The following is a 57,028-nucleotide window of genomic DNA, read 5'->3' as shown; positions in this document are numbered from 1 at the left end:
AGAGAAAAGTTTCGTGATGGAGATGCCGGTGCAACAGGCAGCCGACATGGCCCCCCTGCCGGGCCTGCGCGACCGCAAGAAGGCGCAGCGCCGCGCGCAGATCCTGCGCCATGCCGCGCGGCTGTTCGGCCAGAACGGCATCGACGCCACGACCATGGCCGAACTGGCCGAGGCCACGCAGGTCTCTCCGCCGACGCTGTTCAACTACTTCGGCACCAAGGACGGCATCCTGATCGCGATGATCGCGGAAGGCTCGCGGAAGTTCCGCGAGACGGACACCGCCATGGACCCGCGCACGGATGCAGGCTTTGCCACCATCCTGACCGACATGCTGGGTCAGGTCACCGCCCGCACGCTGGAGATCGCGGGCAAGCGCGTCTGGCGTTATGCCGAAGCCTCGGTCATCCGGCATCCCGATACGGACCTGTCGCGCGAATACTCGGCCATCAACGACCAGCTGGTCTGTTCGGTCGTGGGCTTCATGGCCACCTATGACTTGCGGCTGCGCTGTAGGGACGATCCCGATCCGGCGCAGCTGGGGCGGCTGTTCTTCGATGTGTGGAACGCCGCCTTCCTCGAGCTGATCCGCGACCCGGAGGCGACGCTGGACCAGCATCAGGCCGTCCTGGAGGCCCGCATCAAGCCTCTGGCGCGGCAGATCTTCGAGGACGGCTTCCTGGCCGCCCCCACCCTGAAACAATCCTGTTGAAAGATCCGATCATGGACACGACCACCCTGGTGATCCGCAATGCGCGGGTGCTGACGATGGATGCGGACGCGCCCCCTGCGCAGGCCGTGGCCGTGGCGGGCGACCGCATCGCCGCTGTCGGCGATGACGCCGAGATCATGGCGCTGGCCGGTCCCGACACCCGCATCATCGACGCAAAGGGCGGCGCGCTGCTGCCGGGCTTCGTCGAATCGCATCTGCACCTGTTCAGCGGCGGCGCCGGGCTGACGCTGCTGCAGCTGGCGGATGTCCGGGGCCGGGACGCGTTGTCGACCGCCATCCGCGACTATGCCAGGGACAAGCCCGACGAGGGGCTGCTGATCTGTCAGGGCGCGCCCTATGACATCCTGGGGGGCGATGCCAAGCCCGACCGGCATGCGCTGGACGAGATCATCGCCGACCGGCCGGTGATCGTCATGGCCTTCGATTTCCATACCGCATGGGCCAATACCGTGGCGCTGGGCCGGGCCGGCCTGCTGGACGGCGCCCGGATGGAGGACGGCAACGAGGTCGTCATGGGCGATGACGGAAAGGCCAGCGGCGCGCTGCACGAAAAGGGCGCCTTCGGGCCGGTCCTGGACCTGCGCACCACCGGCGGGCGCGAGATGCTGGGCATGTCGGGGCGCGAACCCTCCAGCCCCCCCACGCCCGAGGAACGTGCCGAGGACATGGAGATGATCCGCGCCGGTCTGCGCCATTGCGCCGCCGCCGGCATCACCTCGATCCACAACATGGACGGCAACCGCTATACGCTGGATCTGCTGCGCGAGATCCGCGAGGCGGGCGATCTGCTGGCCCGCGTCGAGGTGCCCTATCACCTGACCGCCGACAAGCCCCTGTCCGCGCTGGACGAGGCCTGTGCGATCAGTGCCGAGTTCGACGACCCGATGCTGTCCTGCGGCCGGATCAAGATCTTCGTCGACGGGGTGATCGAAAGCGGCACGGCGGTCTTTGTCGATGACTATGCCGACCGCCCCGGCCACAAGGGCACGCCGCTGTTTTCCGACCGCGCCTTCCGAGAGGCGGCGATCGAGGCCGACCGGCGCGGGCTGCAGATCAGCGTCCATGCCATCGGTGACGGCGCGGTGCGCATCACGCTGGACGGGTATCAGGCCGCCCGCGACGCAAATGGCGAACGCGACAGCCGCCACCGGATCGAGCATATCGAACTGATCACCGAGCAGGACCTGCCGCGCCTGGCGGCCTTGGGCGTCATCGCCTCGATCCAGCCGCTGCATCCGCCGGGCGTGCGTGGCGAGGGGATCGAACCCGCCGCCTCGGCCATCGGCCCAGATCGCTGGCCGCTGGCCTATGCTTGGCGGCGGATCCTGGACACGGGGGTGGACTACTGCTTTGCCTCGGACTGGCCCATCGTGCCGGTCGAGCCGCTGCTGTCCATCGGCACCGCGCTGCAGCGCAAGCCCTGGGGGCCACCGATGCCGGACCAGCGCGTGAGCTTGGACGAGCTGCTGGAGGGCTATACCTGGCGCGGCGCCCGCGCGGGCTTTGCCGAAGACCGGGTGGGCCGGATCCGGCCCGGCATGCTGGCCGATCTGGTGCTTTTGCCCCAGGACCCCCATGACATGGCGCCCGAGGCCATCGCGGCCATGACCCCGCGCCTGACTGTCTGCGACGGGCGCATCACCTTCGAGGCCGATGCCTGATCGCTGTGGCGGGCGGACTAGAGCACCGCCCGCCACAGTTCGATCCAGACATGGTCGTCGTCATCCGCCGCCGCATGGGCGGTGCCGAACAGCACCGCGTCGGTCAGCCAGGCCAGCGGCCCCCCGGGTGCCTGGATCTCGGCCCGCGTGCGCCCGTCGAAGGATCCGTCGGGCTGCGCCCACATCCGCCCCGCATTCAGCACCGACAGGGTGATCCCGTCCGGGGTCTGCGCGAAATAGCGCGCCTCGATCGCATAGCTGCCATCGGGTAGGCCGGTCGCGAAATCGGCGCCGCCGGGCAGGATGGTCGCCCGCCAGTCCGGCCCCGCGATCTGCCCGCCGGTGATGGGGAACATCGCGCGGGTCAGCCCATGCGCGGTGGTGAATTCGACCGCAGGCCCCAGATCGGCGCGGATCGACAGGGCGAACTCAAGCCGGGGCTGCGGCAGATCGGCCTTGGCCCCCAGAGAGGTGATGCGCATCATGGCTCCTGTCGTGATGGAAGAGATCGGCGATCCTGTTGTCGGAGCGCGCCTGATCGGGGGCCGCGCCGTGCAGGATGCCGATCCTCACAGCGCCCGCATCTCGGGCGTCGCGGCCTCCAGCGCGCGGGCATAGCGGGTGGTGGCCTCGTCGATCTGGCCTTCGGTGATGGACAAGGGCGGCGACATCGAGGTGACGGGCAGGAAGGGCAGGGCGCGGGTCAGCACGCCCTCGGCCATCGCATGACCCGCCACCAGCTTGTGGGCCCCGGCGGGCAGGCGGGCGCGGGTGGCGCGGTCGGCCACGAACTCGACCGCCGCCATCAGGCCCACGCCGCGGATGTCGCCCACCAGCGGGTGATCGCCGACCTTGGACCGCAGCGCCTCCAGCAGCACCGGGCCGAGGCGGGCGGCATTTGCGGGCATGTCCTCGGCCTCCATCAGGTCCAGGTTCGCCATGGCGATGGCCGCGCCGACCGGATGGCCGGAATAGGTGAAGCCGTGCATCAGCGCGCCCATCCTTTCGGACGCGCCCGCCAGCACCTCCCAAATGCGGCGCGACACGATGGATGCCGACATCGGGAAATAGGCCGAGGTCAGCCCCTTGGCCAGCGACACGATGTCGGGGCGCAGGCCATAGGTCTGGCTGCCGAACCAGTTGCCGGTGCGGCCGAAGCCGGTGATGACCTCGTCGGCGATCAGCAGGATGTCGTGGCGGTCCAGCACCTGCTGCACCCGGTCGAAATAGCCCGCCGGCGGCAGGAAGACCCCACCCGTGCCCATCACCGGTTCGGCGATGAAGGCGGCGACGGTGTCGGCCCCCTCGCGTTCGATCATCGCTTCCATTTCCGCGATCAGGCGGTCGGTGAAGGCGGCCTCGGATTCGCCGTCATGGGCGAAGGCGTAATGGTGCGGGCAGCTGGTGTGCAGCACGCCCGGCATCGGCAGATCGAACGCGGTGTGATAGCCCTCGATCCCCGTTAGGCTGGTCGCGGCATAGGTCAGCCCGTGGTAAGCCCCCTTGCGCGAAATCACCTTTTTCTTGGCAGGAAGCCCGCGCAGATTGTTGTAATAGATCACCAGTTTCAGCGCGGTGTCATTGGCGTCCGAGCCAGAGCAGCCGAAGAACACCCGCGCCATGTCGGCGCCCGGCACCGTCTCGTTGAAGAGGCCCAGCAGCCGGTCGGCCAGCCGGATCGTGGGCTCGGCCGAGGCGCCGCCGAAGAAATGCTGAAAGCTCAGGTCCTGCATGGCCTGCGCGCCGGCGGCCACCAGTTCCGGGCGGCCATAGCCCACGTTCACGCACCACAGCCCCGCACCCATGTCGATCAGCGTCTGGCCACCCTCGCGCGTGACCTCGACGCCGTGGGCGCCGGTATAGATTACCGGCCCCTTGGTCTGCAGGTCGTGGATGGAGGAGACGGGGTGGAACAGCGCCTCCCGGTCCATGTCGGCAAGCGAGATGTTGGCGCGGTCGTCCATGATGGCGGTCCTTTACAGATGTCCGGTGGCGGTGCGGGCGTGCAGCACGGCGATCAGGGCCGCGTCGCGCGCGGCCTCCAGCGTGAGGATGTCGCGGCCATCGGCCTCGGCGGCGATGCCGGCGGTCAGGGCGGCGCGGACCTGCGGGGTCAGCGAGGGCGCGCCCAGATCGGCCCATCGGCGTTCCTGGCTGGGGCCGAGATGGTCCAGATAGGCCGCCATCCCGCCGGGGCCGCCGCCCAGATGATAGGCCATATGCGCGCCCATCACCGACCAGCGCAGCCCCGGCCCGTGAACCAGCGCGGCATCGACGGCGGCCACGTCGGCGATGCCCTCGGCCACGAGATGCACCGCCTCGCGCCACAGCGCCGAGGCCAGGCGGTTGGCGATATGGCCGGTGGCGGGTCTCTGCAACCGCACCGGCACGCGACCGGCGGCGCGATAGATCGCCTCGGCCCGGTCCAGGCGGGCGGGATTTGCGCCGTAGGTCTCGACCAGCGGCACCAGATGCGGCGGGTTGAACGGATGCGCGGTGATCAGCTGCGCGGGATTCGTCAGCCCCGGGGCCAGATCGGTCCAGCACAGGCCCGAAGCCGACGAGGCGATGGTCGCGTCGCTGATCGCCTCGACCTGCACGTAGAGAGCGTGTTTCAGCGCGGGTTTCTCGGGGGCGTTTTCCTGGATCAGCACCGCACCGTCCAGCGCGCGGGGCAGATCCCCGGTGACCTCGAGCCTGCCGCGCGCGGGGTGCCCGGTGATCTGGGCCAGCTGCCGCAGGGGGGTGGCCATGCGGTCCGCCAGACCGTCGCGGGCGGCGGCATCGGGGTCCCAGGCCGCGACCTGGGCGCCGTGATGGACGAACAGCGCAGCCCATGCGGCGCCGATCAGCCCCAGTCCCAGAATGGCGATCTTGGTGCCCTGCATCGGCGAGCCCTGTCTGACGTGATCGCAGAATTGCAGCCATCAAGGGCACAAATCAAGCCCTATTATTAGAAGAATAAAAGATCAATCTTGATTGCGATCGCAAAAAATGGGAGATCTGGGACGACGGATAAGGAAAGATCGATGCAGCGAAATCACAGGGTCGGCGGAACGGCGGGGCGGGCGGCAGGTCTTGGTGCTGCCGCTCTGCCGGCCCCGGTGGTCGGGCAGAGCGCCGCATGAGCGCGCGGCCCATGTCCCTCGGTCTGGATGCGCTGGAGACGGTGCCGGTGCACGAGCAGGTCTATCGCCAGCTGACCCGAGCGCTGATGGCGGGCCGCATCCCGCCGGGGCGCAAGCTGACCTCGCGCAAGGTCGCGGCCGAGCTGGGCTGTTCCGACATGCCGGTGCGGGCGGCCTTGGCCCGGCTGCAATCGCTGCGCGCGCTCGAGGCGCTGCCCAACGGCTCGATGATCCTGCCGCGCATGGACCGGGCGCGGTTCGCCGACCTGATGGCCGCGCGCGTGACCTGCGAGGGGCGGGCGGCAGAGCTGGCCGCCGGGGCCGCGTCCGAGGCGCATCTGCGCGCCATCCGGCAGGCGGGGGCGGCGCTGACGCAGGCCGCGCTGGATCAGGACATCGACAGCTATCTGGAACAGAACTACGAGTTCAAGTTCCTGGTCTATCGCGCCTCGGGCTCGGACGCGCTGATCTTCCTGATCGAGACGCTGTGGCTGCAGGTCGGCCCCTTCCTGCGCCAGTTCGCGGGCAAGTTCGAGGGCGCGCTCTCGGGCATCCTGGAGCTGGATTACCACGAGGAGGTGGCCGCCGCCCTGTCGCGCGGCGACGGCGTCGCGGCGGGCGCGGCCATGCGCCGCGACATCGCCGCGGGTGCCGCGCTCCTGCTGGAGCATGGCGCGTTCGAGGCCGCGCCATGAGCGTCACCATCATCACCGGGGCAAGCTCGGGCATCGGCGCGGCCCTCGCGGCGCTGCTGCCGGGGCCGCCGCTGCTGGTCGCGCGCACGGCGCCCAAGACCGTGGCGGCCGGTGCGCGGTTCCTGTCCGCCGATCTGTCGGACCCCCTGTCCCCTGACCGGATCGTCGCGGCTGCGCAGGCGATGGGCCCGGTGACCGGGCTGGTCAATGCGGCGGGGGTGCTGGGGCGGGGACGTGCCGATCAGACCTCGGACGCCGATTGGGCGCGGGTGATCGACCTGAACCTGGGCGCGACGTTCCGCATGTCGCGCGCGGTGCTGGACCCGGTGGGCCGCGAGGGCGGTGGGGCGATCGTCAACATCGCCTCGGACTGGGGGCTGATCGCGGCGCCCGGCGCGGTGGCCTACGGCGTCGCCAAGGCGGGCGTGGTGCAGCTGACCCGCTGCATGGCGCTGGACCATGCGCGCGAGGGCATCCGCGTCAACGCCGTCTGCCCCGGCGACACCGACACGCCCATGCTGGCGGCAGGCCAGACCGGCGCCGCCCGCGGCGCCACGCTGGCCCGGTTCGGTACGACCATCCCTCTGGGCCGCGTCGCCCGGGCCCGGGACATCGCCTCTGCGGTGGCGTTCCTGCTGTCGGACGCGGCCCAGTTCATCACCGGCGCGGCCCTGCCCATCGACGGCGGCAGCACGCTGGCCGCCATTGCCACCCAAGGAGACCTGACATGACGACGCTGCTCAATTCGACCGAAAGCCTGCGCGCCATGGACGCGGCGCATCACCTGCATCCCTTCACCGATGCGGCCGGACTGAACGCCAAGGGCGCGCGCATCATCACCCATGCGGACGGGGTTCACCTGACCGACAGCGACGGCAACCGCATCCTGGACAGGATGGCGGGCCTGTGGTGCGTGGCAATCGGCTATGGCCGCCCCGAGATCGCGGATGCCGTCGCCCGCCAGCTGCGGCAGTTGCCCTTCTACAACACCTTCTTCCAGACCAGCCACCCGCCGGTGATCGAGCTGGGCCACCTGCTGTCGCAGGTCACGCCCGACCATATCAACCGGTTCTTCTTCACCGGGTCCGGCTCGGACGCGAATGACACGATCTTCCGGATGATCGCGCATTACTGGGCGGTGATGGGCCAGCCCGACCGCACCATCATCGTCTCGCGGCAGGGCGCCTATCACGGCTCCACCGTGGCGGCCTCCGCCGTGGGGGGGTTCGGCTTCATGCATGCCCAGCCCGGACTGCCGGTGGGCAACATCCTGCACGCGCCGCGCCCCGCCTGGTGGGCCGAGGGCGGCGACCTGTCGCCCGAGGAGTTCGGCCTGAAGGTCGCCCGCGACACGCTGGCGCTGATCGACGGGATCGGCGCGCATCGCGTGGCGGGCTTCATCGCGGAACCCATCATGGGCGCGGGCGGGGTCATCATCCCGCCGGACACCTACTGGCCCGCGCTGTCGGCGGGGCTGACCGAGCGCGGGGTGATGCTGATCTCGGACGAGGTGATCTGCGGCTTCGGGCGCACGGGATCGTGGTTCGGCTGCCAGACCTACGGCACCACGCCCGATTTCATGACGATGGCCAAGGGGCTGACCTCGGGCTACATCCCGATGGGGGCGGTGGGCGTGTCCGACCGCGTGGCCGAGGTGCTGAGCGCCAAGGGCGGCGAGTTCGCCCATGGCTACACCTATTCCGGCCATCCGGCGGCCTGTGCAGCCGCCATCGCCAATCTGGGCATCCTGCGCTCGGAAGGCATCGTCGACCGCGTGGCCGATGACATCGGCCCCTATCTGCAGGGCAAGTGGCGCGCTCTGGCCGATCACCCACTGGTGGGCGAGGCGGTGATGACCGGCCTGATCGGCGCCATCCAGCTGTGCGCGGACAAGGGCGCGCGGCGGGCCTTCGACGACGATCTGGGCGTCGGCATGATGTGCCGCGAGCATGCCTTCGCGAACGGGCTGATCATGCGCGCCGTGGGCGACCGGATGGTGGTCTCGCCACCGCTGGTCCTGACCCATGCCGAGGCCGACGAGCTGGTCGAGAAGGCCTGGCGCGTGCTGGACCTGACGCAGGCGCAGCTGGGGCGGCCATCGTGACCCTGTCGCCCACCGGATCGCCGACCGACGAGGCGCAGTCCTTCCTCGACGCCCATCCGCGCGTGGAGGCCATCGACATCTCGCTGGCCGACCTGCACGGCATCGGGCGCGGCAAGATGATCCGCCGCCACGAGCTGGCGGGCCTGTTCCGCGAGGGACGCGGCATGCCCGCATCGCTGTTTGCACAGGATATCGAGGGCAATGATGTCGCGGGCGCCATCGCGACGCAGGATGACGGCGGCGGCGACAGCCTGTGCTGGCCGGTGGCGGGCACGCTCGGGCGCCAGCCCAACGGGCGCGGCCTGGTGCTGCTGCAGATGTTCGGGCCGGACGGCGCGCCCGTGCCCCATGATCCGCGCGGCGCGATGATGGCCCAGATCGCCCGCGCCCGCGGCATGGGGTTCCAGCCGATGGGCGCGCTGGAGCTGGAATTCTACCTGCTGGATGCCGCAGGCGGCCCCGCCCGCGCGCCGATGGGCGGGCGGCGCATGTCGTCGACGAACTGCATGTCGGTCGACGAGCTGGACGAGATGTCGCCCTTCTTCGATGCCGTCTATGCGGCGGCGGCCAGCTTCGATCTGCCGCTCGAGACGCTGATCTCGGAATATGCGCAGGGCCAGTTCGAGCTGACGCTGCGCTATCGCGACCTGGCGCGGGCCGCTGATGACATCGTGCTGGCCAAGCAGATCCTGCGCAGCACCGCGCGGCGCTTCGGCATGCGGGCCTGCTTCATGCCCAAGCCCTTTGCCGGGCGTTCGGGGTCGGGGATGCATCTGCATCTCTCTCTGACTGATCCTTGTCAGGGAACCAACCTGTTCGCAGATAAGGACGGCGTGACCTCGGATCTGATGTTGCAGGCAATTGGCGGTGTGCGCGGTGCCATGGCCGAGACGATGCTTGTACTGGGCCCGACGCTGAATTCATGGCGCAGGCTGGAGGGTGCGATCTATTCGCCCGCCGCGAACAGCTGGGGCTATGACGACCGCAACGTGGCCCTGCGCATCCCGGGCGGCAGCCCGGCATCGCGCCATTTCGAACATCGCGTGGCGGGCGTGGACGCCAACCCCTATCTGGTCGCCGCCGTGATTCTGGGCACCGCCTTGGACGGGCTCGAGACGCGGGCGGATCCGGGTCCCGAAGCCTCGGCGGAGGGCGCGCCGTCCCTGCCGCAGAGCTGGGCCGAGGCGATCGCGGCCTTTGCCGCCTCGGACCGGATGCGCCGCATCCTGGGGCCGGACCTGCAGATCGCGCTGGCCGCGATCAAGCGGCACGAATGCGCGCGGGTGGCGGATCATGTCACCGACATCGAATGGCAGCTCTACGCGGACCTCTGACGCGGACCGGTCCGCCGACATGCCGTCGGTCCTGCTTTGAGATTTGCCCACGGTTTGACAGGCCTGATGCCAGCCGCCGCGGTCACCCGGGTCTGCCCCGCCGCTTGGCAGCCGGACCATAAGGCTTCAGGGCGCAACCGGGACCGATCTCGACCGCGCCTGCAAGGCCGAGTGCAAGAGAACCGGCAATCGGTCCGGTCTATCGCAGCACAATCCCTTACCGAGCGAACCGATGATATCCGTCCTGCTCGCCATGCGACCACGAATACCCGGCATGTGAACAAGGCTCAAGACGCGAACATATCCCAGGGCGCAGGGGGTCGGTGAGGTCTGATCCGTCTTCATACGGAGGAGCCTTCATGGACAAACGCATATCACGTTATGGCTGACGCGACCGCCGGGATCGGCGACGGCGCCACGGTGATGATCGGCGGTTTCGGCGGATCGGGCGCGCCGATCGAGCTGATCCACGCGCTGATCGACCGCTTCCTGGCGACCGGCAGCCCGACGGGACTGAACGTCGGCGGCCGCCCGGAAACTGGTCAACCTTACCAACGCCCTATGTAAAAGTCGTCAGAAATGGACGCCTTCGATCGCATAAGGGATACAGTTGCTGGTTCACTGGACCAAATACCGAGTCTCACGGACAGTTAAGTTCACATTGTCATACTAGAAATCACGCCGCTGCGCATTCCCGTTCTGAGCGGATGTCCAATTTGACCAAAGTCTGATTGAGCAAAACATACGCTACCTCACCAAATGTGGCTGGGCCGGTGAAGCTGCCTGTCGTATTGCCCTCAAGTTCACCGTAGAGATAATTCAGGATGCAATTGCACGAAAGCGAAGTGGCACCTTCGTCAGTGGTATGGCTTGCAAATGCATCGGCATAGGCGCCGGGTGATTTTGCAAGGCGATAGGTCACTCCGGCGATCACCGGTGCGTAGAACTGGACGTCATTATCATTCACTGCCTGGAAGGAGACATTGACCATCGCACCCGCGTAGTCGGCCACCAACGGCAAACGGGTGTCCAGATCAAATTTCTTCACATAGGCGGGAAAATCGGTTTCCTCACCGTTGACGATTGCCCGTGAGGCGGCAAATCCGGTGTCGGTGAACACGATACTGTCGGCCGCGCTGTCGGGAATGAACAGGTTGAGAATGTCCAGTTCGGCTTGCCCTCCGTCGGCAAGTGCAACGTGAAGAAGGGCGGCGCCTTCCTCGTGCATCATTCCCGTGGCGCCATCGAAGATCTTGGGCGTCGCGCGACCGAGGTCGTCCAGATGCACGCCTGTGATCCAGCCCATCAGCGGCTGGTCGAACAGCCCCGGATATGATGCCCCATGGATGGCAAACTCGGCATGCGCGGCCGAGAAGGCCGGAATGAGGATCATCGACACGCCGCCCTCGAACCTGTTCGTGGTCAGGTTCGCCAAGTCCTCTCCCTGATAGACGGCCGTCCGGGCATCGGTCGCTTCCATGATTTCGGTCACGTGCACGTTGTCCCGGTCGACGCGGCCGCCGGTATCGGTCACGAAATAGACCGATGTTCCCCCGATCCATTTCCCCTTGGGCAGGGAGGACAGGGCCTGTTCGGACCCGGCAAGGACCAGAACTGCCCCGTCGTTGATCCTGTCGGAGACTTCGGCGATCGTCATCATTGCATTTTTCATCTTTTTTCCTTCCCCTTCAGAACAAGGCGATGTCTTTGGCGGCAAACGTGTATTTCTCGAAGTACTTGCGCAATTCCGCGATCTTCTCGTTCACCGTGGCCGGGTTCGACCTTGTTTCCTGCCGCAACCGCGACACGAGGATCTTCGTCGCAAGCGAAGCGGCGGACAGATCCTTCTCGGTACAGATGGCACGTTGCCAACAGGGATCGGAGGGTCCTGGGATCATCGGAATTCCTTTCTGGTTCGCAAAAAAGCGTCCTGCGTCCCACAGGAGGTAGCACACAGGTCTTAACGCAACGTAAATTGACTGACGTCATGCAAGGCATTCGGCCATCGAAGCCTGACCTCTGTTTGCGACGGCTCTGATGTGGCCTTGGTCCAGCAATTGGCTCGGGCAAAAAAAGATGCGTTCGGCGAAACTTTTGCGTTTCCCGATCAGGCCGTTAACGAATTCTCAACTCGATGCTGAAACTCTCCGGTCGTGATGGAAAAGTGCCGGAAAGTGCCCTGCAGGTGAAACCGGGCCCGGCACTCACGTGGGGAGAGGGGGATGAATGACAGGGACGGGTCCTTCCGGGCATCTTACCACGTGTGCCATCGCAGGGGCTGTCCTCCTGATCGCGTCGGCTATGTCGGCCGCGCCCGAGGAACATCGCGTCGGTCGAAGGGACCTCTACCACCGGCTGGAACGGACCTGTCTGGCAGAGCCGGGCGATCCTTATCAGATCATCGCACCCTTGGACGGCCGGCTGGAATGGTTGGCCCCAATGGGGCAGGCCGTCGCGGAGGGAGCCGTGCTGGCACGCTATGACGGCACGCAGTTGCGGCGGGACCTTGGTCTGGCGCGCAGCCGCTCGCAGACGGTCGCGACCCGGATGGCGCAGATCGAGGGGCCCTTGACCCAGGCCCGGCGGCAGCTTCAGTCCTTGGATCTGGCCGCGATCGAGCGGAAGCTGACCGAAGCCCGTGAGGCGCATGGCCGCGCGCTTGGCCTGGCGGACGAGGGCCGCCTGTCCGAACAGCGGACCCGGGACAGCACCGAAGCCTTGCGCCAGGTGGAGGACGAATTGACCCGACAGGTCACCGCCACCTCGATCTTCGAGATGGAGACCGAATTGCAGCTGGTCGAGCTGCAAGCCGCTCGGATGGATGCCCGGATCGCGGTCGCGCGGTTGGAGGAGCAGCTTGAGCAGACGCGGATCGTCAGCCCCGTGGCGGGCGAGATCAGCTTTCTCGATCCGCAACTGGCGCGGGCCGGGACCGCGACGATCCGGGCGGGGACGCATGTCGCCTCCGTCTCGCAGCCGCGGCGGCGATGGTCGCGGGTCGGGATGACCGCGAGCGAGGCGGACCGGATGCGCAGGGGCTCTGCCGGCATCCTGACCCCGGATGGCCGGGAACGCGCGGCGCAGATCCTGCGCGTGACCCTGCGCGAGGATGCGTCCCCCTGGGACAAGGACCGCTTCCAGTTCCTGCTGGGCTTCGACGACCCCCACGGGCAGGTCCTCATCGGCAGCGACATCGTCTGCCTGTTCCGCGACGTCGCGACGCGGGATGTGCTGGCCGTTCCCCTGGCCTATCTGACGCAGGAGGGCGATCAGACCCTTGGCCTTCGCCTTGGCACGGGCCCACCGCAGCGGGTCGTCGTCACCACCGGGATCGTCGATCCCCCCCATGTCGAAGTGACCGGCGGCTTGGTCGAGGGCGACCGGATCGCCCCGCCATGACCTCGATTGCTGTCACCGCCCTGTCCCTGACCCTGCTGCTGGCACTGGCCGGATGCGCCCGGCCGATGCTGGTCGCGGCCACCGAGGGCATCGATGCGGTCCATGCCGAGATGGTGCGGGGGCCCGGCGCCGATCCGGGTGCACCGCTCGGCCCCGCGGCTTTGCTGGCCTCGGCCCGGATCCGGGGACCGGATTTCCTGTCGGCGCGACTGGAGGAAGCGGGCGCGCGGCTGCAGCTGGATGCCCGCCGCGCGGCGACGGCCCCGCGCCTGTCATTGGCCCTGCGGCGGCAGGCGTCCCTGCGTCAGGGGGGCCTCGACGCGGGACCGGGCGATGCATCGGTCGCGCTGAACTGGGATCTGGCGGCGGCGCTTTTCTCGGCGGGCGGCGCGGAAAGCATGAAGGCTGCCGAGCGGTTCCTGCCGGTCCAGGCGGGCCTTGCGCAGGCCGAGGCGGCCGGCGCGCTGTTCGACGCCTACCTTCAGCACGAGGACGCCATCCTGACCCGGCAGGAGGTTCAGGCCGAGCTGGACCTGGCCTCCTGTCGCAGCGAGGCGGCGCAGGTCGAGTTGGAACTGGGCACGATCAGCCCGGCGGAGATTCAGGTGGGCCAACAGATGATCGCGTCGCGCAGGCAGCAGGTCGAGGTCGCGGAACGATCCGTCCAGTCGCTGCGGCGCAACGTGCTTTACCGGGCGGGGATCGCCGAGACGGCACGGATCGCTCCGGGACTGGACCCGTTGCAGGCCGTGGCGCCGGTCCCGCCCGACCTGTCGCGCGCGGCCTGCTATGCGCGCTCGGGCAGCGCCCTGCGCGACCGGCTGCTGCTGGAGGGGGCCGTGGGCGCGCTGCGGGTCGCGAGGCTGCAACGGTTCGGCCGCGTCGACATCGCCCTGCCGGCAGATATCTCGCCGACGCGCGGGCTGGATCTGGGCGGGCTGATCTCGGTCCTGGTTCCGGTGGTGGCGCAGAGCGACGGCCAGCGCACGGTTCAGGCGGCCCGTCAGGCGCTGCTGGACCTTGCCCTGACCGCCGAGCGCAACCGCCGCAGTTTCGACCGGCAGCTGTCCGAGGCCGACTTCGCCCGTGCCCAGGCCGCCACCCGGATCGGCGAGGCGCGGCGTGCCCTGGCCGAGGACGCTGCGGATCCGGCCAGTTGCGAGGCCCGGCACCAAGCCCGGCAGGCGCGCCTGCACTTGGCCCGCGCCACGCTGGCCCATCGGCGGGCCGGGATGACCCTGGCGCTGCTCTGCGCCCCGATCGACGCTCACACGGCCTCCGACCCCGGCACCACTGCCCGGCTCATCGACATGGCGGCCCCCAGACCCAGGAAAGGCTCTGCCCGATGATGAAACCTGCCCTTGCCGCGCTGTCCTTCGTGCTCATGTCCACCCTGGCGCACGCCCAAGACACCCCGCCCGCCGATCTGCGCGAGGCGCTGCAGCGTCCCGACTGGTTCGCCCTGCCGCAGACCGATCCCGACCAAATGCTGGCCCGGACCATCCGGTCGATGTTCGCCGGCGATCCTCCACCCCTTCCCGATCTCGAGGCCGAACGGCTTCTCGACGCACCTCTGGGGCAGTTCGTCGGTGTCGTCTTCGGGCAGACGAACCGGCAACTGGACCCGATAGCATCGCAGCCCGATGCCCAAGGGAAGATGACCTACGAGGTGGGCGCGCGGCTGGAGACGGACGCCGGCCACCCCCTCGCCGAGGCGCTGCGCGTGACCCGCTGCCATGTCGTGTCCGAAAACCACCTGAAAGACGGCACCGCGATGGCCTTCCAGTTTTCCGAAGACACGGGCACGGGCTATTCGCTGTCCTTCGTGATCTACGACTATCGGGGTCCGGGGCGCTACAGCTTCGACGCAGGCACGTTGAACTATGCCCGCTATGTGCCGAACGCCCTGGTCGGCATGGTGATCGCCACCCGCATGATCGACGGGGTCGCCACGGTGGTCGGACAGTTCGACACGGTCGGGGCGGGCGGAACGCTGATCCTCGACGAACTGCCCGATGGATCGCTGCTGGGACAGTTCGACCTGGTCGGGCCGGGCAGCACCGACATGAGGGAAAGCCGTCGGGGTGCGACGGACAGGTATTTTTCATCACAGCTGTCAGGACTGTTCCGCACGCTGTCAATGGATGCGCCCGTGATCGTGGAATTCGCCCCCGCTCCGATGATCGGTCTCGGTGGTGATGGCGCGCCGCCCCCGCCGCCCAGCCCGATCTCGACCGTCCGGGTGCTGACCCGGGCGGATTGCCCGTGATCGGATCCGATGGGGCCGGGTCAGGCCGCGCGCAGCACCGCGGCGGGATCGCGGGTCGCGGCCCGCCAGCCGGGGATCGCGCCCGCCAGCGCGCAGAGGATCAGGACCTGCGCCACCGCCTTGACGACCGGCCAGACCGATGGGCGGCCGACCTCGGTCAGGCCGACCGCGAGGAACTCGGCTAGCGGCGCCTTCAGGTGCAGCGCCAGGGCCGAACCCGCGACGGTCCCGATTGCGCAGGAGATCAGGCCGATCAGCATCGCCTCGGCCATGATCTCGCGCAGGATCTGTCCCCGGCTGGCGCCGATCGTGCGCTTGACCGCGATCTCGCGCGCGCGTTCGGCAATGGAAAAGGACATGAGCGAGGCGATGGAGGCGCCGCCCACCAGCAGGATGACGACGCCAAGCCCATTCGCGATCAGGCGGACGATGGCGATCAGCCGCTCGGCCCGGGCAACGACATCCGCCCCCGACCAGATGGTCAGGTAGGCCAGGTCGAAGACGGGATTCAGATGGGCACGCAAGGCAGTGTCGCTCAGGGTGCCCGCCGGTGCCCGCAGGTGGATCGTCCAGCCAACCGCCAGATCGGTGGCCAGCTCGTCGATCCCGTTGGCGATGAAGACCGCCTCGTTCAGTCCAAGGAAGGGCGGAAGTTCCGGCAGGTCGATGGTCCCGACGATCGGGCATCGGCGCCCGTCCAGATCCAAGGCGCCGCTGTCCCCCGAATGCCGCGCGACGGATCCGCCCAGCAGGCACAGCCCATGGCTCTCGTCCCATGCCGGCCCGGGCAGCGGCGCGGCATCGAGGCCGGCAAGAAAGTCCCGGCGCGCCTGGACCAGCCTCACGGGATGCGATCCCGCGTCGGTGATCTGGCGGCTGGTCCGGATCCGCAGGACATGCACCTCGACATCGACGGGCAGGATCTGGTCCAGGATCCGATCGATCCGGGCGTCGAAGGCCGCGCTGTCATGGCGGTTTCGGGTCGCGGCCTGCATGTCGGACAGCTGCCCGGTCAGCAGGAACTGGTCGTCATCCTTCAGCGCCAGCTGGGCCTGAAACGCACGAATCGCGTCATGCGACAGCGCATAGTTGGTGACGATCCCAAGGATGGCGATCGACAGCGTCAGGACCGCGAACAGCAGCCGCGAGGGCTTATGCGCCGCAAGGATCTGCAGCATGGTCCATCGCGATCAGGCGTCCCAGATCCATCCGCGCCACCCGGTCGAACTGTCGGACATGCGCCATGTCATGGGTGACGACGACCAGCGCGCGCCGTTGCTGCGCCAGTCCGACCAGCAGCCGCATGATCTCTTGCCCGGTGGCCTGATCCAGGCTGCCGGTGGGCTCGTCGGCCAGGATCAGGTCGGGCTCGTTGACGAGCGCGCGTGCGATGGCCACGCGCTGCCGCTCTCCTCCGGACAGGCGCGCGACGGGGCGCGAGGCGAGAGGGCCGATGCCGACCCTGTCCAGCCAGTGCCGGACGCGTGCCGGGCGGGCGCTGCGCGCAACGCCCGCATAAGCCAGCGGCAAGGCCACGTTCGCGGCGGCGGTCAGGTGGTCGATCAGGTTCGCGCTTTGAAAGACGAAACCGATCCGGCGCCGGCGGAGCGCCAGGATCCCGCGCTCGGGCATCGCCGACAGGTCCGCGCCATCGAACAGCACCCGACCCGATGTGGGCCGGCTGAGCGTACCGATCAGCTCCAGCAGCGACGACTTGCCCGACCCCGAGGCCCCCAGGATGGCCAGGGACTGCCCCCGCAGCACGGTCAGATCGACATCCCTGACGATGGCAATGCTGTCGGACCCCGCCGTGATCCGGCGGACGACCCGCCGCATCTCGACCAGAGGTTCCGAGGTCATGGGGCCGCGATCACCCGCATCCGAGGCGTCGGACCACATCGAGCGTCAGCCCGGCCTGCGCCCGGTACTGCGAGTAGAGCTGGGCAAGCGTCCCCGCATCGGCGCCCGCCCTGCCGTTCTGGACATAGACGTTGTAGGCCCCGCCCGCCGCGAGGCACTGGGTCGAGGTCTGGACGTTGGGGCATTGGGACGCGCAGGCCGGAGGAATTCCGCGTGTCGTCGTGACATCGATGTTCAGGCAGGCCGATGGACATTCCGTCGTCTGTGGCAGGAGCGGCGTGAAACTTGTCGGGCTGTTGTCTTCGAAATCCGTATCGAGATCGTCCTCGATACAACCAGCGACCAAGGCGACGCTGAGAAGCGCGGCTATTCCAAGCGCCTTCGGCTTTCTGAACATGTCGTAAATCACGGCTGTCTCTCCGTTATTCTTTGAGGATTGTGATGCAGACCCCTTCTTCCGGAACTGCCTGAAACTGCAAGGACGGTATTTTTCAGGGCAGGACATGTCAATTTTATGAGATGTACAGTTTATATTTAAGGTTAATGAGGGAAAAATAAATCGTGAGTGCCGAAAAATCTCCGGACCTATTCCCATTAATACATCTGCAGATTTGATCTGCAGATAACGGTGGTGATTTTTGAGGGAATATAAAGATCGAATAGGAATGAGGAATGGTGAAAACATTTAGACGGTGAAAGGCAGGTAAATCGGAAGACTTGAAAATATGCGGGACATGAAAGGTCTTAATGCAGGATCTTGTCGGTCTATTGCCGAGCAAAGCAAGGCTACATCCTTCATATTCAACCATAAAATGTTTATGATTCACGGCCTTCAACCAACGCGCTAGTGAATTGCGCTTGCGTTCGATTTCACCCCTCCGGTTGGGCCCTTTCTCCGTACCAAAAGGGTCGGTTCACCTTGACAAACCATCGTTTCACCGCATCATCGGCGGCTATTGGGGAGTATGTCTGGTGAATGGTAAGTCTGGTCTTTCCCTGTCCGTTTGGGCTGTTGCGGGTCTGCTGTGGACGTCGGGCGCAGGGATGGCCCAAGAGACGCCGCAGGACCTTGCCGCGCAGGCCCAGAGCCTGCGCGAGATCATCGCCACCATGGAATCCGAAACCTCCGGCATGGAGGGCCGGCTTGACGGCGCGCGGGCCGAACTGGCCGATCTGGAGAGCCAGGTTGCCGAGACGGCCGCGGCACTGGAGGAGCAGCAGACCAGCGTGACGGTGCTGCAGGCGCAGGAAGACCAATTGCGCGCGGCGATCGCCGAGGCTGAGGCGGAACGCGCCGCGCAGCAGACCGCATCCGAGGCCCTGACGGTCGAGATGGCGACGCAGACCGAGCAGGCCGAGGCCGAACGCGCCCAGCATCAGGCCGATTTCGAGGCCATGACCGCGGCGCTGGCGGATCTCTCGGGCCGGGTCGAGGCGGCGCGCGCCGAGGACGCCCGTCTGGCCGAGCAGCTGGAGGCGGCCCGTGCCGAATCCAGCGAACTGTCCGAACGGCTGGAGACGGCCCGTGCCGAGGACAGCGCCCTGTCCGGGCAGCTGGAGGCGGCCCGTGCCGAATCCGGCGAACTGTCCGAACGGCTTGAGACGGCCCGCGCCGAGGACAGCGCCCTGTCCGAGCAGCTTGAAACGGCGCGCGCCGAAGAGGCTCGGCTGTCCGAAAGGCTCCAGGACCTCGGCGCCTCCGAACAGGAGCAGACCGAGCGGCTGACGAACCTGGAGGCGGAGATCGCCACCGCCGCCGGGCGGTTGGACGAGGATATTCCGGCGCGGCAGGCCGAGCTGGAGGCGATCCAAGCGCAGATTTCGGACCGGACCGCCGAGCTGGAAGACCTGAGCGCGCAGCGCGAGACCCTGCAGGCCGAGGTGGCCGGGTCCCAGGAATTGGCCGACCAGATCGCCGCCCAGGAAAGCCAGGCCGCAGACCTGCAGGTGCAGGTCCGGACACTGACGGCCGAGCTGGACGACCTGACGCAGGCCCGCGACGCCGCCCTAGCCGCGGCGCAACCGGAGCCCGAGGTCGTCCCGGAACCTGCGGAGGTCGCGACCGCAGACTCCGAGACCCCCGAACCGGCAGGTGCGGCGGCCCCCGAGGCCCCGGCACCCGAGGAGGTCGCCGCGGCGGCCCCCCTGGACGGCGTGACCCTTCAGCCGCGCGATGCGGCGCAGGTCGGCGCGACCTTGGCCGTCGTGCCCGGACTGCCCGCCTCGCCCGACCAGCGCGCGCGGCTGCGCGACCTGCTGATCGAAGGGCATTGCACCATCGACGCGTTGCGCGAGGTGCAGAACCCGATCAACCGTCAGTCGCTGCTGGTCCTCGTGAGCGAGCTGGGAGGATGCTGAAACCCATCATGCGGAAAGAAACGACAATGCGACATTCCAAGCCTCTGGCCCGCCTGACCCTCGTGATCGTCGCCGCGCTCGGCATGGCGGCCCCGGCATCCGCGCAGGATGCGCCGATGACCATCGTGACCGGGTCCCCGACCGGAACCTACATCCAGATCGGGCGCGACCTGAACGGGCTGATGCAGCAATGCGGGCGGGATCTGGAGGTGGTGGAATCCGCGGGCTCGCTGGAGAATTTCCTGGCCGTGCGGCAGCGTCCGAACACGCAGTTCGGCATCGTGCAGAACGATGTGCTGGAATACATGCAGACGTTTTCGGGCGACGATCCGGGGGTGGCACGGGCCATCGCGGGCGTGCGCATCGCCTTTCCGCTCTACGAGGAGGAGGTCCATATCCTGGCACGCCGCGACATCGCGGATTTCGGGGGGCTGGCCGACAAGCGCGTGGCCATCGGGGTCGAGGACAGCGGCACCTTCCTGACCGCTTCGCTGATGCTGTCCCTGGCGGGGATCGAGCTGGCCGAGGCGCTGCCCATCGCCCCGGCCGACGCGCTGCCGCAGCTGGAGGCCGGAGAGATCGACGCCTTCTTCTACATCGCCGGCGCCCCCGCCGCGATCTATTCCGAGAATGACATCGATGCCGAGCAGTTCCACCTGCTGCCCATCCAGGACGCGACCCTGCAGGCGGTCTATGCGCCCGCGACCCTGCCGGGGGGAACCTACGACTTCCAGCCCGATCCGGTCGAGCTGGTGACGGTCAAGGCCGTGCTGATGACCTATGAATACGACGCGCGCGGCAACGCCTATCATCAGGCCAGCTGCCGGGGAGTGTCGGACCTGTCCTCGCTGATCCTGACGAACATCGACACGCTGCGCGAGGAGGGCCACCCCAAGTGGCAGTCCGTCGATCTGGGCGACATTCCGACCGGATGGGACATCGCGGCCTGCGTCAACCGGGGCATCGATCCGGGCTATGTCAGCAGCTGCACGCCCCCGGCGCCCGAGGCCCCTCAGCCCCAGGCCGCCCCCACCGACAGCGAGGCGAACGCCGCCTATCGCCGCAGCATCTGCGCCGCCGTCGGCTGCTGATCAGGGAAGGGCCGCGTCGGGATAGGACCATTCCGACGCCGTCCCCGCCGATCCGTCGGGGCCGAGGGCGCTGACCCGCCAGCGGGTGACGCGCTCCGCCAGCAGCAGGGCGGGCAGCACGGTCTCGGCCTGCCGGATGTCCTCGCTTTCCCCTGCAGGGACGAACTCCACCAAGAACTGCGCGGCGACCGCGCCTTCGGGATCGCGCCAGTGCAGCTCGGTCTGGCCGGTCGTGATCACCATCTGGGACACGGGCACGGGTGCTGCCTCCACTGCGATGCCGGAGCCGCTGCGGCCCTCCAGCGCGTCCAGCCGGGCGGCAGCGCCGTCCACCTCCAGCGCCAGCGCATAGGCGGCCCGTGCGCGGTCCGGGTTTTGCGGCACCCCGATGCCGGTCTCGTAAAGCTGGCCCAGGTAATAGGCGGCCCGCGCATTCCCCCACAGCGCGGCGCGCGTGTAAAGCTGCGCCGCCTGTTCGGGATCCGTGCCGCCGGCGACCAGGGCCTCGGTCAGCAGGGCATCGGCGTCGGGCACCGGATCGATGCTGGCGCCGCGCAGGCCGGGGACCGGCGGCGGCACGACCGCCTCGGGGGCGGGCTCGGGAACGGGCGCGACCGCGACCGGCTCGGGCGTCGGCTCGGGGGCCGGGGGCGCGGGTTCGGCGGCGGGCGCGGCGACCGGGGCAGGGGCTGCGACCTCCATCGGCGCGGGCTGATCGGCGGTGGGTCCTAGGACCATCACCGCGGCGGCCGCAAGGCCCAGCCCGGCCGCGCCGGCCAGTCCCCAGTGCAGACCACGGCCCCTGGTCCTCTCGGGATGATCGACCGGTTCCGGCCGCGGGGGCGCGATCGAGGGCGCCACCCGGACCGGAGACGGGCGCGCGGCAGGCGCGGGCGTGGCAGAGGGCTCTGTCCGCGCGGGCTTGACGACCAGAGCCATCGGCACGGCTGCCGGTTTCGAGGGCAGCGTCCTGCGCCCCTCGGGACGGGGCGGGGCGGGCTGCGCAAGCGCGGGCCTTTCCTTGGCCACGGACTGCAGGGCCGCCGGCTTGCGCTTGGTCACGGCCGTCTGCACCGGCACGGGCCCATTCCGGGCCGGGACGGGTTGCGGTCTTTCCTTCGCCGCAGCCGGTCGCGGAGGCGACTTGTCGTCCACGACGACGGGCGGCACGGGCGCTGGCTTCGACAGGACCGGGGGCAGGGGCACCGGCCTTTCCCGGGTGACGAAGGACGGGGCGGTGGTCGGCTTCTCCCTGGCCGCGTCCGGCCGAGGCAGCACCTGCCGATGTTCGACATGCGCCGGCGGAAGCCGGGGCTGACGGTCTTCGACCACGACCGGCGGAGGAGGGGCCTGCCGGTCCTTGATGATTTCCGGCCGAGGCAGCGCCTGCGGCTCTTCAACCGGCGCCTGCGGAAGGGGCGCTTCCCTGTCTTCGACCACGGGCAGCGGGAGGGGGGGCTGCCGGTCCTCGATGACTTCCGGCCGAGGCAGCGTCTGCGGATCTTCGACCTGCGCCTGCGGAAGGGGAGCCTGCCGGTGGTCGACCACGACCGGCGGCAGAGGCGCGGGCTTCGCCACGACCGGTGGCAGAGGTGCGGGTTCCTCCGCGACCGGGGCGGCGGGCGAAGCCTGCTCCACGGGCCGCGCGATCTTGGCGGCGACCCCGGCCCGGACGGGATCGAACAGGTATCGCTGAACCAAGCGGTTGATGATCTTGGGGCGCCCTCCCGAGGCCTCGTGCAGCAGCTCCAGCCGCGAGCTGTCGAAGGTCATGTCGCCGACGGGGCAGGCGCAGTTCGCCATGCGCAGGCGGTGATCGACATAGGCAGCGGTCTGCGCCTCGGTGAAGGGCGACAGGTGCAACCGCCCGCCGATCCGGTCGTGCAGTGCAGGGTGGTCGGGCTGGGCGGGCATCGCATCCAGCCCCGGCGCGCCGATCAGCACGACGTAGAACACCGGCAACCCGCTGCGGGGCGGGGTGGTCAGCTGTTCCAGATAGGTCAGCGCCGGTCCGGACAGATGCTGCGCCTCGTCCACGATCAGCAGCCGCCGCCGACCCGAGGCCAGGGATTCGGCCATGAACCGGTCGTGGCTGGCCAGGGGATCTTCGACCAAAACCCGGACGTCGGACCCGAAGGCCTCCGGCACCGCGCGCCGCAGGTCGGTTGGCTGCGTCTTGCCAAGATCCAGCAGGCCGACCTGCATGGTCGCCCCAAAGGTGGCGGCCAACTTGCGGGCGAAGGTGGTCTTGCCGGTCCCGCCGTCGCCGGTCAGCACCAGGACGGGCCGGTCGCCGATCCGCCAGGCCCGGACCATCGCCAGGATGTCGTGATGGGCCGGCGTGATAAACATCAGGCCCGCTTCCGGCGGGGACCGGAAGCACGAACAGGACGGTGTTTGGGGCGCATCGTCCATCGTCATCTCCGCCAGCAGCTTGGGAGGCCTGAACTGGATCTGCTGGTTTCCCAAGATATTAAGGACGATGGCAGGCCATGTCTAGAAACCGGCAGGTGATTGATAACGTTTCAACTTATGATTGCAGGGCGGAACGATTTGCGCGTGCGTATCGGCGCCGTCGCTGCGCAGTCCCGTGGCAGACGGCGGCATGGTCCGGTCGGTCGGGCCGATGCCGTCCGCCATGGCGCCGGGATCGGGGACGGCCCCTCGGGGATTTCCGGTTGAACGTCACCCCGTGGCCCCGTCATAAGGGCCGCATCTTTCGGCGCCACGGTGCCGTTCGCGCGTGCCCCCCGGGGCGCGGGACACCCGGATCTGACGGAACAGGTTGACCAGATGAGCACCACACAGAAGATCGCGATCGTCACCGGCGGGCTGTCCGGCATCGGATACGCGATCGCCCGCCGCTTCGTGGCCGAGGGCATGATCGTCCATGTGGGCGCCCGGCGCGGCGACGATCCCTCGTTCCAGGAAAAGCTGCGCGCGGCCTTCGGCGGGCCGGTCGTCGTGCGGGCGCTGGATGTCCGGCAGTCCGACAGCGTGGCAGCCTTCGTCGATGCGGTCGTGGCGGCGCAGGGGCGGGTCGACGTGCTGGTCAACGCCGCCGGCGTCTATGACGAGGCGGCGGTGATCGGGCATTCCGATGCGGTCTGGGACGACCAGATCGACACGAACCTGACCGGCGCCTTCAAGATGATCCGGGCGGTGATGCCCCTGATGACCAGGCATAAGTGGGGGCGGATCATCAACATCGCCTCGGTCGCGGCGCATCAGGGGATGGCCGACAACGCCGCCTATTGCGCGTCCAAGGCGGGCCTGCTGGGTCTGGGCCGCTGCGTCAGCCTGGAGGGCGCGGCGCATGGCATCACCTGCAACAGCATCAGCCCCACCTGGGTCGAGACCGAGATGCTGCAGCAGTTCATCGCCCAGGACATGGCCAAGGGCGGGCTGTCCGAGGCCGAGGTCCGCGCGACCTACGAGGCCTCGAACCCGCAGGGCGCGCTGGTGCAGCCCGACGAGATCGCCGGTCTGGCCGCCTTCCTCGCCAGCGACGCGGCCCGCGCGATGACGATGGCCGACTATCAGGTCAACGCGGGATCGCTGTGGTAGCCTCCGGCACCAATTCGGGCTGAAGGCGCCGCGCCAGCAGCGCCGCCGGGTCCGAGACCTGCCCATAGGGCCCGAGCGCGGACCAGAGGCGCTGCGCCGTGGCCGTGTCATAGGCGGCATCCGCCTGCAGCGTGCCGGGGGCGTCCTGCAGCAGCCGTCGCTCGACCGGGGTCAGGGGGGCCATGTCCAGCCAGGCGGCCCGCGGGATCGTGGGCAGGGACGGCGCGTCCTGCGGCCAGGTGACGGCCGCGTCGCCGATCAGGTTGGCATGGGTCACGCCCTCGGGGACGGATTGCAGCAGAAGCCGCGCCGCCGCCCGCACATCCGTCATCCGGAAGCACAGGCCTTGCGGCACCCGTCCCGACCGCTGGCAGGCCTGCAGGATCGTCTCGTAGATGTCCTTCGGATTCGGCGCCTCCAGATCATAAAGCGACGGCAGGCGCAGGATCAGGGCGTCGATCCCCGCGTGCGCGATGGCCCGCTCCGCCGCGATCTTGGCCGCGCCATAGCCCGAGATCCCCTCGAAGGCCGTCGCGGGGCCTTCGGGATGGGGCCCGCCGCGGTCGGGAAAGATCGAGGTCGAGCTGGAAAAGGCCAGCGGCGCGCCCGCGTCGCGGCAGAACTGCAGGATCGTCGCGATCCCCGCCTGCGACCAGGCCTCCATCCGGTCGCGGTCGACCGCCAGGTTGACGGTCGCGGCGCAATGGACGACCGAGGAGACACGATGGGCCAGATCGGCGTAGGTCGCGGGATCCAGCCCGAAGCGCGGATCCTCGATCGCGCCCGCCACGATAACGAAGCGATCCTGCGGCACGCCGAGCGCGGCGGCCCGGTCGGCCAGACGGACTGCCGGATCATGGGTGCGGGGGCGCACCAGGCAGTAGATCACCTGACCCTCTGGCAGATGGCGGGCGGCCTCGGCCAGAACATGTCCGCCCAGAAAGCCCGTGGCGCCGGTCAGCAGGATCCCGGCCTTCCGGACGCTGGCCGGCGGGGTGGAGGCCGCGGCCTCGGTCGTCAGCAGCGCATGCAGCCGCGCCAGCGGCAGGTTCAGCGCCCATTCGAAATCCACCGGGCGCCCATAGGCCGCCTCCAGCGACAGGATCAGGTCGACGCACATCAGCGAGTCGCCGCCCTGATCGTGGAAGGACCGGGCGGGGTCGATGCTGCGGGCGGCACCGCCCAGGATCCGCGCGGCGCAGGTCAGGGTGGGGAGGTCATGCGCGCCGTCCGCGCCCCCGTCCTCGGATGGCACAGGCGGCAGCGCCTTGAAGTCGCACTTGCCCGAGACCGGGTTGATCGGAATCTCGTCCAGCCGGGCCAGCCAGGTCGGGATGCAATAGCGCGGCAGGACCTGCTGCAGGGCCAGGGCCAGCGCCTGCGGCATCCGCTGCCAGTCCGTGCCCAGGGTCCAGGCATCGGCATTGCGCGCCCTCTGCGCGGCGTCGGCGGTGTAATAGACCACCAGCACCTGTCCCGGGCCCTCGACCTGCTGCACCCAGGGGATCGACTGCCCAAAGGCCAGATGCGCGGCCAGCGTCTCGGTCAGTTCGCGCGTCTGGATGCTGTGGCCGCGCAGCTTCAGCATATGCGCGATGCGCCCCAGCACATGGATTCGGCCGTCCTCGGTGACATAGCCCCGGTCGCCGGTGTCATACAGTCGCCGGTCCGCCCCGTCCAAGGTCAGCATCCGGAAGCGTTGTTCGGTCTCCTCGGGGCGGTTCACATAGCCCGGGCCCAGCATGCGCGGCCCCTCGAAATGCAGCAGGCCCGGCTGGCCCGGCGCGCAGGGCCGGTCCCCGTCGTCCAGAACCACGGCCTGCAGATGCGGCATCGCCACGCCCACCGAGACCCCCTCGGCCGGGGCGGGGACGCCGTCCAGCCGGGTGATGCTGATGTCATGGGTCTCGCAGATGCTGTAGAGGTTCCACAGCGCGGTGCCGGGCAGCCTCCTTTTCGCCTCGGCCACCAGCCGGTCGCTGACGACCTCTCCGTTCAGCACCACGCGGCGCAGGGGCAGCGCGGCCCCGATCTCCGGGTCGATGCCGCCGAGGGTCTTCTCGAAGAAGGACGGGGTGAACAGCATCTCGTCGATGCCGTGGCGCGACAGGAACGCGACCAGCGCCTGCGGCGACATCAGGTCGTTCAGGCCGGGAAACTGCAGCTGGGCGCCCATCCGCAGCGGCCGGAACATCTCCCAGATGGCGAAGATGTAGATGCCCACCGTCATGGACGGATCATAGGGGGTGAAGCCGTCGCGCCATCGATAGGACAGCCAGGCGGCGTCATGGGTGACGGGGATGCATTTGGGCCGCCCGGTCGTGCCCGAGGTGGCGACCAGATAGATGATGTCGGTCGGGCGCACATCCGCCGCCGCCAGCGGTCCCACGCCGTCGGGCGGGCGCCGGTCGAGGCAGGTCTGCGCGTCGATGATGCGGCAGGCCCTTGGCAGCTGATCCGGCGCGGGGGGCTGGCAGGTCACGATGGTCGCGACCCCAAGCTCGGCGACGATGTTGGTCAGCACCGCCTGCGGCATGGCGGGATCCAGATGCACGAAGGGCCGCCCGCCGATGACGCAGGTCACCGCCGCCGCCGCCAGCAGGCTGCCGGGGGCGCCGAACAGCGCCACGGGACCGTCGCCGGACAGCTGGCCCTGCAGCACCTGGACGAACTCCGCCAGCTGGCCATAGCTCAGCCGGTGATCCCGGTCGCAGAGCGCGAGGCGGTCATGGTGGGCGTGACAGGCGCGGACCAGCTCCGCAGGCACCAGCTCCGCAGGCGCCATCGGGTCGTCGGTGGCGGTCGTCTCGACGGATCTGGACATGTCGGAAATGCTCACTGAAAGGTCGTGTTCGGTCGTTCGCATAGGAGAGTTGCCCGGGTTTGTCCACCGCAGGCGCGGGCGGGTGCCGCCCCGCCCGACGCGGCGATGCGGCCAAGTGTCACGCGACGGCGGTCCTGTCTGCGGCAGAGGCCAGTCCCGGTTGCTCCACCCGGGGGCAGGCACCGGATCCGTAACGCAATCGTAGAGATCCCGGCAGGAACTCTTGCGGGGAACATGACTTGCCCCGGTGACGCGGCGATTGTGCCGCACAAGGGGAAAAACGCATGCGCAAGGGCATCTTGGCGATCACGTGCGTGCTGGCGGTCGCCTTGGGGATCGGCGCGGCACTTGGCTTCGGCGGGCCGATGGTCGACCGGATCATGGGCGAGGAGGCCGGCGACGAGGGCGATGCGGGCCCCGAGGCTCAGACGGTCCGCACCGCCTTGGCCGAAGAGGCCGAGATCGTCGAGCAGTTCTCGGCGGTCGGGAACACGCGGGCCATCCGCTCGGGCGACATCCTGCCGCGCACGGCGGGGGTGGTCGCCTCCTTCGACATCCCGAGCGGCACGCGGGTCGAGGCAGGGTACGGCCTGGTCCAGCTGGACGACCGGGCCGAACGCGCCGCCCTGCGGCAGGTCGAGGCGCGGCTTGGGGACGCGCAGGCGACGGCGGACCGGACGCGCGAGCTGTCGGACCGCAACGTGGCGGCGGATGCGTCCTTGGACACGGCGCTGGCCGATCTGGACCTGGCGCAGGCCGAACTGGACGCCGCCCGGATCGAGGTCGACGACCGTCGGATCACCGCGCCCTTCGCGGGCACGGTGGGGCTGACCGACATCGAGACCGGCCGTCGGCTGGAGCCCACCGACGTGATCACGACGCTGGACGACCTGTCGCGGATCGAGATCATCTTCAACCTGCCCGAATCCCTGTTCCTGCAGGTCGAGACGGGGCAGGCGCTGCAGGCCACCGGCGCGGGCAGCGACCGGGTCTTCACGGGCGAGCTGTCCACCGTCGGCACGCGGATCGATCCGGTCGCGCGCTTCTTCGAGGTGCGCGGGCTGTTCGACAATGCGGACGGGACGCTGACCACGGGCATGCTGATGAATGTCGACCTGACGCTGGAGACCCGGACTTCGGTCACCGTGCCGGAACTGGCCATCGTGAATATCGGCGACGAGGCCATCGTCTTCGTCCCCGAGGAGGGCCAGGCGCGCGAACGGACCGTGCGGACCGGCCTGCTGCAGGATGGCGCGGTCGAGATCCTGGAGGGGCTGGAGGCGGGCGAGACGGTGATCACCACCGGCCTGCAAGCCATCGAGGACGGCGACGCGGTCGAACCCGAGGACGAGGGTGGCGAAGCTCCTGAGGAGGAGACGGCCGACACCGCCGCCGCCGACGGGACCCGCCAATGACCCTGTCGGAACTGTGCCTGCGCCGCCCCGTCCTGGCCATCGTCGCCAACCTGCTGATCCTGGTCGGCGGCACCGCGGCGGTCCTGTCGCTGCCGGTGCGCGAACTGCCCGACGTGGACACCGCGAATGTCACCATCAACGTGCCCTATGAAGGCGCCGCCCCCGAGGTGGTCGATGCCGAGATCGCCACGGTGATCGAGGGCGCGGTGTCGGGCATCTCGGGCATCCGCACCATCTCGTCGGACAGCGCGCGCGGCAACAGCCGGACGGTGATCGAGTTCGAGACCGGCGTCGACATCGACGTCGCCGCCAATGACGTGCGGGCCGAAGTGGCCCGGATCTCGGGCGACCTGCCGCTGCAGGCCGAGGATCCGACCGTGGCGAAAAGCGACGATCAGGGCGACCCGGTGATCCGCCTCAGCCTGACCAGCGAACGGCAGTCGGCCTCGGACCTGACGGATTTCGCGGACCGCTATCTGGTCGACCGGATCGCCACGATCAACGGCGTGGCCGATGTCACCATCGAGGGCGAGCAGGCCTATGCCATGCGCATCTGGCTGGACCGCCGCGCCTTGGCGGCCCGCAACGTCACCACCTCCGAGGTTATCGAGGCGCTGGAGCGCAACAACATCGAACTGCCCGCCGGGGCGCTGGAGACGACCTCGCGCCAGTTCCAAATCCGCACCGACACGCGGCTGTCCGAACCGGCGGAATTCGAAAGCATCTCGGTCGGCGGGACGGCGGATTTCCCGGTGACCTTGGGCGAGGTCGCGCGGGTGGAACGGGGCGTCGAGGATGACAGCTCGATCCTGCGCGCCGATTTCCAGTCGGCGGTGGGCCTGTCGGTCCTGCGCCAGTCGCAATCGAACACGGTCGAGATTTCGGCCGCGGTCGAGGCATTGCTGCCCGACCTGCGCGCCAGCCTGCCGCCGGGGACCCAGCTGACCGTCGCCAGCGACGACGCCGTCTTCATCCGCGCCTCGATCCGCGAGGTGCTGGTCACCTTGGGCATCACCACCGCCCTGGTCGTCGCGGTGATCGCACTGTTTCTGGGCTCGCTGCGCGCGACGCTGGTCCCGGCGGTGACGATCCCGGTCGCCGTCGTGGGCGCCTGCGCGGGGCTGGCGCTGTTCGGCTTCTCGATCAACATCCTGACGCTCTTCGCGCTGATCCTGGCCATCGGTCTGGTCGTCGACGACGCCATCGTCGTGCTGGAGAACGTCCAGCGCCGGGTGGAAAATGGCGAGGACCCCCTGGCCGCCGCCGCCAACGGATCGCGTCAGGTGACCTTCGCGGTCATCGCGACCACCGCCGTCCTCGTTTCGGTCTTCGTCCCCATCTCGCTGCTGGAGGGCGAGGCGGGGCGCCTGTTCACCGAATTCGGCATCACCCTGGCCGTCGCGGTGATCGTGTCCAGCTTCGTCGCCCTGTCGCTGGCGCCGCTGCTGGCCTCGCGGCTTCTGCGCAAGGACCAGACGCCGGGCTGGTTCGGGCGCCTCGTGGACCGCGTCTTTGCCGCCGTCGAGACGGGGTTCCGCAAGCTGCTGGGGATGGTGCTGGCGCTGCCGTGGCTGGTGCTGGGCGTGGTGGCCTTTCTGGGCGCGCTGTCATGGCCGCTCTTCGACCGGCTGCCGTCGGAGCTGACGCCTGAGGAGGACCGCGGCATCTTCTTCATCAATGTCGACGGACCCATCGGCGTGAACCTCAGCTATACCGATGCGGTCGTGACCGAAGTCGAGACGATCCTGCAGCCCCTGATCGAGGACGGCAGCGCCACCGGCATCACCTCCATCGTGGGCCGCTACGGCGATCTGAACCGCGCCTTCGTGATCGTCCGGCTGGCGGAATGGGGCGACCGGGACGAATCGCAGTTCGAGGTGATCGACCGCATCGAACCCCGGCTGCAGCAGATCAGCGCCGCGGACATCCGCGTGGACAGCCCGGCGGGCCTGGGCCTGCGCGGCGCGGGCAGCCCGCTGCAGATCCAAGTGGGCGGCCCGAACCGCGCCGAGGTGATCGAATGGGCCACCCTGATGCAGCGGGCAATGGAGGGCAACGACCAACTGGTGAACGTCCAGAACGCCTACGAGCCGAACCAGCCCGGCTATCGCGTGACGGTGGATCGCGACCGGGTCCGCGACCTGGGCCTGGATGCGGCGGACGTGTCCGAGGCGCTGCAGGTGCTGTTCGCCTCGGCCGAGGTCAGCGAGTTCACCGAGGATGGCCGCCAGTATCCGGTGATCGTGCAGGCCGAGGATGCCGACCGCGTCTCGCCGCAGGACATCCAAGCCAGCTTCATCCGCACGGATTCGGGCCAGCTGGTCCCCTTGGCCGGGCTGGTGACGATCGAGGACGATGCCGGGCCGCCCGCCCTCTACCGCTTCGACCGCCTTCCCTCGGTCGAGCTGTCGGCCGGTCTGGCCGACGGCTACGATCTGGGCAGCGCCATCGCCTTCGTCGAGGAGGCCGCCGCCGAGGAGCTGCCGGTCGAGGCGACCATGACCCTGGACGGCCAGGCCCGAGAACTGCAGGATTCGTCCGGCGCGCTGATCTTTGCCTTCGGGCTGGCGGTCCTGATCGTCTTCCTGGTGCTGGCGGCGCAATTCGAAAGCTTTGTCCATCCGCTGATCATCATCCTGCCCATCCCCCTCGGGGTCACGGGCGCGCTCGGAACTCTGTTCCTGACGGGGCAATCGCTCAACATCTACAGCCAGGTCGGGATGGTGCTGCTGATCGGCCTGATGGCCAAGAACGGCATCCTGATCGTCGAGTTCGCCAACCAGCTGCGCGACGAGGGCAAGGATGTCCGCGAGGCGGCGATCGAGGGCGCCACCTCGCGTCTGCGCGCGATCATGATGACCGTGGCCTCGACCCTGCTGGGCGCCGTGCCCTTGGTGCTGGCCACCGGCGCGGGCGCGGAAAGCCGGGTCGCCATCGGGCTGGTGATCCTGGGCGGGCTCGCCTTTTCCAGCGTGCTGATCGTCGTGGTGATCCCGCTGCTCTATACGCTGCTGGCACCCCTGACCTCGCGCAAGGGCCAGGCCAGCGAGGCGGTCGACAAGGCGCTGGCCGGGGAGGGGACGGCCTGACGGCTGGCCCTGACCGCCCATCCCGGATCCGGACGCCGCTCCCGCAGCCGTGTCTGGAAATTCGGTCGAATGCGCTGTAAGTCGGGCCACGGTCGGGCCAAACCTCGTTGCCGTGCACGAGCATAAGTCTAGACTAGAACAACCAGAGCATGAGTCGCGCGTCGCGGTGTCACGTCGGTCTTTCAGAGGGGACACCCGGATGAGCCTTGCCACCGCGGACGAGCGCTATTTTGTCAGCCTGGTCAACCAGACCCGCGCCGATCTGGGTCTGGCTCCCTTGCGGATCGCACGGTCGCTGAACGAATCCGCCGATGCCCACAGCCGCTGGATGCTGGATGCTGACGTCTTCTCGCATTCGGGCGCCAGGGGATCCTCCGCCTCCGCGCGGATCGAGCAGGCGGGCTTTCCCATGTACGGGCAAAGCTGGGGCACGGCCGAGAACCTGGCCTATGTCGGGATCAGCGGCGGCGGCGATCTGCGCGACGAGGTCAGGCAGCTGCACCGCAACCTGATGGACAGCCCCAGCCATTACGAGAACATCGTCTCGCCCCGGATGGAATATATCGGCATCGGGCTGGAGGTCGGGAATTTCCAGGGCCACACGGTCCTGATGGCCACGCAGAATTTCGGCCGCACCACGGGCCAGCCCGCGCTGGACACGGGGCTGTTCCCGGTGACCGCCGAGCCCGCGCTGGTCGCGGATGTCGACAGCCGGGGGGACTGGCTGGACGAGGTCTTCGACGGCGCCGTGCGGCAGTCCTCGCCCGGAGGGCGTGCGGTCGAGGGGACGGCAGGTGCGGATGATTTCCGCCTCGGCGCGACCTCCGACCTGGCCCGGGGCGGCGCCGGGGACGACTGGATGGCCGGCGGTGCGGGCCACGACACGCTGTACGGCGGCGCGGGCCATGACCGGCTGATCGGCGGCCTGGGCGCCGATCTTCTGGTGGGCGGCAATGGCAACGACACGCTGGACGGGCAGCGCGGCGACGACCGCCTTGTCGGCGGCAACGGCCACGACCTGCTGCGCGGCGGCGCCGGCAACGATACGCTGACCGGCGGGGCGGGGCACGACACCCTGCTGGGCGGCCCCGGGAATGACCGGATGGATGGCGGCGCGGGCTTCGACTATCTCCACGGTGGTCCCGGCTCGGACACCCTGCGCGGGGGGGCGGGCAACGACACCCTGATCGGCGCGCGCGGCAACGACCTGCTGGTCGGCGGCAGCGGGCGCGACACCTTCGTCTTCCACGAGGGGGACGGCGCCGACCGGATCGCCGACTATCAGCCGGGCATCGACCGCCTGCTCATCGACGATGCGCTGATGTCCCGCTCGGTCGCGGAGTTCTATGGCGATGTCATCCGCGAGACGTCGTCGGGCGTGGTGCTGCTTTTCGGCGGCGGCGACCGGATCGCCCTCGACGGGCGCGGCCTGACCGCCGAGGACATCGCCGACGACATCTTCCTGATCTGATCCTGCCGTCCGCGCTGCGGCAAACTGCGTCCCGCCACCGGGCCAACCGACCCTAACTGGGGCAGGTGACGGTGCCCTGTGCCGCCCGGGCGACCCCGTCCTTTCTGCCCCGATGCGGGCAGACCGGGTCCGGCAGGGCGATTTTCAGGAACAAGCCGGTTGATCCCGCGGCGCCTTTCCGTCTATGACACGATCAAGCGCAAGGACCCGGTGAAAGCCCGGGTGGCTCTTCCGGCCGCCGATCCGCCGGACAATCCTTTGATCGACCCTGAGACAGACATGCCGGACCGCCTTTCGAATGGCCAGCCGATGCAGGGTTTTGGATAATTCATGATCTCACTTTCCGAATACCGCAACCAATGGTTCGGCAACATCCGCGGCGACCTGCTGGCGGGACTTGTCGTGGCCCTGGCCCTGATCCCCGAGGCCATCGCCTTTTCCATCATCGCCGGCGTCGACCCCCGCGTGGGGCTTTACGCCAGCTTCTCCATCGCCGTGCTGATCGCCTTCGTGGGCGGCCGGCCCGGGATGATCTCGGCCGCGACCGCGGCCACTGCCGTGCTGATGATCACGCTGGTGCGCGAGCACGGGCTGGAGTATCTGCTGGCCGCCACCGTGCTGGCGGGCCTGATCCAGATCGGCGCAGGGCTGCTGAAGCTGGGGCGCTTCATGCGCTATGTCTCGAAATCGGTGATGACCGGCTTCGTAAACGCGCTGGCAATCCTGATCTTCATGGCGCAGCTGACCGAGCTGGACCTGTCGGTGCCCGGCGTCACCTGGCTCACCTATGCGCTGGTGGCCGCGGGGCTGGCGATCATCTACCTGGTGCCGCGCCTGACGACGGCGATCCCCTCGCCGCTTGTTACCATCGTCGTGCTGACGCTGCTGGTCACGCTGATGGGCTGGGACGTGCGCACGGTGGGCGACATGGGCGCGCTGCCCGACACGCTGCCGGTCTTCCTGATCCCGGACATCCCGCTGAACCTGACCACGCTGCAGATCATCCTGCCCTATTCGATCGCCGTGGCCATCGTAGGGCTGCTGGAAAGCCTGATGACGCAGAACATCGTTGACGACCTGACCGACACCAAGTCCGACCGCAACCAGGAATGCATCGGCCAAGGCATCGCCAACACCGCCACCGGCTTCATCGGCGGCATGGCGGGCTGCGCGATGATCGGGCAGTCGATCATCAACGTCAAATCCGGCGGGCGCGGGCGGCTGTCCTGCTTCACCGCAGGCGTCGTGCTGCTGATCCTGGTCGTGGGCCTGGGCGATCTTGTCGCGCGGATCCCGATGCCGGCGCTGGTCGCGATCATGATCATGGTGTCGATCGGCACGTTCAGCTGGTCCTCGATCGGCAACCTGAGGACCCATCCCCGGTCCTCCTCGGTGGTGATGATCGCGACGGTGGTGACGGTGGTCTACACCCACAACCTGGCCATCGGCGTGCTGGTCGGCGTAATGCTGTCGGGGATCTTCTTCGCCGCCAAGATCGCGCAGCTGTTCCGCATCCGCTCCAGTCTGTCCCAGGACGGGCGCACCCGCACCTATCGGGTCGAGGGGCAGCTGTTCTATGGCTCAGCCGAGGATTTCGCCGAGGCCTTCGACTTCAAGGAGGCGGTCGAGAAAGTCGTCATCGATGTCACCGGCGCGCATATCTGGGACATCAGTTCCGTGCAGGCGCTGGACATGGCGATCCTCAAGTTCCGCCGCGACGGGGCCGAGGTCGAGCTGATCGGCATGAACGAAGCGTCCGAGACGCTGGTCGACAGGCTGGCCATCCACGACAAGCCCGGCGCGCTCGACAAGCTGATGTCGCATTGAGGGAGGGAAGATCATGACCGACAGAATACTCGCACTGGTCGACGGCTCGGCCTATTCGGAAAGCGTCTGCCACCACACCGCCTGGATCGCGGCCCGCCTGAGGGCCTCGGTCGACGTGATGCACGTGCTGGGCCGGCGCGAAATCGGGTCGACCCAGAACCTGTCCGGGGCGCTGACGCTCGGCGCCCGCTCGGCCCTGCTGGAGGAGCTGGCCAGCGCCGACGAAAGCCGCGCCCGGCTTGCCCAGGCCCGGGGCCGCGCCATCCTGGAGGATGCGCAGGCGATCCTGCAGGCAAAGGGCGTGGGCCAGGTCACCCCGCATCTGCGCAAGGGCGACATCCTGGAGGCCGTCCAGGAGGCCGAGCCCGACCTGCGCGCCATCGTCATCGGCAAGTGTGGCGAGGGGGCGGAATACGCCACGGCGCATCTGGGCTCGAACCTGGAACGCATCGTGCGCGCCTCCAAGGTCCCGGTCTTCGTGGCCTCGCGCGCCTTCGCGCCCATCGGCCGCGTGCTGGTGGCCTTCGACGGCAGCGCCTCGGCCCAGAAGGCGGTCCAGCGCATGTCGGTCAGCCCGGTCTTCCAGGGGCTGCAGATCACGCTGCTCTATGTGGGCGAGCCCACGCCCGCGCTGCGCGGCAAGCTGGACGATGCAGTGCGCATCCTGGGGGCCGCGGGCCTGACCGCAGACACGCGGATCGCGCCGGGCGAGCCCGAGGACGTGTTGCAGTCGGTGGCCTCCGCCGAGGGCTTCGGCCTGCTGGTCATGGGCGCCTACGGCCATTCCCGCATCCGCAGCCTGATCATCGGATCGACCACCACCACGATGGTCCAGGCCGTCAGGATCCCGGTCCTGATGTATCGCTGAGACCGCCCGGGCGGCGCCCCGAAGGTCGGGCGCCGCGTCCCGCGGGTGCGGGGGTCTTGAGCAATTGCAGGGCCGCCGCCGTCATGCCACAGATGCGGGCTTGCACTCCCTGCATCTTTCCCGCCCCAGCCCCCGATCGGTCCCTGCGCATGATCCCGTTTCTTCGCGACAATCTTCGCTGGCTGGGGGCCGGGCTGCTGCTGACCTTCGCCTCGGCCTTCGGGCAGACCTGGTTCATCTCGCTGTTCGCCGAGTTCATCAAGGACCGCCACGGGCTGACGGATGGCAGCTGGGGCAGCCTCTACACGGTGGCCACGCTGGCGGCGGCGGCGCTGATGTTCTGGAAGGGATCGCTGGCCGACAGCGTGCCCCTGTCGCGGCTGGCCCCGCTGGCCGCGCTGATCTTCGGGGCGGCGGCGATCGGGATGGCCTAGGCGCCCTCGGTGCTGGCGCTCGGGATCGTGCTGTTCGGGCTGCGCTTCTGCGGGCAGGGGATGTTCAGCCATATCGCGATGACCGCCATGGGCCGCTGGTTCGAGGCGCGGCGCGGGCAAGCCGTGTCGATCACCAATCTGGGCCATCCCGCCGGAGAGATCGTCGTGCCGCTGCTGGTCGTGCTGCTGATCGGCGCGGTCGGGTGGCAGGCCACCTGGCTGGTCGTCGCGGCGGTGCTGCTGCTGGTCGTCGCGCCGCTGCTGGCGATCCTTCTGTCCGAGGGGCGCGACCCGGTCCTTCACGCCGCCCGGGTCGAGCGGCCGGGCCTGCAGGGGCGGCAATGGCGCAGGCGCGATGCGGCGGGCCACTGGCTGCTGCCCGCGCTGCTGCCGGTGCTGCTGACGCCGGGCTTCATCGCGACGGTGATCTTCTTCCATCAGGCCCATGTCGCGCAGGTCAAGGGCTGGACCCTGACCCAGATGGCGCCGGGCTACACGGCCTTCGGCGTGACGACTATCCTGGCGGCCTTCGGGGCGGGATGGGCGGCGGACCGCTTCGGCGCGCTGCGGCTGCTGCCGCTTCTGGTCCTGCCGATGGGGATCGGCGTGACCCTGATCGGCCCGGCCGAGGGTGTCGCAGGCTGGTATGTCGCGCTGGCGGTGGTGGGGATCACCCAGGGCATGGCCGGGTCGCTGTGGGGCGTGCTGTTCCCCGTGCTCTACGGCACCGCCCATCTGGGCGCGATCCGGTCGCTGGCCACGACGATCATGGTGATCTCGACCGCCATCGGGCCCGGGATCACCGGACTTCTGATCGATGCCGGGGTCGATTTTCCGACGCAATGCCTGTTTCTGGGTGCATGGTGCGCGCTGATGGTGGTGCTGTGCAGCATCATCGCCGCCCGTATCCGGCCCGAGCTGCCGCACCGCTGACCCCGCGCCTAGACCGCCCTGTCACCTCATCCGGACCTTCAGAAGGAGCCCCCCATGCCCCGCCAGTCCCAGACCGACGACCCCGCCGCACTGGACCGCTTCGTGGCCGCGCAGAAGGACGGCCATGACATCGCGCTGGCCGAGCTGACCCGGGGCCGCAAGCAGAGCCACTGGATGTGGTTCATCTTCCCGCAGCTGCGCGGGCTGGGGCAATCCTCCATGGCGCGGCATTACGGCATCGCGGATCTGGACGAGGCGCGGCGCTATCTGGCTCATCCGGTCCTGGGCCCGCGCCTGCGGGCCTGCGCCGGCGCCGTGCTGGCGCATGAGGACAGCTCTGCCGAAGGCATCTTCGGGTCGATCGACGCCGCCAAGCTGCGCTCCTCCGCGACGCTGTTCGCGGGGGCGGGGGGCGGGGAGGTCTTCGAACGGATCCTGCAGGTCTTCTTCGACGGCCAGCCCTGTCCCGTCACGACTGCGCGTGTGCGAAAGGACCGGGCGTCCGAGGGGCGTTCCTGACGCAGGACGTCGCGGTCGCCCCAAGCCCCGCCATCGCAAGGCCTTGATGGTGTCGGCACCCGCATCGGGCGCCTGACGCTGGCGCTCCGACGATCCGCCCCCGCCTCGCTGCCCGACATGATTGCCGGGCAACGCGCGGGTCAGGCCGACAGGGCCGCGCCGAGGCGACCACCAAGGGCGCCGGACACGCCCCCCCCAACCTCCCCGTCAGCCCTTCGGCAGTGCCTGCACATGCGGCACCACGGCGCCGTCGACATGGCCCGAGATGCCGGCGGCATTGGCCTCGTCGGTGTCGATATGCATCTCGGTCACCGTGCCGGCGGCGACGCGCACCAGCGTATGGGCAAAGACCAGGCCCCGGCCGTCCGCGCCTTGCACCTCGATCTCGACCATCTCGCCATCCGACAGGCCCATCGCCGCCGCGTCGGTGGGGTTGGTGTGGACATGGCGGGCCGCGACGATCAGGCCGTCCGTCTCGAACGCGCCCTGCGGGCCGATCAGGCGGACCTTTGGCGTCCCCTCCAGCTGGCCGCTGTTGCGGACGGGGGCGTCGATGCCCAAGGCGAAGCTGTCGGTGCGCGACACCTCGATCTGGGTGCGCGGGCGCAGCGGACCCAGGATCGCCACGCGCTCCAGCCGGCCCTTGGGGCCTTCCAGCGTCACACGCTCCTCGGCGACCCAGTTGCCGGGCTGGCGCAGGGGCGCGCCCTCGGTCAGGCGATAATCGGCGCCGAACAGCGCGCGCACCGTCTCGGCCGACAGATGCACGTGGCGACCCGACACGGCGACCGGGACCGGGCGCGGGGTCAGGGCGGGACGGTCCAGCAGCGTACGGACCTCGTGCGCGATCATCAGCTGCTCGGCCGTCTCGGTCACCACCACGGCCACGCGGCTGCCCTGCGCCTGGATCTGCGGCGCGGCGCGGTCGGACAGGTCGGGCGCGCGGTTGCGGTCATCGTCCAGCATCAGCCCCATGAAGGACAGCCCGTCGCAGATCCGCCGCCGCATCGAGGCCGAGTTCTGCCCGATGCCCCCCGTGAAGACGACCGCATCCACGCCGCCCATCGCCGCCGCATAGCCGCCCAGATACTTGCGCACCCGATAGGCATAGAGGTTGATCGCCAGCTGCGCCGCCGCATCGCCCGCGGCGGCGCGATCCTCGACATCGCGCATGTCCGGGCTGCCGGTCAGCCCCTTCAGCCCGCTGTCGGAATAAAGGGCGGCTTCGATGGCCGCCACGTCCAGCCCCAGATGGCGCTGCAGGAATCCGAAGGCCCCGGGGTCGATGTCGCCCGAGCGGGTGCCCATCACCAGCCCCTCCAAGGGCGTCATGCCCATCGAGCTGTCGATGCTGGCCCCGTATTGCACCGCGCAGGCGCTGGCGCCGTTGCCCAGATGCACGCTGATGATCCGCAGGTCGGACAACGGCTGGCCAAGCGCCTCGGCTGCCCGCTGCGCCACGTATTTGTGCGAGGTGCCGTGAAAGCCGAAGCGGCGCAGCCCGGCGTCGCGCCAGGCGGCGGGCACGGCATAGGTGGTGGCGCGGGCCGGGTTGGTCAAATGAAAGCTGGTGTCGAAGACCGCGACCTGCGGCACATCGGGCCAAATGTGCGAGGCCAGGCGCAGCCCCTCCAGCATGGCGGGGTTGTGCAGCGGCGCCAGCGGCGTCAGCGCCTCGATCCGGGCGATGACGGCCTCGTCGATCTTCGCCGGGCCGGTGAATTCGGTCCCGCCATGCGCCAGCCGGTGGCCCACCGCGTCGATCCCCGCCAGGCCGCGTTCGGCCAGAACGCCCGGCACCGCCGCGATGGCCGCCGCCAGATCGGCATGCGGCGCCCGGCCCTGTTCGGGCGGACCGTCCGCGCCCTCGAAGGCCACATCGCAGCCCCCCTCGCGGAAGCGGTCGAAGCTGCCCTTGAAGACCTGCCGGTCGCCGTCGAACAGGCCGAACTTCAGGCTGGAACTGCCTGCATTGAAGACGAGAACGCGCATGGGCAGGAAATCCTTTGCGGTAACAGGGGCATCGTCGGCTTTAGCGGCGGTTCGTTAATTTTGCGTGACGCCCGTCAGCTGCAGCCGCCGGGACCGACGCCCGAGGCGCGGACTGCCCATTCCGTCATCTGCGCGACCAGCTGCTGCGAGGCCGTGTCGAAGGCCGGGATCAGATCGGCGGTGCGGGTGCCGGCGGCAGGGACCGCAGCCGAGAAGCTGGCGCGAGAGACGACCTGGGCGTCCATCTCGCTGACCATCTGCGCCTCGACAGTGAGGCGCACCAGGGCGCCCTCGGGGGCCAGCTCGGCGTTGAAGTCGCCGATCTCGCTGATCAGCGCCACGTCGCCCGACAGACCCAGGGGCGCGCGGCCCACATGGCCGTAGGCGCCCGTCGCGCCCAGGCTTTGCACCAGCAGGCGCTGCAGCATCGCGGGCACGGTGTCGCCCCATTCGGCATCCGGCAGGTATTGCGTCTGCAGCGCCGAGGGGCGGATCATGATGCGGTTGCTGTCCAGCGTGGCGCGGGCCTTGGGCGGCTCGACCACCAGTTCCCCCACCCGCGAGCGGCTGCAGGTAAAAGCCGGGGGCGGGCGCAGCTCGAACAGGTCGCGGTCGGGCTCTCCCTGCAGGGCGGAGAGCGCGCCGCAGCCCGGCAGGGTCGCGATCAGCAGGATCAGGGGCAGGCGCATGGGTAACCTCATCTGCGGAATTCGGGGGTCCGGGGGCCGGACAGAAGCTGCGTGGGGTCGCGGCGTAGGGTCGAGACAAGCTGGCTCATGTTCTCGACCAGCGCGCGCATGTCCTGACTGAGACGGCCGATCTGGGGCAGCGTCTCGCCCGCGAAGGATTGGACCGGCCCGCCCGCGCCCTCGACCACCCCGCGCAGCGAGGTGAAGGCCGCCGACGCCGCGTCCGCCGCCTGGCGCAGGCTGGCGCTGATCTGCGGCAGGTCGTCGGGCAGGCGGGCCAGCGCGCCGTTCAGCGCGGCCAGCGTGGCGCGCAGATCACCGGCCACCGGGGCGAGGTCGCGGGTGACGACCGTCTCGGCTGCGTCGAAGGCCCGTGTCCCCGAGGCCAGCGCGGTGTCCAGCCCGTCCAGGCTGGCATCGGCGCGCTCGGTCAGCGTGGTCAGCCCGGCGGCGCTGCGTTCCAGCTGCTGGGTCAGGGTCGTCAGGTCGCCCGAGACATAGCCGTCCACCCCCTCCAGCGTGGCGGTCGCGGCGGCCAGCGTCGTCTCGGCCCGGGTGGCGGCGTCGGCAAAGCGGTCCAGCGTGGTGCCCGCGCTGCGGCTGAGCCCGTCCATCTGCCCGCCGAAGGCCGCGATGCCCGTGGCGGCGGTCGAGATGGCTTGGGTCGCCGTCGCCACATCGTCCAGCGCCTGATCCAGATTGCCGCTGGACCGTTCGACATTGTCGAGGATTGCCGTCACACGGGCCTGATTTTCCTCTCCAAGGATCAGGGTCAGCTGCTCGGCCACCAGACCGAGGCGCTCGATGATCTGCGGTCCCTCGTCGGTCAGCGTCTGCAGCGCCGAGCGGCTGGAGGCGATGACCGGCACCTCGGACGTGTCCGCATCGCGCAGCAGGGGCGTGCGGGACGATCCGGCGCTGACCGCGACCAGCGCCACGCCGGTGACGCCCTGCACCTCCAGCGCGGCCGTGCTGTCGGCACGGATGGGCGTGTCCAGTGTCACCTCCAGCCGGACCCGGACCGGCAGCGGATTGTCCGGCGCCAGCTGCATGTCGACGACCCGGCCCACCGCCAGACCGGCAAAGCGCACCTCGGACGAGGGGCCAAGCCCCGAGACCTCGGGGAAATAGACGTCGTAATAGGCGAACTGCCGGTCCAGCTGCAGCTGCGCGAACCACAAAACGAAGCCCAGGATCCCCAGGAACCCCGCCAGGGTGAAGGCGCCGATCAGGGCGTAATTGGCCTTGGTTTCCATCGCGTCAGTCCTTCTTCACGGCGGCACGCGCCCGGGGGCCGTGGAAATATTCATGCACCCAAGGGTGATCGACGCCCAGCATCTCGTCCATGGTGCCGGTCGTCAGGACCTTGCGTTCGGCCAGGACGGCCACGCGGTCGCAGCAGGCATGCAGCGTGTCCAGGTCATGCGTGACCAGAAAGACCGACAGGTTCAGCGCGTCGCGCAGCGTGACGATCAGCCTGTCGAATGCGGTGGCGCCGATCGGGTCCAGCCCGGCGGTGGGTTCGTCCAGAAACAGGATCTCGGGGTCCAGCGCCAGCGCGCGGGCCAGCCCGGCCCGCTTACGCATCCCTCCCGAGAGGTCCGAGGGGAAATTCTCGTTGGCCTTCCACGGCAGCCCGGCCATGCTGACCTTCAGCTCTGCCAGTCCCCGCCGTTGCGCGTCGGTCAGGCCGGGAACGGCGTTCAGCGGCACCTCGACATTCTCGCGCACGGTCAGGGACGAGAACAACGCGCCGTCCTGAAACATCACGCCCCATCGCTGTTCCAGCGCCCGCCTGTCCGCACCCGACAGGCTGCCGATGCGCTGGCCCAGCACGTCGATCTCGCCCGCCTGTGCGGCCTCCAGCCCCACGATGGCGCGCAGCAGCACCGACTTGCCGGTGCCCGATCCGCCGACGACGCCCAGGATCTCGCCGCGCCTCAGGTCCAGATCCAGCCCCTCATGCACGACATGGGTGCCGAACTGGGTGCGCAGCCCCCGGACGCGGACGACGGGATCCTCGCTCACAGCCCCACCTGCGCGAAGAAGATCGAGAAGGCCGCATCGGCGATGATGACCGCAAAGATCGCGCTGACCACCGCGGACGAGGTCATCCGCCCGAGCGATTCCGCATCCTTGCCGACCTGCATCCCGGCATGGCAGCCGATCACCCCGATGATGACCGCGAAGACCGGGGCCTTGGAGAGGCCCACGATGGCGTGGGTCACGCTGACGTCGGAGAGCCGCGCCAGAAAGACCGAGGGCGAGATGCCCAGCTCGACCCAGGACATCACCGCCCCGCCCAGCAGCCCCATCAGCGCCGAAACCAGCCCCAGGATCGGCAGCATGACGACCAGCGCCAGCACCCGCGGCAGGATCAGCACCAGGTCGGGGTCCAGGCCCAAAGTGCGCATGGCATCAATCTCTTGGCGCATCTTCATCGACCCGATCGAGGCCGTCAGCGCCGAGGCCGTGCGCCCCGCCACCACGATGGCGGTCAGCAGGATGCCCAGTTCGCGCAGGATGGAAATGGCGATCAGGTCGACGACGAAGACCTCGGCCCCGAACTGGCGCAGCTGGTCCGATCCCTGGAAGGCCAGCACCACCCCGATCAGGAAGGACATGACGGCGACGATGGGCACGGCGCGCAGCCCGGTCTCCTGCGCATGGTGGACCAGCGCTGTCATCGGGAAGCGCGAGGGATGGCGCAGCCCCCGCGCCATGGCCGCCAGCACGCGGCCCAGATACTCGGCCAGCTCGACCAGATAGCGCAGCGCGCCCATCACCCGGACGCCGGTCGCCTCGAGGATGCGGCGCCAGCGGGCGGGGGCGGGCTGGGCATCATCCGCCTCCGGCAGGGCCGCCGTCACCGTGTCCAGAAGGCCCTGATGGTGGTCCGAAAGGCCGCTCAGCGTGGCGCCCCGGTCGCGGCGCTGCGCCAGCTCCCACGCGCCGGCGGTGTCCATCCGCGACAGGCCCGACAGGTCGATCCGCGCGGCAGGGGTGTCGGGCAGGCGGGGCAGGGACCAGACGACCAGATCGCCGCCAAGCGTCAGGCAGTCGCCCTCGACCGCGACCGTCAGATCGGACCGGGGCGCCGTGGGCTGCGTCATTGCGGGGCGCGGGGGATTGGTGATGACATCCGCAGTCGTCCTTGGCCGTGGTGATGCCCCGCGCGGGGACGTGCCCCCGTGATCCGGATCGGCCCGCCCGGCGTGCAACCCTTGGGGCTGCCTCCGGTCTAGGCGCCTGCCGCCCCTGCGGCAAGGCCGTTCGCATCGAGGGGTCAGCGGCGGCGGATCACGGGCGGCGGGACATGATCCACAGGAAGAACACCCCGCCGATCAGGCCGGTGACGACGCCGATGGGGATGTCCTCGGGGGCCATCGCCACCCGGGCCAGCGCATCGGCGCAGATCAGGAAGACCGCGCCCGCGAAGGCCGAGCCCGGCAGCACCCGGGCATTTTCGCCCCCCAGGACCAGCCGCACCAGATGCGGCATCATCAGGCCGACGAACCCGATCAGTCCTGAAAAGGCCACCATGATCCCGGTGATCAGCGCCCCCGCCACGAAAACGGTCAGGCAAAAGCGCCCGACCTCCAGCCCCAGGCTGGCGGCGGTCTCGTCGCCCAGGCTCATGGCGTTCAGCCGCCCGGCCTGCGCCCACAGCCACAGCCCGCAGGGGACCAGCACGGCCAGCGGCCACAGAAGATGGGACCATTGCGCCAGACCGAGGCCCCCCAGCATCCAGAAGACCACCGTATGCGTGGCGCGCGGATCGCCCAGAAAGATCAGGATGTTGGCGCAGGCCATGATGACGAAGCTGACCGCCACGCCGGTCAGGACCAGCCGGTCGGCGCTGCCCGCCCCCGCCATCCGCGCCGTGCCCAGGACCAGCACCGTGGCCAGCAGCGCGCCGCCGAAGGACATCACCGGCACGGTCAGCGCGCCGAGGAACATCCCCGTGTGAAGCAGCGCCGCGATCGCCCCGAAGGCCCCGCCCGACGAGATCCCCAGCAGATGCGGATCGGCCAGCGGGTTGCGCGTCACCGCCTGCAGCGCCGCGCCCACCAGGCCCAGACCCGCGCCCACCAGCCCCGCCAGGATCGCGCGGGGCAGGCGGATCTGCCAGACGATGCTGGCCTGTCCCGCGCTCCAGTCCGGAGTGACCAGGCCCGGCACCAGGCGGTCCAGCACCACGCCCCAGACCGTGGACAGGGGCACCGCGACCGCCCCCACCGACACGGCCATGCCGATGGCCATGACCAGCACCGTCACCAGGACGGTGCCCAGGCCCAGCCTCAGCCCCCGGCGCTGCGCGGTCAGGATCGCGGTGGTGTCGGCCATCGCTCAGTCCCCCGAAAAGCCCGCGACCAGCTTCTCGACGGCGCGGATGTTGCGGGGGCCGGGCGTCGCCTCGACATAGTCCAGGACGACGAAGCGGTCGTTCCGGACCGCGTCGATCCCCGCCAGTGCGGGATTGGTCCGCAGGAAGTCGATCTTCTGGTCCGCCGTCACGTCGCCATAGTCGACGATCACGATGACCTGCGGATCGCGGTCGGCCACCGGCTCCCAGCTGATCTCGGCCCAGCTCTTGGGCAGGTCGTCCATGATGTTGCGCCCGCCCGCGGCCTCGATCAGCGCGGTCGGCATGCCATGCGCGCCGGCCGTGAAGGGCGCCTCGGTGCCGCTGTCATAGACGAAGACGCGCAGCGGGGCTCCGCGCTCCGCCCCTTCGGTCAGCGCCGCCAGCTCGGTGCGCCATCCGTCCACCAGCGCCTGCGCGCGGTCATCGACCCCGAAGATGCGGCCCAGGTTGAGGATGTCGCCATACATGTCCTCCATGCCGGATGCGTTTCGCGGGCCCAGATGGATGCAGCTTTCGGTCAGCTCGTAGACGGCGATGCCGAAGGGGGCCAGCGTGTCGGGCGTGACCTCGCCGCCGACCGTCATGCCGTAGTTCCAGCCCGCGAAGAAGAAATCCGTGCCCGCCCCGGCCAGCACCTCCTTGCTAGGATAGCGGGCCGACAGCTCGGGCAGTTCGGCCACGCCGTCGCGCGTCCGGTCGTCCAGCGTCTTCCAGCCCGAGATGCCGGTATAGCCCACCATCCGGTCGCGCAGGCCCAGGACCAGCATCATCTCGGTCAGGTTCACGTCGTTGGACACGGCGCGCGCCGGGGCCGCGTCGAAGGTCACCTGACGGTCGCAGCTTTGCACGGTCACGGGATGGGCCAGCGCGGCGGGGGCCGACAGCAGCAGGGCGGCAAGGGACGAGCGGATCACGGGGCGGTCCTTTCGGAGATCGTCACAGATGGAAGGAAAAGCGCGGCGCGGGGCCCGAGCGGTCGATCCGGGCGCCCACGCGAAAGGCGCGGGCCAGCACGGCCTCGGTCAGCGCGGCGTCGGGCGGGCCGTCGGCCAGGATGCGCCCCTCGGACAGGACAAGGATGCGGTCGGCGAAGCGGGCGGCCAGCGTCAGGTCGTGCAGCGTGGCGATCACCGTCAGGCCCAGGCCGCGCAGCAGGGCCAGCAGTTCCAGCTGGTGGCGGATGTCGAGGTGGTTGGTGGGTTCGTCCAGCACGATCACGCGCGGCTCTTGCGCCAAGGCCCGGGCGACCGCGACGCGCTGGCGCTCGCCGCCCGACAGGCTGCCGAAGGCGCGGTCGGCCAGGGGCGTCACGTCCATCCGCTCCAGCGCCGCCGCGATGCGGGGGGCATCGGCAGGGTCGGGACCGGCCCATCCGGCCGCCCATCCGCGCCGGTGCGGCAGGCGGCCAAGCGCCACGATCTGCCGGGCGGTCAGGGCGAAATCGGTGGGCTGCTCCTGCAGGACGGCGGCCATGCAGCGCGCGGCCTCGGCGGCGCCCATCTGCCACAGGTCGCGCCCCATCAGCCGGACGGTGCCCTGCTGCGGGGCGTGATGGCGATAGATCAGCCGCAGAAGCGAGGTCTTGCCCGCCCCGTTCGCCCCGCAGATCGCCACAATCTGGCCCTGCGGGACCGCGAAGCTCAGATCCGACAGGATCCGCGGGCCCCGGGGGGGCGCCCAGCTGACACCCGACAGCTGGACCGCAGGCGGGATCGCCGCCGAAAACGGCAACACAGGGTCAGGCGCGGCCAGGGGCCGGCGCGAGGAATCATCCATCGAAATCTCCTTCCGGGACACCCCGCCCGGTGGTCGTCTGGTTCGATGGCAGGTCTCCTGACTTCGCGGGTCGTGACCTCCCCCGCCTTCCCGCACCCGGTGGGGCGCAGTGGCATCGGGGGACGCTCGCCGCTTACAGTTGCGGGGGCAGTCACGGATTTGGCGCCTGTTGGCTACACCGCACCGTGTTCCCTTTTCACCCGGCCGCGCGTGGCTTGGCCGGGAACCATCAGCGCCCTGAATGCCGCCCCCGCCGCCGCAGGTCAAGCCGGAAGGGCGCGGCGGTCAGGCCCGCTGCCGCAGATACCGGGCCAGCCAGCCCTGCGCGTCGAAGGCGCCGTCCTGCGCGGGCTGATAGATCTGCCGGTCCAGCAGGGCCAGCAGGCGGCGATGCGCGGGGCTGTCCGCGCCCCGCCACGCCAGATGATCGGCCGCGGCCGCGCGCAGCGCTGGCAGGTCGCCTTGGGCGGCCGCCGTGCGCAGGGCGCCCGCATGGGGGTTGGGGCGCAGCCCCCGCAGCCTGTGGCGCAGATCGGGCAGCCGGCGCCGCAGCACCGCCAGCAGCCCCGCCCCGAAGCCCAAGGCCGCCAGCCCCGCCATCGCCCAGCCCGGCTCCATCCCGAAGGGCACCCCCGAGGAGGTGGTGAAGCCCGCAAAGCCGAAGGGGATGGGCTTCATCGCCGCGACCTCGACCCGGCGGGCCTCGGTGTCGAACCAGACGACGGGCACGGCCGGCAGCACGCCCGGCTCGCCGGTGCGGGGGCGCATCTGCCATTCCCAGACCACGCGCGACACCGGTCCCTGCGGGGTCGGGGTGGTCTCTCGGATCTCGGGCAGGGTGAAGCTGATCAGCCAGGGCTGGCTGATGTCGGGACGGGGCGGGAGGTGATTGGCCATCGCGCCCAAGGCCTCGATCGTGACGCGGCGGGTCAGGATGTCGGTCGGCAGCAGCCGACCCGGAGGGGCCGACAGCTCGTCGGTCAGGACCATCGTGCGGGCGGTCAGGGGGCGGCTATCATGGGGGAAGGGCTTCACGGTCAGCCGCGCCGGGCCCGAGGTCACGCTAATCTGTTCGCGCGCGCCGCCCCGGGTGATGTGGGTCAGATCGTGGACCAGGGGGCCAAGCGACAGGTCCCCGGCCTGGCGCGGAAACAGCGCGATGTCGCGTTCGAAGATCTGGATCATCCGCCCGCCGATGCGTTCCTGGAACCAGCGGTCGCGGTCGATCTGCATCCAGTCATAGGCGTCCGAACTGGGGAATTTGAGATCCTCCAGCGAGACGGTCAGGTCGTATTCGCCGCGCAGGGTCAGGCGGACCATCTCGGCCACGACCGGGTTGCCGTGATCGTGCAGGATCATCAGCCGCGTCTCGCCCGGCGCCAGCGGAGGCGATTCCGCCTGCACGGGACCGGCCCAGAGGATCAGCAGCAGGATCAGCCTTATCACCACGGGTCACCCGCCTCGGGGCGGATCAGCCCCATCTGGGTGCGGCGGTCGTGTTCGGCCTGCAGGCGCAGGGTCAGGAACTCGCCCGGGTCGTCGGTGATCGTCTCCAGCCAGGCGTCGCTGGCCGCCATGCCGCGCGCCTGCGGCGGGCGGCGCCAGCTTTCCGAGGCGGCCTCGGTCATGGCATTGGCGATCAGCTCGTCCGTGGGGCGTCCGCCATGGCCGAAGATGCGGCCCGGCGCGATGCTGTCGCCCTGCTGGGGGGGAAACATCGTGGCGACCAGATCGCGGCTGGCGCGAGCCTGTTCGTCGGCGGGGTTGGCGAACAGCACCGCGTCGAAATAGGCCACTGACAGGGGATAGTCGCCGGTCGCCGCCAGCGACAGCGCCCGGTTGTAGGTCTGCGAGCGTCCTGCGCGGGCGAAATCCGCATCGGCTTGGGCAAAGTCGCCCCGGCGGTACTGCGCCACGCCCCGCGCGCCGTCCTGGTCCAGCAGCGCCAGCGCCACGCCCTCGGCGCCAAGCCGCAGGGCCAGCGTGCCGACCCCGCCGGGGCCCGCAAAGGCCAGAAACGCCAGCGCGCAGGCCAGAAGGACCGCCGCCGCCCTCATCGCGCCCGCCTCAGCATCATCAGCAGGGGCAGGGCGGCCAGCGCGGCCAGGAACGGCCCCAGATCCAGATAGCCAAGCGCCGTCAGGCCCGGATCGCGGGTCGTGTCGCCGCCGCGCTGCAGCCGGGCGGCCAGCCGGTCCACCTCTGCCGCCTGCATCACCTGCCCGCCGCCCTGAACCAGCCGGTCCAGCGCGCCCGCGGGCGGGGCGGGGGTGCCGGGCGCGGACCCTTCGATCCGCAGCGCCCAGATCCGGCCCCCGGCGGCGGCGATGCGCCCGGCCTCGGCCACCGCCTGCGCATCCACCCCGCCCCCGTCCGAGATCAGCACCAGATCGGCGCGGCCCGGTTCGGTCAGCATCTGGCCCGCCAGGCCGATGGCGGCGGCGGGGCGGCTGCCCTGGCCGGGCACGGTGTCGGCATCCAGCACCGCGACCAGCGTCTGCAGCGTGCGCGGATCGGTGGTGGGGGCCGAGGCGGCATAGGCTTCTCCGCTGAAGAGGATCAGGCCGGTGGGGCGCCCGTCCAGGCCCTGGAGCAGCGCCGCCGCCGCCTGCTGCGCCGCGACCAGGCCCAGACCGCGCGCGACCGAAGGCGACATGTCGATGGCGATCAGCACGCTGTCGGTGCGCGCCAGCAAGGGCGCGTCGGCCCGGCGGATGCCCGGACCCGACAGGCCCAGGATCAGCGCCAGCAGCGCCGCCACCGGCAAGAGCCGCACCCATCCGTTCGTCGCGCCGTCGAAGCCGCCAAGCGCCTGCATCGCGGCCAGCATCTGCGGCGGCATCACCTGTTCCCACCCCCCGGCCCGGGGCCCGCGCCGCCACGCGAGGACCGCCAGCGCCAGCGCCGGCAGCAGGGCGGCCAGCCACCACGGGCGCAGCAGGATCAGCCCGCTCATGCGCGCCGGCCCGTCAGCCTGCGGGGGTCCAGCAGGGCCACGGCCATCAGCAGGGCGGCCAGCGCGGCGGGCCAGATCCACAGCGCCTGCCAATAGCGCAGCGGAGGCCGCTCGCCCGGGCTGGGCTCCAGCCGGTCCAGCGCCTCGGCCATCGCCTGCAGGTCGGGGGTGCTGCGGACGCGGAACAGCGCACCGCCTGCCATCTCGGCCACGGCGCGCAGCGTGGCCACGTCGACGGCGTCGCGGGCGGCGGGGCGGCTTTCCAGATCCTCGGGGCCAAGCGCGATGGTGTGGACGCGCAGCCCGTGGGCGGCGGCCAGCCGCGCGGCCTCGATCGCCGGCACGCTGCCCGAGGTGTCCACCCCGTCCGACAGCAGGACCACGACGCGGCTTGGCGCCTCGCTGCCGTCCAGCCGCCGGATCGCCAGCCCCAGCCCGTCCGCGATGGCCGTGCCGCGCCCCGAGATGCCAATCTGCGCCTCGTCTATGGCCTGCACCACGGCGCCCATGTCATAGGTCAGGGGGGCGGCCACATAGGCGCGGCCGCCGAAGATGACCAGCCCGATCCGGTCGCCCGTCCGACCCGCCACGAAGGCCCGCGCCGTCTGCTTGACCGCGTCCAGCCGCGAGACGGGCTGGCCGTCCAGGATGAAATCCTGCTGTTCCATGCTGCCCGACAGGTCCAGTGCCAGCACGATGTCGCGGCCGCTGGCGGGGATGACATCGGCCTGCCGCTCGACGCGCGGCCCGGCCAGCGCCAGGACCAGCAGCACCCAGGCCAGCGCCGCCAGCCAAGGCGTGTCGCGCAGGTCGGGCAGGCCCGCCGCCTCTCCGGCGGGCGCCAGATGGGCGGGCACGCGCAGCGCGCGGCGGGGCTGCACCAAGGGCGGCAGCAGCCGGCGCAGCAGCAGCGGCAGGGGCAGCAGGACCAGCAGCCAAGGCAGGGCCAGGCTCATCGCCGCCACATCCGGCGCAGGCGGGCACGGCGGGCCAGCCGCTCGATGCGGCGGTCCGAGGGGGGCGGGGCGGCGCCATAGGCGGCGGCGCGCAACGCCTCGGGCAGGTGGCCCAGATGCCGCGCCAAGGCCAGCATCCGCTGCGGCACCGGCAGGGCGCGCAGATCGGCCAGCCGGATCCGGCGGCGGGGGGCGCGGCGGCGGGTCAGGGGCAGGACCGCCGCCGCCACGGCCAGCCCCGCCAGGATGCCGAAGGCCAGCAGCGCCGCCATCTCGGGCAGCGACAGCGTGGCCATGGACCCCGGCAGGCGGACCGGCGACAGGGCCTGCATCATCTGGTCGTGGGTCACGGGTCCACCCTGCGCGGCAGGGCGCCCAATGCGGACAGCAGGTCCATCTGCCGGGCCAGGTCGGCGGGCTGCAGCCGCGCCAGCCGAGCGGTGCCGTCATGGGTGACGGGCAGGGGCCGGGCGGGGGGCGCCAGCTCCAGCGGGTCGAGGATCAGCGCAACCTCCAGCTGCCGCCCCCGGGCCAGGCGCGACAGGGCGGCCTGCGCGGACGGCCAGCCGTCGGGCGCGGTGGCCAGGATCACGCGGGCGCCGGAGGGTGCTTGGCTGGCGGCCAGGGACAGCGCCTCGGTCAACGGGGTGGCGGGGCCGGGGGTCGCGGCCAGCGCCGTCGTATGGCGGTCGGCCAGAAGACGGCACAGCCCCGCCATGTGCCGGTCGCCCGGCGCGGGGGGCAGGGCGCGCACGCCGGCCGGGTCGGCGACGATCAGCCCCACCGCGCCCTGCCGCCCCACCGCCTGCCAGCCGCTTGCCGCCAGATGCAGCGCGCCGCGGACCGAGCGCAGCGTGGCCCCGGTGCCCCACAGCATCGGCGCGCGGAAATCCGCGATCAGCAGGGTGATGTCGTCGCGGTCCTCGTGCAGCGCGCGGACATGGGGCGTACCGGTCCGCGCCGTGGCCGAGGGGTCCAGCCGGCGCGGGTCGTCGCCCGGCACATAGGCGCGGATCTCGCGCAGGTCCATGCCGCTGCCGGGCTGGTGCGAGGGCATGACGCCCGACCGCCGCGCCATGGGCCTGGCCCGCGCGCCGCGGGTCGCGCCGGGGCGCAGGTCCAGCAGGTCGCGCAGGGGCAGCGCGATGCCCGGCGCCTGCCGCCACGCCGCTACCACGGCCGGATCGCCTGAAGCGCCTCGTCGATCAGCCGGCGACCGTCGCGCCCCTCGCTCTGCGCCTTCCAGTCCGGGACCAGCCGGTGTGCCAGCGCGTCGGGCGCCAGCGCCGCCACATCCTCGGGCAGCCCGTGATCGCGCCCGTCCAGCCAGGCCCGCGCCCGGACCGCCGTCGCCAGCGCCAGCGTGCCGCGCGGCGAGACGGGATGTTCGACAGCGTCCGCCAGCAGCCCGCCGGGCCGGGTCGCCATCACCAGCCGGATGATGAAATCCTTGAGCACGGGGGCCAGATGCACCGCCGCCACCTGCGCGCGGGCGCGGGTCAGATCGCCCGCATCGATGCGCGGGCTGGCGGGCGGGGGCAGCTCGCGCCCCTCGGCCTCGACCATGTCCAGGATGGCGCGCTCGTCCTCGGCGCCCGGCAGGTCCAGGCGCAGATGTAGCAGGAAGCGGTCCATCTGCGCCTCGGGCAGCGGGAAGGTGCCCTCGTGCTCGATCGGGTTCTGGGTCGCCACGACCATGAAGGGATCGGGCAGGGGGCGGGTCTGGCCGCCGGTCGTGACCTGCCCCTCGGCCATGGCCTCCAGCAGGGCGGATTGCACCTTGGGGGGCGCGCGGTTGATCTCGTCCACCAGGACGATGTTGTGAAAGACCGGGCCGGGCAGGAAGTCGAACCGGCCCGTCTCGGGACGAAAGATCTGGCTGCCGGTCAGGTCCGAGGGCAAGAGGTCGGGCGTGCACTGGATGCGCGCGTGATCGCCCGGCAGCCGCGCGGCCAGCTGCTTGACGGCCCGCGTCTTGGCGATGCCCGGCGGGCCTTCCAGCAGGACATGGCCGCCGGTCAGGCAGGCGATCAGCAGCCGCTCCACCAGCCAGTCATGGCCTACCAGCGTCCGCGCCACGTCCTGCGCCAGTGCCCGGACCATGTCGCGCGCGACATCGCTTTCGCCCAGCGCGTCCATGCTGCCTCCCTCGTTGCATGCAGATTGTGCAGCCAGTCCGGCCCTGATTGCCAGCGCGGCTTGGCCCCCTGCCACCAAAGTCGGGGCAGAGTCGCGGCAAGGTCCGGCCAAGCTCGGGGCGTCCGCGACCGCACCCGCCGGGCCGCCCGGGATTGACGCCAGTGGCTCAAAGGCCGAACAAGCGGTATCGTTTGACGCCCAGGGGGGATCCTTGCCATGACCGACCGCCACCGCCATCTTGTCCGTGCCGCCCTGCTGGGGGGATCGCTGATCGCGACCGCAGCCCATGCGCAGGACTGGCCGTCCGAGCCGGTCCATGTCTTCGTGGGCTTTCCGGCGGGCTCGTCGCCCGACACCATCGCGCGGCTGGTGGCCGAGCCCTTGGCCGAGGCGCTTGGCCAGCCGGTCGTGGTCGAGAACCGGCCCGGCGCCGGGGGCGTGATCGGCGTCCAGCAGATGCTGGCGCGGGGTCAGGACGACTACAGCTTCGGCATCACCATCAACGGCCCGCTGACGACCGCGGCGCGGCTGATCCCGGATCTGGGCTATGACCCGCAGGCCGACATCGCCCCGGTCGGGCTGATCGCCACCAGCCCGCTGGTCCTGGCCGTCGCCGCCGACTTCCCCGCCGACAGCGCCGAGGCCTTCGTCGAGGCCGCGCGCGCCGAGCCCGAGGCGATCAGCTATGGCTCGGTCGGCGAGGGGTCGGGCGCGCATCTGACGGCGGAACTGTTCGCCGGGGCGGCGGGGGTCGAGCTGTTCCACATCCCCTTCCAGAGCTATGCCGAGGTCACCACCTCGATCCTGGGCGGAGAGATCGACAGCGGCTTCATGGCCCCCTCGGCCGCGCTGCCGCAGGTGCAGGCGGGCACGATGAAGATGCTGGGCATCACCTCGGCCGAACCCTTCGCGCAGGTGCCCGACGTGCCGGTGCTGGCCGGACAGGCGGGGCTGCCCGAGGACTTCCGGGCCGAGCTGTGGAACGCCTTCATCGCCCCCGCCGGAACCGATCCCGCCATCGTCGCGCGCCTGAACGAGGAGCTGGGCCGCATCCTGCAGGATCCCACCGTGACCGAGCGGCTGCTGGCCATGGGCTGGCAGGTCCAGCCCGGCACGCCCGAGGATCTGGCGCAGCGCATCGCGGACGACACCGCGTTGTGGGGCGGCGTGATCGACGTCCTGCCAGCGGCGAACTGAGCCTTGCCCGGCCCGATTTCCGCCACGACCCCTGACTGGCACGATCTGGCCTGGGGCGCGGTGCTGGCCCTGACGGGGCTGGCCGTGGCCGGCTATGCGGCGCTGCACTACGAGTTCGGCACCCTGCGCCGGATGGGGCCGGGCTTCTTTCCGGTCGTGCTGGGCCTGGGGCTGGCGGGGCTGGGCCTGCTGATCGCGATCCCGGCGCGCAACCGCCCCGGCCAGGTCCGGCCCTTTGCCTGGGCACAGGCGGTGGGCGTCATCGGGTCGCTCTTGGTCTTCGGCCTGCTGCTGGACCGGATCGGCCTGATGGCCAGCACGGTGCTGTGCGTGGCGATCTCCAGCGCGGTGGCGCCGCGGGGCGGCTTTCTGTGGCGGGCGGTGCTGACGGTGGCGGTGACCGCGCTGGTCTGGCTGCTGTTCGTCGCCGGGCTGAACCTGTCGATCCCCGTCTGGCCATGGAGCCGCTGAGATGACCACGCTGGACGGACTGGCCCAGGGGCTGGAGGTGGCGCTGCAGCCCTCGGTCCTGATCTACAGCCTGCTGGGCGCGGTGCTGGGCACGCTGGTGGGCGTGCTGCCGGGCATCGGCGCGATGGCGGCGATCACGCTGCTGCTGCCGATCACCTATTACATCTCGTCCCAAGCGGCGCTGGTCATGCTGGCGGCGGTCTATTACGGGGCGCAATACGGCGGGGCGGTGGCCTCGATCCTGCTGCGACTGCCGGGCACGCCGCAAGCGGCGGTGACGACGCTGGACGGCTATCCGATGGCCCAGCAGGGGCGGGCGGGGGTGGCGCTGTTCACGGCGATGATCTCGTCCTTCGCGGGCTCGATGCTGGGGATCGTGATGCTGGTCGTGCTGGCGGGCTGGCTGGGACGGCTGGCCACCAGCTTCGGGGCGGCGGAATACACGGCGATGATGGTCATGGGCCTGGTCGCGGCCTCGACCATCGGCGAGGGGCGCCCGGCGAAAAGCCTGGCCATGGTCGTCCTGGGCCTGATCTTGGGCTGCGTGGGCACGGACGTGAATTCCGGGGCGCAGCGCTTCACCTTCGGGCAGGTGCAACTGATGGACGGCATCAACCTGGTCGCGCTGGCGATGGGTCTCTTCGGGCTGGCCGAGGTGATCGGCAACATCCGCAAGGCCGAACGCGACGGCCCGCCGCCGCGCGTCAGCCTGCGCCAGCTGGTCCCCGCCCGCGACGACGTGCGCCGCCTGTTCGCGCCGATCACGCGCGGCACGCTGCTGGGCGGGTTCTTCGGGGCGCTGCCGGGCACCGGCTCGACCATCTCGTCCTTTCTCAGCTATGCGATGGAGCGGCGCGTCGCCCGCCGGCCCGAACGCTTCGGCAAGGGCGCGATCGAGGGCATCGCCGGGCCCGAGGCCGCCAACAACTCGGCCTCGATCACCGCCTTCGTGCCGACCCTGACCCTGGGCATCCCCGGCGATCCGATCATGGCCCTGATGCTGGGCGCGCTGGTCATCCACGGCATCCAGCCGGGCCCGATGATGCTGGAGGCCAATCCTGGCATGTTCTGGGGGCTGGTCGTCAGCTTCGGCATCGGCAACCTGTTCCTGCTGGTCCTGAACCTGCCGTTGATCGGGATCTGGGTGGCGATGCTGCGCATCCCGTTCCGCTGGCTTTATCCCGCGATCATCGTCTTCGTCTGCCTGGGGGTCTATTCCGTGCGCGGATCGACCTTCGACATCGTCATGGTCGCGGGCATCGGCGCCATCGGCTATGCGCTGTCGGTGGCGGCCTTCAGCCCGGCGCTGCTGCTGCTGGGCTTCGTGCTGGGTCCGCTGATCGAGACGAACCTGCGCCGCGCGATGCTGATCTCGCGCGGGGATCCGATGATCTTCTTGGAGCGCCCGGTCGCCTGCGGCTTCGTCATCGCCACGCTGGCATTGCTGGCCCTGCCGCTGGTGGGGATGATCCGGGCGCGGCGGGCGGCGCGGGCCTGACCGCGCCTTGACCCGGGTCAGCCGATCGGGGTCAGCCGGTCCTGGAACCTTTGCCGGTTGGCGACATAGCCCGCGGCCGACCGGCGCAGCTTGTCGATGGTGGCCTGGTCCAGCGCGCGCACGACCTTGCCGGGCGTGCCCATCACCAGCGAGCCGTCGGGGATCTCGCGCCCCTCGGGGATCAGCGCGCCGGCCCCGATCAGGCAGTCCCGCCCGATCCGTGCGCCATTGAGCACGATGGCCCCCATGCCGATCAGGCTGTTCTCGCCGATGGTGCAGCCATGCACGATGGCGCGGTGCCCGATGGTCACGCCGCGCCCGATGGTGACCGGAAAGCCCGCGTCGGAATGGATCATCACCTGGTCCTGCACATTGGTGCCCGCGCCGATGTCCAGAAGCTCGTTGTCGCCGCGCAGCACGGCGCCGAACCAGATGCCGACATCGGCGCCAAGCCGGACCCGTCCGATCACATGCGCGCCGGGCGCGATCCAGCAGGACCCGTCGGGGGCCAGTTCGGGGCGGTGGTCGTCCAGTGCGTACAGGCTCATGCGGTCCTCCCAGGGTGTCGCCCGATCTAAGGCCGCTTTCGGACGGCATGCAAGCGGCAGGTCGGCGGCGCGCGGCACTGGCGTTCGGGCGGGGATGACCTATACAGCGCCGAACCGTTTCTTGCAGCATCGAGGCCCGATCGTGGACACCCGCCCCCTTCCGCCCGCGTCCAAAGCAGGCCTCTGCCCGGCCACCCGCCGCTGCGGAGGCATGTGATGGCGTCGTCCTCCGACCACCCCCGGCCCCGCGCGGCACGATCGCCGCAGGACCGCGCGAACCTTGTCGGTGCGGCCTGGATGATTGCGGCCATGGCGCTGTTCTCGGTCGAGGATGCCTTCGTCAAGGGCGCGACCGACACGCTGCCCGTGGGGCAGGTGCTGATCCTGTTCGGCCTGGGCGGCGCGCTGGCCTTCGCCCTGAAGGCGCGGCTGTCGGGCGAGCGACTGGTGACGCGCGACGTGGCCTCGCGCCCCATGCGCATCCGCGTGGTCTTCGAGATCGTGGGGCGGCTGTTCTACGTGCTGGCGCTGGCGCTGATCCCGCTGTCGGCGGCGACGGTGATCCTGCAGGCGACGCCCATCGTCGTCGTGGCCACCGCAGCGCTTCTGTTCCGCGAGAAGGTCGGCTGGCGCCGCTGGATCGCCATCGCGACGGGCATGGGCGGCGTGCTGGTCATCCTGCGCCCCGGCACCGAGGGGTTCTCGATGCTGTCGATCCTGGCGGTGATCGGCATGCTGGGCTTTGCGGGGCGGGATCTGGCCAGCCGCGCCGCGCCCCTGTCGCTCGGGACGGCGGTGCTGGGTTTCTACGGCTTCCTGGCCATCGTGGCGGCGGGCGTGATCTTCTCGATCTGGGACGGG

Annotated in this window: 51 protein-coding genes, 1 pseudogene, 1 riboswitch and 1 other annotated feature (1 of these 54 cut by a window edge); of the genes and pseudogenes, 26 read left to right on the top strand and 26 right to left on the bottom strand. The window is 70.0% G+C overall.

All coding sequences use genetic code 11. From position 1 onward, the window contains the following. The first annotated feature begins 28 nt into the window (after positions 1–28). Together E4191_RS09715 and E4191_RS09710 are read left to right on the top strand one after the other, a co-directional pair. On the top strand, positions 29–709 hold the full coding sequence (locus tag E4191_RS09715; RefSeq protein WP_228461219.1) for a TetR/AcrR family transcriptional regulator: 681 nt from the start codon (positions 29–31) through the stop codon (positions 707–709). An 11-nt stretch (positions 710–720) separates the two neighbouring features. Continuing rightward, complete coding sequence (locus tag E4191_RS09710; RefSeq protein ID WP_135313240.1) at positions 721–2,391, top strand: amidohydrolase; 1,671 nt, start codon at positions 721–723, stop codon at positions 2,389–2,391. A 17-nt stretch (positions 2,392–2,408) separates the two neighbouring features. On the opposite strand, the gene E4191_RS09705 is transcribed toward E4191_RS09710, so the two are convergent. The 3 genes from E4191_RS09705 to E4191_RS09695 all read right to left on the bottom strand — a co-directional run bounded on the left by E4191_RS09705 (position 2,409) and on the right by E4191_RS09695 (position 5,279). Then, positions 2,409–2,876: a DUF3237 domain-containing protein gene (locus tag E4191_RS09705; protein ID WP_135313239.1), complete on the bottom strand. Its 468-nt coding sequence runs from the start codon at positions 2,874–2,876 to the stop codon at positions 2,409–2,411. Between the two features lie 84 nt (positions 2,877–2,960). Further along, positions 2,961–4,355 (bottom strand): aminotransferase family protein, encoded by a 1,395-nt coding sequence (locus tag E4191_RS09700; protein WP_228461217.1) that lies wholly within the window; start codon positions 4,353–4,355, stop codon positions 2,961–2,963. 12 nt (positions 4,356–4,367) lie between these two features. Then, the gene (locus tag E4191_RS09695) at positions 4,368–5,279 is read right to left on the bottom strand and encodes a 3-hydroxyacyl-CoA dehydrogenase NAD-binding domain-containing protein (protein ID WP_135313238.1); all 912 of its coding nucleotides are present in this window, start codon (positions 5,277–5,279) and stop codon (positions 4,368–4,370) included. A 236-nt stretch (positions 5,280–5,515) separates the two neighbouring features. Here E4191_RS09695 and E4191_RS09690 point away from each other — a divergent pair, with 236 nt between their 5' ends. From E4191_RS09690 to E4191_RS09670, 5 genes and pseudogenes are all read left to right on the top strand, one after another. Beyond that, complete coding sequence (locus tag E4191_RS09690) at positions 5,516–6,214, top strand: GntR family transcriptional regulator (RefSeq protein ID WP_228461215.1); 699 nt, start codon at positions 5,516–5,518, stop codon at positions 6,212–6,214. Further along, complete coding sequence (locus E4191_RS09685) at positions 6,211–6,945, top strand: SDR family NAD(P)-dependent oxidoreductase (protein WP_135313237.1); 735 nt, start codon at positions 6,211–6,213, stop codon at positions 6,943–6,945. The genes E4191_RS09690 and E4191_RS09685 overlap by 4 nt, the downstream gene beginning before the upstream one ends. Next, a complete protein-coding gene (locus tag E4191_RS09680; protein ID WP_135313236.1) occupies positions 6,942–8,318 on the top strand; it encodes an aspartate aminotransferase family protein in 1,377 nt (458 codons plus the stop codon). The genes E4191_RS09685 and E4191_RS09680 overlap by 4 nt, the downstream gene beginning before the upstream one ends. Beyond that, positions 8,315–9,652, top strand: a complete 1,338-nt coding sequence (locus tag E4191_RS09675) for a glutamine synthetase family protein (protein WP_228461213.1) — start codon at positions 8,315–8,317, stop codon at positions 9,650–9,652. The genes E4191_RS09680 and E4191_RS09675 overlap by 4 nt, the downstream gene beginning before the upstream one ends. A gap of 359 nt (positions 9,653–10,011) precedes the next feature. Beyond that, a pseudogene (locus E4191_RS09670) lies at positions 10,012–10,174 on the top strand (CoA-transferase); the annotation flags it as partial. 154 nt (positions 10,175–10,328) lie between these two features. Here the strand turns inward: E4191_RS09670 and E4191_RS09665 are convergent. Next, positions 10,329–11,324 carry a DUF6976 family protein gene (locus E4191_RS09665; protein ID WP_135313235.1) on the bottom strand — a complete coding sequence of 332 codons (996 nt, stop codon included), beginning with the start codon at positions 11,322–11,324 and terminating at the stop codon, positions 10,329–10,331. A gap of 16 nt (positions 11,325–11,340) precedes the next feature. After that, on the bottom strand, positions 11,341–11,550 hold the full coding sequence (locus tag E4191_RS09660) for a hypothetical protein (protein ID WP_135313234.1): 210 nt from the start codon (positions 11,548–11,550) through the stop codon (positions 11,341–11,343). A 403-nt stretch (positions 11,551–11,953) separates the two neighbouring features. On the opposite strand from E4191_RS09660, the gene E4191_RS09655 reads away from it, so the two are divergent. From E4191_RS09655 to E4191_RS09645, 3 genes are read left to right on the top strand one after another with little or no spacing between them, the layout of a single operon-like run. After that, complete coding sequence (locus E4191_RS09655) at positions 11,954–13,051, top strand: efflux RND transporter periplasmic adaptor subunit (RefSeq protein WP_135313233.1); 1,098 nt, start codon at positions 11,954–11,956, stop codon at positions 13,049–13,051. Beyond that, positions 13,048–14,400 carry a hypothetical protein gene (locus E4191_RS09650; RefSeq protein ID WP_135313232.1) on the top strand — a complete coding sequence of 451 codons (1,353 nt, stop codon included), beginning with the start codon at positions 13,048–13,050 and terminating at the stop codon, positions 14,398–14,400. The genes E4191_RS09655 and E4191_RS09650 overlap by 4 nt, the downstream gene beginning before the upstream one ends. Next, complete coding sequence (locus E4191_RS09645) at positions 14,397–15,320, top strand: hypothetical protein (protein WP_135313231.1); 924 nt, start codon at positions 14,397–14,399, stop codon at positions 15,318–15,320. Before E4191_RS09650 ends, E4191_RS09645 begins: the two co-directional genes overlap by 4 nt. Before the next feature lie 20 nt (positions 15,321–15,340). On the opposite strand, the gene E4191_RS09640 is transcribed toward E4191_RS09645, so the two are convergent. Genes E4191_RS09640 through E4191_RS09630 form a run of 3 tightly spaced genes read right to left on the bottom strand, consistent with a single transcriptional unit; the run spans position 15,341 to position 17,577 of the window. Further along, entirely contained in the window at positions 15,341–16,498 is a 1,158-nt protein-coding gene (locus E4191_RS09640) for an ABC transporter permease (protein ID WP_135313230.1), read from the bottom strand. Continuing rightward, positions 16,473–17,180, bottom strand: coding sequence for an ABC transporter ATP-binding protein (locus E4191_RS09635; protein WP_176562683.1), 708 nt, complete (start codon positions 17,178–17,180; stop codon positions 16,473–16,475). The genes E4191_RS09640 and E4191_RS09635 overlap by 26 nt, the downstream gene beginning before the upstream one ends. A 10-nt stretch (positions 17,181–17,190) precedes the next feature. Next, positions 17,191–17,577 carry a hypothetical protein gene (locus tag E4191_RS09630; RefSeq protein WP_139615469.1) on the bottom strand — a complete coding sequence of 129 codons (387 nt, stop codon included), beginning with the start codon at positions 17,575–17,577 and terminating at the stop codon, positions 17,191–17,193. Positions 17,578–18,224: 647 nt separating this feature from the next. Here E4191_RS09630 and E4191_RS09625 point away from each other — a divergent pair. Together E4191_RS09625 and E4191_RS09620 are read left to right on the top strand one after the other, a co-directional pair. Further along, positions 18,225–19,538: a coiled-coil domain-containing protein gene (locus E4191_RS09625; RefSeq protein ID WP_135313227.1), complete on the top strand. Its 1,314-nt coding sequence runs from the start codon at positions 18,225–18,227 to the stop codon at positions 19,536–19,538. A 26-nt stretch (positions 19,539–19,564) separates the two neighbouring features. Further along, positions 19,565–20,629 carry a TAXI family TRAP transporter solute-binding subunit gene (locus E4191_RS09620; RefSeq protein ID WP_135313226.1) on the top strand — a complete coding sequence of 355 codons (1,065 nt, stop codon included), beginning with the start codon at positions 19,565–19,567 and terminating at the stop codon, positions 20,627–20,629. Here E4191_RS09620 and E4191_RS09615 read toward each other — a convergent pair whose 3' ends face one another. Then, entirely contained in the window at positions 20,630–22,981 is a 2,352-nt protein-coding gene (locus E4191_RS09615) for an AAA family ATPase (protein ID WP_176562682.1), read from the bottom strand. 441 nt (positions 22,982–23,422) lie between these two features. Between E4191_RS09615 and E4191_RS09610 the strand changes: the two genes are divergently transcribed. Beyond that, a complete protein-coding gene (locus E4191_RS09610) occupies positions 23,423–24,196 on the top strand; it encodes an SDR family NAD(P)-dependent oxidoreductase (protein WP_135313224.1) in 774 nt (257 codons plus the stop codon). On the opposite strand, the gene E4191_RS09605 is transcribed toward E4191_RS09610, so the two are convergent. Further along, a complete protein-coding gene (locus tag E4191_RS09605; RefSeq protein WP_228461211.1) occupies positions 24,174–27,020 on the bottom strand; it encodes an AMP-binding protein in 2,847 nt (948 codons plus the stop codon). The two genes, E4191_RS09610 and E4191_RS09605, sit on opposite strands and share 23 nt — an antisense overlap. Before the next feature lie 284 nt (positions 27,021–27,304). Between E4191_RS09605 and E4191_RS09600 the strand changes: the two genes are divergently transcribed. The 9 genes from E4191_RS09600 (at position 27,305) to E4191_RS09565 (ending at position 37,576) form a co-directional block, all read left to right on the top strand. Continuing rightward, positions 27,305–28,435 carry an efflux RND transporter periplasmic adaptor subunit gene (locus tag E4191_RS09600; RefSeq protein WP_135313223.1) on the top strand — a complete coding sequence of 377 codons (1,131 nt, stop codon included), beginning with the start codon at positions 27,305–27,307 and terminating at the stop codon, positions 28,433–28,435. After that, positions 28,432–31,524, top strand: a complete 3,093-nt coding sequence (locus E4191_RS09595; protein WP_135313222.1) for an efflux RND transporter permease subunit — start codon at positions 28,432–28,434, stop codon at positions 31,522–31,524. Before E4191_RS09600 ends, E4191_RS09595 begins: the two co-directional genes overlap by 4 nt. Before the next feature lie 199 nt (positions 31,525–31,723). Beyond that, positions 31,724–32,995 carry a CAP domain-containing protein gene (locus E4191_RS09590; RefSeq protein ID WP_228461209.1) on the top strand — a complete coding sequence of 424 codons (1,272 nt, stop codon included), beginning with the start codon at positions 31,724–31,726 and terminating at the stop codon, positions 32,993–32,995. A 159-nt stretch (positions 32,996–33,154) separates the two neighbouring features. After that, the gene (locus E4191_RS23755) at positions 33,155–33,322 is read left to right on the top strand and encodes a hypothetical protein (protein WP_176562681.1); all 168 of its coding nucleotides are present in this window, start codon (positions 33,155–33,157) and stop codon (positions 33,320–33,322) included. After that, positions 33,196–33,251: a sequence feature (sul1 is cis-regulatory element that is thought to sense ions involved in sulfur or methionine metabolism; They are found in Alphaproteobacteria), on the top strand. It overlaps the preceding gene by 56 nt. Positions 33,323–33,325: 3 nt before the next feature. Continuing rightward, positions 33,326–34,822, top strand: a complete 1,497-nt coding sequence (locus tag E4191_RS09585) for a SulP family inorganic anion transporter (RefSeq protein ID WP_135313221.1) — start codon at positions 33,326–33,328, stop codon at positions 34,820–34,822. A gap of 13 nt (positions 34,823–34,835) precedes the next feature. Beyond that, positions 34,836–35,690 (top strand): universal stress protein, encoded by an 855-nt coding sequence (locus E4191_RS09580; RefSeq protein ID WP_135313220.1) that lies wholly within the window; start codon positions 34,836–34,838, stop codon positions 35,688–35,690. Between the two features lie 149 nt (positions 35,691–35,839). After that, a complete protein-coding gene (locus tag E4191_RS09575) occupies positions 35,840–36,124 on the top strand; it encodes a hypothetical protein (protein WP_135313219.1) in 285 nt (94 codons plus the stop codon). A gap of 9 nt (positions 36,125–36,133) precedes the next feature. After that, positions 36,134–37,057 (top strand): MFS transporter, encoded by a 924-nt coding sequence (locus tag E4191_RS09570; protein ID WP_135313218.1) that lies wholly within the window; start codon positions 36,134–36,136, stop codon positions 37,055–37,057. Between the two features lie 54 nt (positions 37,058–37,111). Continuing rightward, on the top strand, positions 37,112–37,576 hold the full coding sequence (locus E4191_RS09565) for a DUF1810 domain-containing protein (RefSeq protein ID WP_135313217.1): 465 nt from the start codon (positions 37,112–37,114) through the stop codon (positions 37,574–37,576). Between the two features lie 207 nt (positions 37,577–37,783). Here E4191_RS09565 and E4191_RS09560 read toward each other — a convergent pair whose 3' ends face one another. The 15 genes from E4191_RS09560 to E4191_RS09490 form a co-directional block, all read right to left on the bottom strand. After that, the gene (locus E4191_RS09560; RefSeq protein ID WP_135313216.1) at positions 37,784–39,568 is read right to left on the bottom strand and encodes an acetate/propionate family kinase; all 1,785 of its coding nucleotides are present in this window, start codon (positions 39,566–39,568) and stop codon (positions 37,784–37,786) included. A 74-nt stretch (positions 39,569–39,642) separates the two neighbouring features. After that, the gene (locus tag E4191_RS09555) at positions 39,643–40,257 is read right to left on the bottom strand and encodes an ABC-type transport auxiliary lipoprotein family protein (protein WP_135313215.1); all 615 of its coding nucleotides are present in this window, start codon (positions 40,255–40,257) and stop codon (positions 39,643–39,645) included. 8 nt (positions 40,258–40,265) lie between these two features. Continuing rightward, positions 40,266–41,513, bottom strand: a complete 1,248-nt coding sequence (locus E4191_RS09550) for an MlaD family protein (RefSeq protein ID WP_135313214.1) — start codon at positions 41,511–41,513, stop codon at positions 40,266–40,268. A gap of 4 nt (positions 41,514–41,517) precedes the next feature. Continuing rightward, entirely contained in the window at positions 41,518–42,285 is a 768-nt protein-coding gene (locus tag E4191_RS09545) for an ABC transporter ATP-binding protein (protein ID WP_135313213.1), read from the bottom strand. Continuing rightward, positions 42,282–43,370: an ABC transporter permease gene (locus tag E4191_RS09540; RefSeq protein ID WP_135313212.1), complete on the bottom strand. Its 1,089-nt coding sequence runs from the start codon at positions 43,368–43,370 to the stop codon at positions 42,282–42,284. Before E4191_RS09540 ends, E4191_RS09545 begins: the two co-directional genes overlap by 4 nt. A gap of 187 nt (positions 43,371–43,557) precedes the next feature. Continuing rightward, positions 43,558–44,604, bottom strand: a complete 1,047-nt coding sequence (locus E4191_RS09535; RefSeq protein WP_135313211.1) for a FecCD family ABC transporter permease — start codon at positions 44,602–44,604, stop codon at positions 43,558–43,560. 3 nt (positions 44,605–44,607) lie between these two features. Next, a complete protein-coding gene (locus tag E4191_RS09530; protein ID WP_135313210.1) occupies positions 44,608–45,540 on the bottom strand; it encodes an ABC transporter substrate-binding protein in 933 nt (310 codons plus the stop codon). Between the two features lie 22 nt (positions 45,541–45,562). Beyond that, a complete protein-coding gene (locus tag E4191_RS09525) occupies positions 45,563–46,402 on the bottom strand; it encodes an ABC transporter ATP-binding protein (protein WP_135313209.1) in 840 nt (279 codons plus the stop codon). 30 nt (positions 46,403–46,432) lie between these two features. Beyond that, a riboswitch (cobalamin riboswitch) is annotated at positions 46,433–46,648 on the bottom strand. A 39-nt stretch (positions 46,649–46,687) separates the two neighbouring features. Continuing rightward, entirely contained in the window at positions 46,688–47,848 is a 1,161-nt protein-coding gene (locus E4191_RS09520) for a BatD family protein (RefSeq protein ID WP_135313208.1), read from the bottom strand. Beyond that, the gene (locus E4191_RS09515; RefSeq protein WP_135313207.1) at positions 47,845–48,459 is read right to left on the bottom strand and encodes a tetratricopeptide repeat protein; all 615 of its coding nucleotides are present in this window, start codon (positions 48,457–48,459) and stop codon (positions 47,845–47,847) included. Before E4191_RS09515 ends, E4191_RS09520 begins: the two co-directional genes overlap by 4 nt. Continuing rightward, positions 48,456–49,358, bottom strand: a complete 903-nt coding sequence (locus E4191_RS09510; RefSeq protein ID WP_135313206.1) for a VWA domain-containing protein — start codon at positions 49,356–49,358, stop codon at positions 48,456–48,458. Before E4191_RS09510 ends, E4191_RS09515 begins: the two co-directional genes overlap by 4 nt. Next, positions 49,355–50,314 (bottom strand): VWA domain-containing protein, encoded by a 960-nt coding sequence (locus E4191_RS09505; RefSeq protein ID WP_135313205.1) that lies wholly within the window; start codon positions 50,312–50,314, stop codon positions 49,355–49,357. The genes E4191_RS09510 and E4191_RS09505 overlap by 4 nt, the downstream gene beginning before the upstream one ends. Next, positions 50,311–50,664, bottom strand: a complete 354-nt coding sequence (locus E4191_RS09500; RefSeq protein WP_135313204.1) for a hypothetical protein — start codon at positions 50,662–50,664, stop codon at positions 50,311–50,313. The genes E4191_RS09505 and E4191_RS09500 overlap by 4 nt, the downstream gene beginning before the upstream one ends. Continuing rightward, positions 50,661–51,491 carry a DUF58 domain-containing protein gene (locus tag E4191_RS09495; RefSeq protein WP_135313203.1) on the bottom strand — a complete coding sequence of 277 codons (831 nt, stop codon included), beginning with the start codon at positions 51,489–51,491 and terminating at the stop codon, positions 50,661–50,663. Before E4191_RS09495 ends, E4191_RS09500 begins: the two co-directional genes overlap by 4 nt. Continuing rightward, positions 51,485–52,453, bottom strand: a complete 969-nt coding sequence (locus E4191_RS09490; RefSeq protein WP_135313202.1) for an AAA family ATPase — start codon at positions 52,451–52,453, stop codon at positions 51,485–51,487. The genes E4191_RS09495 and E4191_RS09490 overlap by 7 nt, the downstream gene beginning before the upstream one ends. A gap of 216 nt (positions 52,454–52,669) precedes the next feature. Here E4191_RS09490 and E4191_RS09485 point away from each other — a divergent pair, with 216 nt between their 5' ends. The 3 genes from E4191_RS09485 to E4191_RS09475 are packed head-to-tail and all read left to right on the top strand — an operon-like array spanning position 52,670 to position 55,619. Next, complete coding sequence (locus tag E4191_RS09485; RefSeq protein WP_135313201.1) at positions 52,670–53,650, top strand: Bug family tripartite tricarboxylate transporter substrate binding protein; 981 nt, start codon at positions 52,670–52,672, stop codon at positions 53,648–53,650. Positions 53,651–53,653: 3 nt separating this feature from the next. Beyond that, positions 53,654–54,121 (top strand): tripartite tricarboxylate transporter TctB family protein, encoded by a 468-nt coding sequence (locus E4191_RS09480; RefSeq protein WP_135313200.1) that lies wholly within the window; start codon positions 53,654–53,656, stop codon positions 54,119–54,121. Between the two features lies 1 nt (position 54,122). Further along, the gene (locus tag E4191_RS09475) at positions 54,123–55,619 is read left to right on the top strand and encodes a tripartite tricarboxylate transporter permease (protein ID WP_135313199.1); all 1,497 of its coding nucleotides are present in this window, start codon (positions 54,123–54,125) and stop codon (positions 55,617–55,619) included. Positions 55,620–55,636: 17 nt separating this feature from the next. Here E4191_RS09475 and E4191_RS09470 read toward each other — a convergent pair whose 3' ends face one another. Further along, positions 55,637–56,167 (bottom strand): gamma carbonic anhydrase family protein, encoded by a 531-nt coding sequence (locus E4191_RS09470; RefSeq protein ID WP_135313198.1) that lies wholly within the window; start codon positions 56,165–56,167, stop codon positions 55,637–55,639. A gap of 216 nt (positions 56,168–56,383) precedes the next feature. Here E4191_RS09470 and E4191_RS09465 point away from each other — a divergent pair, with 216 nt between their 5' ends. Further along, positions 56,384–57,028, top strand: the 5' portion of a protein-coding gene (locus E4191_RS09465) for a DMT family transporter (protein ID WP_269436648.1). 300 nt of this gene lie beyond the right edge of the window; only the first 645 of its 945 coding nucleotides appear in the window; the start codon lies at positions 56,384–56,386; its stop codon lies beyond the right edge, outside the window.

This window comes from Paracoccus liaowanqingii (assembly GCF_004683865.2).
Classification (GTDB): Bacteria; Pseudomonadota; Alphaproteobacteria; order Rhodobacterales; family Rhodobacteraceae; genus Paracoccus; species Paracoccus liaowanqingii.
The sequence above is the reverse complement of the archived record's forward strand: the minus strand, read 5'-3'. Positions and strand labels throughout refer to the sequence as shown.

Coding starts and splice junctions, on each gene's coding strand:
- E4191_RS09710 (WP_135313240.1), top strand. CDS start 721: ATGGACACGACCACCCTGGTGATCCGCAATGCGCGGGTGCTGACGATG.
- E4191_RS09705 (WP_135313239.1), bottom strand. CDS start 2,876: ATGATGCGCATCACCTCTCTGGGGGCCAAGGCCGATCTGCCGCAGCCC.
- E4191_RS09700 (WP_228461217.1), bottom strand. CDS start 4,355: ATGGACGACCGCGCCAACATCTCGCTTGCCGACATGGACCGGGAGGCG.
- E4191_RS09695 (WP_135313238.1), bottom strand. CDS start 5,279: ATGCAGGGCACCAAGATCGCCATTCTGGGACTGGGGCTGATCGGCGCC.
- E4191_RS09690 (WP_228461215.1), top strand. CDS start 5,516: ATGAGCGCGCGGCCCATGTCCCTCGGTCTGGATGCGCTGGAGACGGTG.
- E4191_RS09685 (WP_135313237.1), top strand. CDS start 6,211: ATGAGCGTCACCATCATCACCGGGGCAAGCTCGGGCATCGGCGCGGCC.
- E4191_RS09680 (WP_135313236.1), top strand. CDS start 6,942: ATGACGACGCTGCTCAATTCGACCGAAAGCCTGCGCGCCATGGACGCG.
- E4191_RS09665 (WP_135313235.1), bottom strand. CDS start 11,324: ATGAAAAATGCAATGATGACGATCGCCGAAGTCTCCGACAGGATCAAC.
- E4191_RS09660 (WP_135313234.1), bottom strand. CDS start 11,550: ATGATCCCAGGACCCTCCGATCCCTGTTGGCAACGTGCCATCTGTACC.
- E4191_RS09655 (WP_135313233.1), top strand. CDS start 11,954: ATGTCGGCCGCGCCCGAGGAACATCGCGTCGGTCGAAGGGACCTCTAC.
- E4191_RS09650 (WP_135313232.1), top strand. CDS start 13,048: ATGACCTCGATTGCTGTCACCGCCCTGTCCCTGACCCTGCTGCTGGCA.
- E4191_RS09645 (WP_135313231.1), top strand. CDS start 14,397: ATGATGAAACCTGCCCTTGCCGCGCTGTCCTTCGTGCTCATGTCCACC.
- E4191_RS09640 (WP_135313230.1), bottom strand. CDS start 16,498: ATGCTGCAGATCCTTGCGGCGCATAAGCCCTCGCGGCTGCTGTTCGCG.
- E4191_RS09635 (WP_176562683.1), bottom strand. CDS start 17,180: ATGACCTCGGAACCTCTGGTCGAGATGCGGCGGGTCGTCCGCCGGATC.
- E4191_RS09630 (WP_139615469.1), bottom strand. CDS start 17,577: ATGTTCAGAAAGCCGAAGGCGCTTGGAATAGCCGCGCTTCTCAGCGTC.
- E4191_RS09625 (WP_135313227.1), top strand. CDS start 18,225: ATGGCCCAAGAGACGCCGCAGGACCTTGCCGCGCAGGCCCAGAGCCTG.
- E4191_RS09620 (WP_135313226.1), top strand. CDS start 19,565: ATGCGACATTCCAAGCCTCTGGCCCGCCTGACCCTCGTGATCGTCGCC.
- E4191_RS09615 (WP_176562682.1), bottom strand. CDS start 22,981: ATGTTTATCACGCCGGCCCATCACGACATCCTGGCGATGGTCCGGGCC.
- E4191_RS09610 (WP_135313224.1), top strand. CDS start 23,423: ATGAGCACCACACAGAAGATCGCGATCGTCACCGGCGGGCTGTCCGGC.
- E4191_RS09605 (WP_228461211.1), bottom strand. CDS start 27,020: ATGTCCAGATCCGTCGAGACGACCGCCACCGACGACCCGATGGCGCCT.
- E4191_RS09600 (WP_135313223.1), top strand. CDS start 27,305: ATGCGCAAGGGCATCTTGGCGATCACGTGCGTGCTGGCGGTCGCCTTG.
- E4191_RS09595 (WP_135313222.1), top strand. CDS start 28,432: ATGACCCTGTCGGAACTGTGCCTGCGCCGCCCCGTCCTGGCCATCGTC.
- E4191_RS09590 (WP_228461209.1), top strand. CDS start 31,724: ATGAGCCTTGCCACCGCGGACGAGCGCTATTTTGTCAGCCTGGTCAAC.
- E4191_RS09585 (WP_135313221.1), top strand. CDS start 33,326: ATGATCTCACTTTCCGAATACCGCAACCAATGGTTCGGCAACATCCGC.
- E4191_RS09580 (WP_135313220.1), top strand. CDS start 34,836: ATGACCGACAGAATACTCGCACTGGTCGACGGCTCGGCCTATTCGGAA.
- E4191_RS09575 (WP_135313219.1), top strand. CDS start 35,840: ATGATCCCGTTTCTTCGCGACAATCTTCGCTGGCTGGGGGCCGGGCTG.
- E4191_RS09565 (WP_135313217.1), top strand. CDS start 37,112: ATGCCCCGCCAGTCCCAGACCGACGACCCCGCCGCACTGGACCGCTTC.
- E4191_RS09560 (WP_135313216.1), bottom strand. CDS start 39,568: ATGCGCGTTCTCGTCTTCAATGCAGGCAGTTCCAGCCTGAAGTTCGGC.
- E4191_RS09555 (WP_135313215.1), bottom strand. CDS start 40,257: ATGCGCCTGCCCCTGATCCTGCTGATCGCGACCCTGCCGGGCTGCGGC.
- E4191_RS09550 (WP_135313214.1), bottom strand. CDS start 41,513: ATGGAAACCAAGGCCAATTACGCCCTGATCGGCGCCTTCACCCTGGCG.
- E4191_RS09540 (WP_135313212.1), bottom strand. CDS start 43,370: ATGACGCAGCCCACGGCGCCCCGGTCCGATCTGACGGTCGCGGTCGAG.
- E4191_RS09535 (WP_135313211.1), bottom strand. CDS start 44,604: ATGGCCGACACCACCGCGATCCTGACCGCGCAGCGCCGGGGGCTGAGG.
- E4191_RS09525 (WP_135313209.1), bottom strand. CDS start 46,402: ATGGATGATTCCTCGCGCCGGCCCCTGGCCGCGCCTGACCCTGTGTTG.
- E4191_RS09515 (WP_135313207.1), bottom strand. CDS start 48,459: ATGAGGGCGGCGGCGGTCCTTCTGGCCTGCGCGCTGGCGTTTCTGGCC.
- E4191_RS09510 (WP_135313206.1), bottom strand. CDS start 49,358: ATGAGCGGGCTGATCCTGCTGCGCCCGTGGTGGCTGGCCGCCCTGCTG.
- E4191_RS09505 (WP_135313205.1), bottom strand. CDS start 50,314: ATGAGCCTGGCCCTGCCTTGGCTGCTGGTCCTGCTGCCCCTGCCGCTG.
- E4191_RS09490 (WP_135313202.1), bottom strand. CDS start 52,453: ATGGACGCGCTGGGCGAAAGCGATGTCGCGCGCGACATGGTCCGGGCA.
- E4191_RS09485 (WP_135313201.1), top strand. CDS start 52,670: ATGACCGACCGCCACCGCCATCTTGTCCGTGCCGCCCTGCTGGGGGGA.
- E4191_RS09475 (WP_135313199.1), top strand. CDS start 54,123: ATGACCACGCTGGACGGACTGGCCCAGGGGCTGGAGGTGGCGCTGCAG.
- E4191_RS09470 (WP_135313198.1), bottom strand. CDS start 56,167: ATGAGCCTGTACGCACTGGACGACCACCGCCCCGAACTGGCCCCCGAC.